Raw genomic sequence first — 56,134 nt, 5'->3', positions numbered from 1 at the left:
TATCAAGAATATTATCTTTTTCTTCTTTATTAATTCCAATATATTTCAGGGGGATGTGTGGTGTGCTATGGTTAAGAATTTCTTGTAACATAGCAACATCTTTTGTTTGTTTATAGAACCAATAGCCGAAGGTTTTTCGCATGGTGTGAGTACCAATGGATTCTACATCGGCAAAATCTCCGGCTTTTTGCAATTGTCGATAATACGTGTTTTTTCGTCATACAAAAACCTCTACATATAAGTAGAGGTTTTTAAATTATATCTTAATGAATTATGCTTTCTTAGATAAAGCAAATCGAGTTCAGGTAAACGAAGAACATAGATAGAATACATAATTTTAACTAGACTTATTATTAGCTAGTGTATCCCCACCACCAAGCTCCGCCTCAATCTGCGAAGTTTTCGATGACTCATCCATACGCCAATACGTAATAAAGCTGATTGCGATACATCCAGCTACGTAGAAGTAGAATAGTGATTCCATTCCGATGCTCTTTAGCCATAAAGCGATGAACTCGGCTGTTCCGCCAAATATCGCAACTGTTAGTGCATATGGTAAACCTACGCCAAGTGCGCGAATTTCAGTTGGGAAGAGTTCTGCTTTTACAATTGCGTTAATCGATGTGTAACCAGTAACGATAATGAGACCGACCATCATGAGTAAAAATGCTACGATTGGTTCTGTCGTTTTTTCCATGAAGAAGAAGATCGGTGCTGTTAGTAATGTTCCGAGAATACCGAATGCCATTAATAGTGGGCGGCGTCCAATTTTATCGGATAGTAGTCCTGCAATTGGTTGAAGTACGACGAAAATAAGTAGTGCGACAAAGTTAATCCAGCTTACAACTTCTTTCGGAAGACCGACTGTGTTTACCATGAACTTTTGTAAATATGTTGTGTACGTATAGAATGCGACAGTGCCTCCTAATGTTAGGCCGACTACTGTTAATACTGCTTTCGGGTGCTTCATAAGAGCGCGAACAGTTCCTGCGCTTTCGCGTTTTTGTGATTTTATGTTTGCGAATTGCTCTGATTCATCCATCGTGCGGCGAAGCCATAATACAGCTACTGCACCCATCGCTCCAATAATGAATGGAATACGCCATCCCCAAGCTTTCATATCTGGTTCGCTTAGTAATTGCTGAAGAATAATTTGAACGCCTAACGCAACCATTTGTCCGGCAACGAGCGTTACATATTGGAAACTTGAATAAAAGCCGCGGCGACCACTACTAGCCATTTCAGATAAATACGTTGCGGAAGTTCCGTACTCTCCGCCGAGTGATAATCCTTGTAGTAAACGGGCAAGAACTAAAATAATTGGTGCCATAATACCGATGCTTTCGTAACTAGGTGTACAGGCGATAATTAAAGAACCACCGGCCATAACTGTAATCGAAAGCGTTAATGCTGCCCGGCGTCCGTGCCGATCTGCATAGCGTCCCATTAATAAACTTCCGATAGGGCGCATTAAAAACCCAACTGCGAAAATAGCTGCTGTGTTTAGTAACTGACTCGTTGGATCTCCTTTAGGAAAGAACTCTGCTGAAAAATAAACGGCGAAAGCAGAGTAAACGTACCAGTCGTACCATTCAATTAAATTGCCGACTGAACCTTTGAAAATATTGCCGGCCACTCGTTTTGAGTTTGCTTGAGCCATAATCATTCCTCCTCTTGCTTAGTAATAAAATAATAATTATGAAAGCGTGTTCATTATAGTTGAATTGTACTGTCTGTAGAATAAAAACTCAATATTATGACAATTTTATTCTTTTTGTACTTTATGTACATGGAGAGTTTTAATAGTTGCTTCCTTATTCGTTTTGTCATAATAATAGAAAAAGGAGATTGATAGTTTAGAATATTTTATCAAAGGATATGAAGTATGAAGAAATCACGCAAAGTGTCATTGCAAACGAAAATAGTAAGCTTAATTATTACGTTAATTTTATTTGTTGTTCTCCTATTAGCAGGAATATTTGTTTACATTCAGTCCGTTGATACGAAGCGCCAAGTGGAGCAGCTAGCACTGCAAACAGCGAAGTCGCTTTCTTTTATGCCAGCTATAAAAGATGCTTTTCAGAATAACGAGCATAAAAGTACGATTCAATCCATTGCGGAACAAGTTCGTGAGCAAGCTGGTGCAGATACTGTCATTATAGAAGATCGCTTTGGGGTGACGTATTCCCATTCTAATTCGGAGTTAATTGGCACAAAGAGTAACAATCCATATAACTATGAAGCACTCACTTTTGGTGGCTATTATACGCTTGAAGGAAATGGGGAAAGTGGTCCAGCTTTAATGGCGAAGGCGCCCATTATTGTTCATAACGGAGACTACGATCAAGTCGTAGGCGTTGTAACAGTAGAGTTTTTAATAAAAGGTATTGAATCTAACATACTGAGCAGAACGAAAGAAATTATACTCTTTTCCTTAGCTGTATTAGTAGCGGGAATTGTTGGCGGCATTCTTTTAGCACGCAGCATTCGTAAAGATACACTCGGTTTAGAGCCGAATGAAATCGCAGCGCTATACCGAGAACGAAGCGCGATACTACTATCTATAAAAGAGGGGATTATCGCCATCGATCAAAACGGTTTTATTACGATGATGAACACGTCGGCAGAAGAAATGTTACATGTAAATGGTGATTATATGCAGCAACACATTTCAAAAGTTTTACCGGAATTTAATATGGAAAGAGTGCTAGAAAACGATCAAGAAATCGCGTTTCAAGATAAAGTGTTTATTTTAAACATGACACCGATACTTGAAAATAACAGTACGGTAGGAGTTGTATGTAGTTTTAGAGATAAAACAGAACTGCAAAACCTTGTGAACACAATATCTGAGGTAAGAAAGTATTCTGAGGACTTACGCGCTCAAACACATGAATTTACAAATAAGCTTTTCGTTTTATCAGGATTACTTCAGTTAGGACATTACAAAGAGGCGATTGAATTTATCCAGCAAGAATCTAATATTCATCAAAGTCAAAACCATATTTTATTTCATCAAATTCATGATGCGAAAGTACAAGCTATTTTATTAGGGAAAATCGGAACAGCATCTGAGAAGAAAATTGATTTTCATATTGAAGGAGATAGTGCGCTTCATCCGTTACCAGACCATATAAAAGTTTCACACCTTATTACGATCCTTGGAAACATAATCGACAATGCGTTTGATGCGGTGAGTGAACGAGAGGAAAAGAGAGTTTCCTTCTTCGTTACGGATATTGGGCACGACATTGTGTTTGAAGTGATAGATAGTGGAGCAGGGATACCGGTAGAAAAAATTACGACCATTTTTCAAAAAGGATTTTCAACGAAAGGAAATGATCGTGGTTACGGACTAGCAAACGTGAAAGAAATGGTAGATCTGCTAGGGGGAACAATTGAAATTCAAAACGAGAAAAATGGGGGAGCTATTTTTACAATTTACCTTCCGAAAATATTGAGAGAAAGTACATGACAAACAGGGAGATGGGCATATGTTGAAGGTTGCAATTGCAGAAGATGATTTCCGCGTCGCGCAAATTCAAGAGGAGTTTTTATTGAAAATAAAGGATGTAAAAGTGGTCGGAAAAGCATTGAACGCAAAAGAAACGATAGAACTACTACAAAAGGAAGAAATCGATTTGCTTCTATTAGATAATTACTTACCAGATGGAATCGGAACAGACTTATTGCCGAAAATCCATGCTAAATTTCCAAATGTTGACGTCATTATGGTAACGGCGGCGAATGAAAACTACATGCTAGAAAAAGCAATTCGAAACGGCGTAAGCAACTACCTTATAAAACCGGTCACGTTAGAAAAATTTGTTCGCACCATTGAAGACTATAAAAGAAAGAAGCAATTATTACATAGTAACAATGAAGTAAATCAAGCACTCATCGATAACTTCTTCGGGACTTCGCAAACACAAGACATAAAAAACTTACCGACAGGTGTTGATCCGTTAACACTGCAAAAAGTGAAAGGGATTATAAAAGGATTCGAAGAGGGCATTACAATAGAAGAAATGGGAGAACAAATGGGGGCCTCCAGAACAACCGCAAGAAGATATTTAGAATACTTAGTAGCGACAAACGAATGCACAGTAGAGTACACATACGGCATTATCGGACGACCAGAACGAAAATATCGCATAGGACGAGGGCTATGAAAAAACGATTATTACTATGTATATGGATCATGATAGGAGTAATAGCTGGTTGTTCCTCGGAAAAATCCCATACGAATAAAGTGAACATAGACAAAGTAGAAATCGTTGCGCCAAACGTTCAAGGAGCAGGATGGGATTTAACGGCACGAGCAATGCAAAAAACGCTGACAGAAGAAAAAATCTTCACAAAACCAATCACTGTCACAAACAAAGTAGGTGGCAGCGGTGACGTCGGATGGAAATATACGAAACAAAAAGGCGGTCACGTACTGGCGATTAACTCGAGCTTACTCATAACGAACAACCTACTAGGCCACAGTAAACTAACATATAAAGACTTCACGCCGCTCGCGACACTCGCATCGGACTGGGAAGTTGTTGTCGTATCAAAAGAATCAAACATAGAAAACGCAAATCAACTAATGGAACAACTAAAACAAGACAAGAAAAACTTCAAAATCGGCGTTGCCCCCGGCCTAGGAAACGACGATCACCTATCCTTCGTACAAGTAAGCAAAGCCTTCGGCATAAACCCAGCCGAACTACAATTCTTCGTCTACGAAAACAAAGAAAAAATCATAAACGCCCTAACGAACAAACAAATAGGCGCCGCAACCATGACCCTATCCGAAGCCGAAAAACAATACAAAGCCAGCAAAATAAAAATACTAGCCGTATCCGCACCAAAACGGCTAGACCGACTACCAGAAATCCCAACGTGGAAAGAACAAGGAATCAACGTCATCTTCCAGCACTGGAAAGGTATTATGGGTCCGAAAGATATGACGGAGGAAGAGGTTGCTTATTGGGATGGTGTTATTAAGAGGATGGTGGAGAGTGATAGTTGGAAGGGGATTTTGCGGGAGAGAGGGTGGAATTCTTATTATCAGGGTAGTGGGGAGACGAGGGGGTTTTTGGAGGAGAGATATGGTTGGTATGGGGGAATGGTTGGTGGAGCTAAAGTTGATAAGTAATTTTAGCAACCACAACTCATGAAATATTGATATCATTCTTAGTATGTTTATTTAGAATTTTAAATAGAGAGTATTTAGTTCAATAAGTTTTTATATAGAATTTTCCTTTTATGATAATAATCAATTATCATGGTTTCATAGTTTAAGATGGAAAGGGAAATCTAAAGAGGAGTATAATTGAACTGAATGAAAAAACATTAAAGGTGTAGGACGGGGGAATTATGGTGATACATACTTTAGTAAGGGGACAAAAGATAGATGTTACAAAGAATCATCCAGAGATGAAAGGATTACTGGTAGATTTAACTTGGAATGCCCCAATGAATATAGATGTAGATGCATCAGCTTTTTTAGTAGGTTTTAATGGGAAAATTACTAAAGAAGAGGATTTTGTTTTTTATGGACAACCTTATTCTAGTTGTCGATCTGTTCAATTAAATCAAAATATCGCAAATGGAAGTAAACAAAGATTTTCGATAGATTTTACTCATATAAAAGATGAGGTACAAAAGGTTGTATTTTCGATTACAATTCATAATGCTGAAGAGAAGAAACAGGCGCTACGAGATGTTTCCCACATTCAATTGAAAATAAACAACGCACAATCAGGATTAGAAATTATTCATTTTCCTATCACGTATCCATTTACAGATGAAAGTGCCATTATTGTTGGAGAGCTATATCGACATGGAGGAGGATGGAAGTTCAATCCGATTGGAGCTGGCTATTTTGGTGGATTAGCTGCATTGTGTACAAATTTTGGAATAGAAATCGCAGAGGATGAAAAACAAACTGCGCCCTCTGTAGAGAAGAAAATAGTCCCTACGCCGCCTCCAATACAAAAAACTATTAATGCAGTGAAGGTTGAATTGAAGAAAAAACAATCTATCAATATACAAAAATCTAAAATGGTAACAGCTACTTTAGAATGGGAAACAAATAAAGATTTAGACTTATACTGTTTTTACGTAACAACGAATGGAGAAATAGGAAAGGTTTATTATAAAAATCTAGGTTCGTCTAAAGTGTCGCCGTATATTGTGTTGGATGGCGATTCGCAAGAGCCAGGAAAAGAAACGATTCGTATTTACCGACCAGAAGCTTTAAAATATGTTTTATTTGCTGCGTATAGTGCTGTCGGCAATGGGGTAGGTAGTTTTTATTCTATGAGGGCTAAGGCTGTTGTCGATAATCATATGGGAAGCGTTGTAACAGCACCGTTATTAGAAATAAATGACCATGCTTATTGGGTGTGTATTGCTCATATTGATTTCACCAATTCAAATGAGATAAAAATTTCACATGTAGAAAGTTACTCAAAAGACCATTCAGAGGCTTCACCACTGTTGTACGAAAACGGGAAGTTTCGAATGGATGTAGGGCCGATTGAATTTAAAAATGAAGAGGATTATCAGAAGTATTTTAAATAATAGAGTAGAAAATCATACATCATATTGTATGATTTTTCTTTTATACATAGTTTGGTAAAATAGTAGTAATTGTAATTAATGGTAACGGTGGGGATGAAAATGTTAGAGAAACTCATAATTGAATTGGCTAAATTAACGAAGCAGGTTGAAGATATAAATGGTGATAAAACTTATTGGATTATAAACAAGGATGATAAAGGATTAGATGTTCAAACTAAAACTTCAAGTGGACAATATGCAAAGGAAGAAGAAGCACGATCTTATTTTAACGTGAGTTCTGAACTTCTTAAGAACGCTTGGAAAAAATTTATCGATATGCGTACGGTAAAGAGTGAGGATTTCGGACAAGCAAGTGAATGTAATGATTTCTTGATAGTTTTCTTTGCACAGCTTCCATTTGTGAATGTAACGGAATCAGGGGCTATTACATTTAAAGAGTTCCAAACTGATAATTTGCCATGTGAGCAGTATCATAAAGTTGTTGGATTTTTGGAAGAGGTAATAAACAATACATACGATCCGAAAAATTTAAGTGATCAAACCAATGGTAATTTGTATAGAGTTAAATCTAAAGGAAGACAAGATTTAAGATTACTGGGATTTTTAAAGGATAATCAGAATATTAATACATCTTTATTAAATGAATATATTGAGGCGGAAAATAAGAATGATGTTATTCGAAAGTTAGTTTTAAAGCAGGAATACGTTCACATTGTTATGTTTGTGCTTAATCTTTTAAGAGCATATCAGAGAAGGGACAAGAAAGCAGCTTTAGTACATTTAGCGATGACGATTGTTCGGAACTCTAGAGGGGATAATTTAATGCTAGAATCATTAGCGAAAGAGCGTACGCATAACCTCTTAATGTGGTCTGAGAAATTGGAAATAATTAATGCTGAATGGATTCCAGCCGAACAATACATAAAAAAGAGTGAAGAAAAGGGCGGTAATATGAGTAGTAGTTTACGTGAAGGCTTTTTAAAGATACTGAAAGAATATTTGGATGCAAAAACAGAAAAATTTGCAGGACATAAATTAGGATTAACAGTCCGAAATGATATAGCAACAGAGATCATTCGTTTACCATTTATAAATGAGAAGCAGTACAGTGTGATAGGGTCAGTCGGAAAAGGGAATTGGGCGACAGTTCCATGGATTGCGCTAATGCATAGAAGTATTACAACATCGACACAGAGAGGGTATTATATCGTCTATTTATTTAGTGAAGATATGCAACGATTGTATTTGACCATTGGACAAGGTGTAACAGAAACGACTAAAGAAGAGATGCAAAAAATTAAAGAAGAGATTCGTGAACAAATACATATGTCCGACAAAGTGCAAAAAGATGATGAAATTTTCCTAGGTACAAGCCAAAAAGCAAAAGGATATGCAAATTCAACAGCGGCTTATATTGTGTATGATCCTAATAAAATGCCAAGCGAAAAAGAGTTAGTAGAGGACCTAGAAGAAATGTTTCGTTATTATGAGGGATTCATAGCTTATAAAGAGAAAGGAACGAAATATGAAATGATTTATGAGAGGAAAGAAGTGTATTTAGATCAGCAATCAATTATCGATCACGTGTCTTCTTATATTCAAAGTAAAGGTTTCTTTTATGAGAGAAAGGATCTTATTAACTTTTTCCTTTCATTAAAGACGAAGCCATTTGTAATTTTATCGGGTATTTCAGGTACAGGGAAAACGAAAATTGTTCAGTGGTTTGCGGAGAGTTTAGGGGCTACGGAAGAGAATGGACAATTTACACTTATTCCGGTTAGACCTGATTGGAGTGATAGTTCTGATTTGCTTGGCTATGTGAACCTTCAAGGGGAGTTTCAAGAAAGGCCGTTAATTAAAGTTCTTGAAAATGCAGATGCAAATCCAAATAGGCCGTATTTTGTAGTGTTAGACGAGATGAATTTAGCTCGAGTAGAATACTACTTTAGTGACTTTTTAAGTGTAATCGAGAGTCGTAAATGGAAAGATGGAAAAATTGTTACATCACCTGTTCTTCCTGAGTCAATTGCGAATAAGCATATTACGATTCTATCAAATGTATACATTATCGGAACGGTAAATATGGATGAAACGACACATCCGTTAAGTAAGAAAGTATTAGATCGTGCGAATACAATTGAATTTAATACCGTTAACTTAGATTATTTTAATTTTTTAATGGATGTAGAAGAGAAGGAAGCTGAAATTGCTTCAAATCGCTCTTTAGAAACTGAGTATCTTCATCTGAAGGAATGTTTTAAAGAAAACGAAGATCTTGTGAGAAATATATCGAACCTTTTAATAGAAATAAATAAAATACTTGAATCAGTTGGAGCTCAAGTGGGGTATCGTATACGAGATGAAATTTGCTTCTATATGGCATATAACGAACAAGGGAAGTTATTATCGTTCGATGAGGCGCTTGATTATCAAATATATCAAAAGATTTTACCGCGTCTTGCAGGAAGTGATGGAAGAACGGAAGAGGTATTAAAGCAATTGTATGTATTATGTGCAAATGAAGAATATGATAGTGGCAATAGTGATGCTTCATATGCTAAGTATCCTCGTTCCGCTAACAAGCTGTCTCATATGTTAAGGAGGTTGGAGTATGATGGTTTCACCTCTTTCTGGATCTGATAGTGAGATAGAGCTAGTTAAGATTGAAACAGAGGAGCTATCATTGACGATTAAAGGAAATCCTTATCATGAAAAATATGAGAGTTTAAAAGAATATCACGCTATGAACGCGGATGAAATGATGTATTTTCATGTAGATGGGAAGACAGAATCCGTTTCTGTATTTGATGCGAGATTGCAGAGGCTAGACGAATGGAACGAACACCCGCCAATCTTTTTTGAAAATAGAAGTTATCAGCTTGTTGTTGTTCCGAAAAAGAACCAACAGCTCTCTTTTTATCATGAACATCCGGGGTTTCGAAAACAAGTTAGCTCTATTCAAATGGGGTCACTTCATGTGTTAATGGGGAATCTTTCGTTTCCAAATGAAGTAGGAAATACAACATTTGAAATTAAAGACGCACAAGACACTTTATTAACTGTTACATTTGAAGTTTTCCCGGCAAAGCTTGATTATAAGGATGATTACAGAGCCTTATTAGATGAAGTAAATGATGAAATTTATAATTTAGCATTTCATTTACTAAAGAGAACTTACTTAGGAGCATCTGCAATTTACGCTACAAATCCATCGAAGAGTGAATTTTATCGTATTTTAAATGATTCCTTTGAGCGATTTATGAAGTCAATCTCTCATATAAAAAGACAACCGCATCATACGCTTATGACTAGACATCAACTTGTAAGAGGAGAAAAAATTCGTAAACTGGATTCTGTCGGAATGAACTATTTGCGAAAGCGATCACACTTGCTCCAAGGAGAAAAAAGTATACCGACTAAAGGGATTACAGCTTATAAGGAAGTTTCTTATGATACGCTGGAAAATCGATTTGTTAAATGGATGATTCAAAGAGTCGTACATAAAATAGATGATTTACTTAAGGCGCTAGAGCCAAAGTCTAGATATACACGTGGTGTAACTGATGAAGATTTGCTAGAGCGTGTAAAAAATATGAAGTATCGAATGAAAAATGAATTGAACGATCCATTTTGGAGAGGAATCGGAAAATTAGATCGCTCAGTCTTTTCACTCGTTATGCAAATGGCAGCAGGCTATCGAGATGCGTATCAAATCTTCTTAATGCTATCGCGAGGTTTAACATTAAGAGGACAAATTTTCAAAATGTCGGTAAAAGATGTCGCAAGGCTATACGAATACTGGACATATTTAAAACTCGGACAAATTCTATCAAAGAAATATATACCGCTGCATCAAGATGTTATTCAAGTTAAGCAAGACGGTTTATACGTAACGTTAGATGAAAGTAAAACTGCGAAAAGAACGTTCAAACATCCAGTCACTGATGAAGTAATAGAACTGTATTTCCAGAAAAGAAACGGTAGACTGCCAACAGTTACACAAAAACCAGATACGATGCTCGCTATTGAGAAAAAGGGAAATAGCTATCAATACCAATACATTTTTGATGCGAAATATAGAATTGATTTTGCTGAAAGGCCTCATTATAAAAAGAAGTATGGTACTCCTGGCCCAATGGAAGAAGACATTAATACAATGCACCGCTACAGAGATGCATTAGTTGTGGAACAAGATGGACCTTTTGAGCGGACAGCTTACGGAGCGTACGTATTATTCCCATGGAACCAAGAGGAAGCGTACGAGAACCATCCATTTTATAAAAGTATCGAAAAAGTAAATATCGGTGGCTTTCCATTCTTACCAAACGCAACAAGACTAGTCGAACAATTTCTAGATCATCTTATTGAAAAAAGCCCAGAAGAAATTATAAAAGAAGGTATTCTCCCAAGAGGAACAAAAGAAGAATGGCATTCATCACTAGAAGAAAAAGTATTAGTGGGCGGCGTGAAAACTGAAATTGAATACGAAACATATAGAAAAAATGGCTTATATCAGATGTTAGTTACACAGTTAAAACCAGGATGGCAAGAAGCGAAGTATATAGCATTATATGCACCGAAAAAATGGCACGGAGAAAAAGGCGGAATTCAATACGTAGCAAAAATTAAACACATTCAAATGCAACAAAACGATGAGTATGTACATTTCGAACTAGAGCCATGGAAAAAACTAGATCATCTCATCCGCCCAGTAGGATATGGCGTTCAAACATACACAATAACAACTATGTCGTTATTAAAAGAAGTACAAGAACTCCCAGAACTCTTTATGAAATCAAAAGAAGAACGAACGCTTTGGAAAACGCTGCGTCGTTTTACGAAGCAAGTTAAGGTTGAGCTGGATCATCGCAATTTAGATGAAGCCTCTTCTATTAAGAGTTATTATGTGCAGGATGTTCAGATTTGGGTTGATTATGGGAATGGGGTTGTTATGTTGGGGAGAGATGGGTTAGTTAAAGAGGTTCCTTTGGAGCTGGTTGTTGGGAGAGGTTCGGTGTTGTTTAAGGAAGTTTTAGAAGTACTAAATGCTAAGGAGTAGCATTTAAATACAAAGTTGATTAAGCCATGGATAAGGGCCAAGTTTATTTTTGCATGGAACAAATGAGTTTAGGTGAAGTGGAGAAATTTTAAATATAATAGATAAATATTAGTTGGATAAAGTGTATTGTTAGCTATGGGAGGAAGAGCATATAAGGTAGATGCTCTTCTTTTTATTTGTAAATAAAGTGGATGTAAAATTTAAATGATGACCGCCATCCTGTCAAGGTAAAGATCTTATTTTACCTATATTGATGATACTAATTTTTTTATACATTCCCCTTGCACCTCCCCCAACGTCACCCCCTAACCTAAAGAAGACAAATCAAAAAGGGGGGACCAAACAACTCATGAAAACCACCACAAAAGAAAAAAGAAACACCATCATCATGCTACTACTCTCAGCCGCAATAGGAATCTTTTCGCCACTACTCATGTACATCACACTGGCACGTAAAAATGGAGTGTACAAATACCATTGCCGAAAGGCGTTCAATTTTCATTTGTTAATTTTTCTTCTATTTAATATTAGTTCGCGTATTAGTGATGTTTTGTTTTGGATTGTGTTTGCCTTTGAGGTCGTTCAAGTGATCATTGTTGCGTGGAAAGTAATACGCGACGAGCCATATCGTTATTTCATTCGAATTCCGTTATTTAAAGAAGATAAGTATGTAGTGGAAGGAGAATAGATGATGAAACAAGAAGTGGAGGTAAAGGGAAAGCGATTTTTCGTTATGATTGCATTGTTGTTTATTGCAGTTTATATCGTTTTACGAAGACGAAAATATGAGTACTTTTATGACGGTATTAGTGAGTATGAACATCGTTATAGAGGGAATGTTCCTTTTGTATTGCTTGTTGTAGGTTTGTTTCAATATTGTAGGCAGAATGAGATGAGTTTTTCTCATATGCTTCAGTATGTGAAAGATAAGTTATCGGAGTAGGTTATGATATGGCGTGGATGATTAGTGAGTTTGCAAGTATTGGGGATGTTACGGTGCGGACGCTTCGTTATTATGACAAGATTAATTTATTAAAGCCAAGCGATTATACTGAGGGCGGGCATCGGCTATATACGAAAGATGATTTGTATGTGCTGCAGCAAATTCAATCGTTTAAGCATCTCGGTTTTTCGCTTGGGGAAATTCAAAATATTATATTGCAGCGTGATATTGAGACTGAAGAATTTTTAAGACAAATGCATTTTCAAAGAGAATTGCTTTTTGCAGAGCAAGAAAGAATTGCGAAGGTGCTTTCGCATATGGATGAGATGACGAAGAAGTTTCAAGAGGAAGAACGAGTGGATGTTGCTTTGTTTTCTTCTTTTCTGCAAACTTTTATATGGGAGAAAGAAAATAAGGAATGGTTAGAGGAACACTTTTCAAAGGATAGTGTTCAATCTTTTTATAATAATAGGGAATTAAAAGAAAAGTTTGATCGGCGATTTATGAATGTGATAGGGAAATTGAAAAAGTATAAGGAAGAAGAGAAGGATCCGATTCATCATGACGTTCAAGTTACCTTGAAGGAATTTTTCAATGTAATAGAAGAAGTAACGAACTATCTTGATATACTTCAAAGCGATATAGAGGATATAATCCAAAAATCAAACCGCCCACTATCCGAATTTCCGACCATCTTCACAACCGAAGAAGAAAACTATATAAAAGAAGCAATGCAGCAGTTTAACACCTAGTTAAACTGCTTTTCCATTATAATAGAAGAAAAACCTATCGGAGGGAACCCATATGCCAACCTACAACAAACTAATCCGAAACAAAATCACGCAAATAATAAAAGCTAACGGAAAAACACCCATAACAAGAATCCTAAACGAAGATGAATACATAAAAGAAATCTGCAAGAAAACACAAGAAGAACTAACCGAATATCTAGAAGCAGACACAAAAGAACACAAACTCGAAGAACTATCCGACCTCCTAGAACTAATAAACGCCCTAGCCGAACATGAAGGCACAACACTAGAAGAAATCAACAACATCCGTAAAAAGAAAGCAGAAGAAAGAGGCGGCTTCTCAGATCGAGTATTTTTAATCGAAGTAACCGATAACTAGCCCCTCCTAAGCCCCTTACAAGCCCCTACCAAGTAATAAATCACTAAGAAAAAACATAACAAAACAAAAACAAAAACAAACACCGTAGTAGTAGTCAAAAAAAATTTAAAATAACACGCCAAAAACCCGGCCAGTCTCCCATATATATTATGAAGGGGCTTTTACTTTTGAACGGAGACGGGAGGAATTGGGATGGCGGTGTATCGTACTGTGCAGGTGAATTTTTGGCAGGATGATTTTGTTTTGGATTTGACGCCGGAGGAGCGGTATTTTTATGTGTATTTGCTGACTTGTTCGAAGACGACGCAGTGTGGGATTTTTCCTTTTCCGAAGCGGTTAGCTGAGATGGAGACGGGTTATAACAGGGAGACTGTTGATAAGCTTGTGCAGCGCTTTGTTGATTATGGAAAGATTCTTTATGATGCGGATACGCGGGAGTTATTCGTTTTAAATTGGCTTCGTTATAATCCTGTGACGAATACGAATGTGGAGAAGTGTGTACTTCGTGAGCTTAAGGGTGTGAAGAATAAGGAGTTTGTACATATGTTTCTTCAAAAGTGCGTAGAGGAGGAGCTGAATGTTCCGATGCTTTTAGCGCATTTCGGTATGCCTGGTGAATTGGCTGTGGATGATGTTGATCCGATTTGTGAGGAGACAGAGGAAGAAGAGGTTGTAGAGGAAGAAACGGGAAGTAAGGTGTTCACGTTTTATGAGCAACATTTCGGTAGTTTGTCTCCTTTTGCGGTGGAAGAATTGAGTGCGTGGATGGAAGATTTGTCAGAGGAGCTTGTGCTGAAGGCTCTTCAAATTGCGTTTGAGAATAATAAGCGGACGGTTGCTTATGTGAAGGGGATTTTGAGAGGGTGGCATGGGAAAGGATTTACGAAAGTATGTGAGGTTGAGGCGGATACGGCGAGCTTTAGGAAGAAGGAGTCGTTTGTTAGTACGGGGGAGACAGAGGAGTTTTTGGCGAGGTGTGAGGAGTGGGAGAAGAATGCGCCGTCTGAAGAAGAGTTGCAGCGCTTTTTAGCGAAGCGCGGGTGGCGGCCATGAGTATTCAAAATGTGGAGGCGGAGAAGACGGTGTTAGGTTCTCTATTAATTGATGGAGAGCTTATTAAGGAGTGCCGTTTGACGGAGCAGTATTTTTCTATGCCGGTACATAAGTCTATATTTCAGTTAATGCGAAAGATGGAAGGAGAGGGGCAACCGATTGATCTTGTGACTTTCATTTCTAGGGTAGATCCGAAGTTTTTAGAGGGGATCGGGGGAATGGAGTATTTTATAGGGTTAATGGATGGTGTGCCTACTACTAGAAACTTCTCATATTATGAGGGGCTTGTTCGAGGTGCCTGGAAAATGTATCAATCTGGTGTTCTCGGGCACAAGATGGGAGAGCGTCTTATTGCGGAGAAGAATGAGAAAATTATAGGTGAGACGATTACGGCACTTTGTGAGTTAGAGGAGAAAGACTCTGTATGTGAGTTTGATTTGAAGGATGCGTTAGTTGATTTGTATGAGGAGCTTCATCAAGATGTGAAAGAGATTACTGGTATTGAGACTGGTTATACATCGTTAAATAAAATGACGTGCGGATTGCAGGAAGGTGACTTTGTCGTTCTTGGTGCGCGTCCTTCTATGGGGAAGACTGCATTTGCGCTAAATGTTGGACTGCATGCGGCGAAGTCTGGAGCGGCGGTTGGATTGTTTTCGTTAGAGATGAGTAGTAAACAATTGCTGAAAAGGATGGCGTCTTGCGTAGGTGAAGTGTCAGGAGGTAGGCTGAAAAATCCGAAGCATCGTTTTGCGATAGAGGACTGGGAAAAGGTGAGTAAGGCATTTGCGGAGATTGGTGAACTACCATTTGAGATTTACGACAATGCAGGTGTTACGGTGCAAGATATTTGGATGCAAACTCGTAAGTTAAAGAGGAAGCACGGTGATAAAAAGCTTTTAGTCATTGTAGATTACTTGCAGCTTATTACGGGCGATCCGAAGCATAGGGGCAATCGATTTCAAGAGATTAGTGAAATTTCTCGTAAACTTAAGGTATTAGCACGTGAATTAAATGTTTGTGTAGTAGCATTGTCGCAATTGTCTCGTTCTGTAGAGTCACGTCAAGATAAGCGACCTCTTTTATCTGATTTAAGAGAAACAGGACAAATTGAGCAAGATGCGGATGTCATTATGCTTATGTATCGCGAAGGTTATTATGATAAGGAAACGGTGCATAAAGAGATGACGGAGATTCATGTGGCGAAGCATCGGAATGGGCCTGTCGGGAGTTTTAAGCTGCGGTTTTTGAAGGAGTTTGGGCGGTTTGTGGAGGGAAAATAGTGAAAAGACTGGAGTATCACTTTGTAAATAAAATAAAGCATAAGTGTTCTATTTCATTCACTTATGCTTTATTTTTTGATTCTTTTCATATACTCCTTATTTCCCCATAAAGAAAGACTTTCTTTCTGCCGTAATCCATTGCTGCAAGTCATCTTGGCTACGTCGGACAATTCGATTTACTAAAACATCATGCCATACGTAATCCTCTAGTAAGTATATATGAACGGGGTCATCTGTATAAAAAGCAATATTACGCTCTTCAAGTGATGGTCCATAAATCATTTCTTTAGAATCTATCGATACAATAAACCAATGTTCTGTAGACAAGGTTTCTGTATAAGGGGTTATGCGATGGGCTTCTAGATTTTTAATGGGATTTTCAACATGTAGGGTAATACCTTGTATTGTAACTTTATCAGCTACTTCAGATAGATCTTCTTTTAACGCTTCATACATCTCATCCCACATTGAAATGACAATACGTCGTTCTGCTTTTTTTATTAATGCCTGACAATAGCTAATGATTGTTTTATTGTCTTTTAAAGTAATCACTCGATTATCCGTTTTTTCCTCGGAAGTTTCTAGTTTTTTTAATGAATCACTTATTCCTTCATAAGTAGACTGCCATTCTGATTGCGCCTTCTGTAAAAAGATTTCAACAGGTAGAGGTGAATAGCGAGTAGTGTCATTTATTTCTTCTTTCATGACAATTCCTTTTTCTACAAGGTTACCTAAAATCTCATAAATTCGCGCTCTTGGGACACCCGAATCCTTACTCACTTGATAGGCTGTGACAGGCCCCTGTTTAACAAGAGATACATAAGATTTAGCTTCATATTCATTGAAACCAATTTTTTTGAGCTGTTGTACTATGTAGTCCACTTTTTTCGTCCTCCGATGTTTGCATTTATCCCGCTTTAACGGGCAGTAAGACCCCCACCTCAAAATTCAGCGGAAGCAAAGAAGTTAGGTGGGAATCAACTGCCCGTAAAAGCCCGATTGGTTCAACTAATAATCAGTGGGGGATGAACACCCCCCCCCCACTGATTAAAGTTTCACTTTATATTTCAACGTTACAATAACTCTTTACATTTAGCAAATTGATAGTTACTATTACAATAGTGACTAAAGGGGAGGCTACTAGTATGGATTTTTATTTAGACCCATCTGTATTAATGATTTTGATTGTTTTTGGATTTGTAGCTGCATTTATTGATTCAGTTGTAGGTGGTGGTGGACTCATTGCTTTACCAGCTTTATTATTTACAGGATTGAATCCAGCAAGTGCAGTAGCCACGAATAAATTAGCATCGACAATGGGGAGTGCAACTAGTAATATTGTGTTTTATCGTTCTGGTAATCTTGATTTGAAATCGGCTTTTAAATTATTTCCAATCACTTTTATAGGTTCCATAATAGGGGCATGGACCGTTCATTTAATGAATCCAGAAGTACTGAAGCCATTAATGCTGATCATGCTTGGTGTGGTCGCTATTTATACGATATTCAAGAAGGATTGGGGAAGTATTTCCACTCATAAAAAATTGTCTGGTCGACACGTCATTATTTTTACCTTTTTTATTTTTGCTATTGGTTTTTATGATGGATTTCTAGGTCCTGGTACAGGTTCATTTTTAATGTTTTCTCTTTTATTTATTGGGTATGATTTTTTAAAAGCAGCAGGTACTGCGAAGTTTCTTAATTTAGGAAGTAACGTTGGTGCATTGTTGATGTTTATGTATGTAGGGCAAGTAAACTATGTGTATGGTTTTATAATGGGAGTTGCTCAAATTGCTGGAGGAATCGCCGGCTCCAGATTTGCTATAAAAAAAGGAAGCGGGTATGTTCGTGCCCTTTTCATTACAGTAACTTGTTTATTGTTAGCGAAAAATCTGTATGACTATATTCAGTAAGTAATTAAAGAACGTAGAAAAGGTTAAATACGCAGATTACATAAAATATAAGAAGACACTAGGGAGAAAATTCTTTTTAACGTTTTTTAGATGCTACCTTATTTGAAGATAGCATCTAAAAAGAAAATCTAATTGAAGAGAATGAAAATAATATAAACTCATATTTTCTATATAAAATTTCATTTGTTTTGTTTACATAATATCTTTACAATCATTTGATAAAATATATGTAACTGCATATTGTGAGGGTGGGTGGTTATCCCTTCTTTCCATTTGGAAGGAAAGGGGGTGATAATATGGAGTTTTTGTTTGACCTTGTAAAAGAATTTGTAAAAGCGACCGTACGTGAAGTTTCAGCGTATTTTTTGCGGAAGCAACTTCTGGGGAAGGACAACAAAAAACCCACTCCGCGCCGTAGGAAGCAAAAGGGTGGGTTTCGTAAAAAATAGTAACGTATAATAACCACCACCCTATACGGTAGCAGTTAAGGAAGAGATGTTAGCGCATCTCTTCTTTTTATTATATGCCAATTTATTCGCTGTCACACTTATATAGTATTCTACGGAAAATATATCATATTCCTATTTTGTGGTCAATTTGATTGCATGATTGAAAAGGTGTAGTTTTATTCCTCTTCAAACTGAAAAATATCCCGGTTAATGAGTTGGTGAAGATACCTATCCATTTCAGCAGCAGAAACTTTTCTTTCATTTTTAAACCACCATGCGCTTAATGAGGTGATTGCCCCTGAATAAAATTCAATGATTAAATCATTTGGCATCGTATGATTTTTGCGCAGTTGATGTAACGCTTCTATTTCTTGTTTTCTCGTTTCGTGACTTAAATACTGTGTCCGGTTAATGAATTGTTCATCAGACATTTGCGTTTCTAATATTTTACCGATTTCTTCATGGTGTAGGAATTGTTCCATTACTTGAAATGGTTTACTTAATCGATCTGAAACTGGTATTTCAACAATCATCTTGCTGTATCGTTTAAATCCAAATGCTAATAAAGCATCTTTATCTTCGAAGTGTTTATAAAAGGTTGTTCGGTGTACCATCGCGCGGTCACATATTTGGTTAATCGTGATCGTACTATATTTCTGTTTTGATTGCGTCATTAATTCAAATAAGGAATCCCATAGTAATTTATGTGTACGTCTAATACGTAAATCAAGTTGTTTTTCATTATCATTCATCTACACTTCTCCTTTTTTGTAGATTAAATATACAGTGGCTGAAAATTGATTCTCCCTTTTTAATCTACATATGTATATTATATTACATGTGTTCAGGTATATTTAAAGTTTTTTAAGTAAGAAACAGGAGGAGAATCTGTAAATGAATATGACAACTAAGAGCCCTGTAAGTGGCAAATTTGATACTTCTAATATGAAACATACCCCCATTTTAATTGCATTACTTTTAGGGGCAATGGTTGCGTTATTAAACGAAACGTTACTTGGTAATGCGTTAACCGTATTAATGAAAGAATTTGGTGTAACAGCTTCAACAATTCAATGGCTTTCTACAGCTTACATGTTAGTAGTTGGTGTTTTAGTCCCAATTACAGCGTTACTTCAACAATGGCTCACAACGAGGCAAATGTTTTTAATCGCTATGGTAACGTTTTTAGCTGGTACATTAATTGCGGGATTTGCGCCGACATTTTCCGTTTTATTAGTCGGCCGTATCGTCCAAGCTGTAGCGACGGGATTAATTACACCGTTATTAATGAATACGATTTTAATTATTTGTCCGCCTGAAAAACGTGGTGCAACAATGGGATTAATCGCACTTGTAATGATGGCAGCTCCAGCAATTGGTCCTACATTATCCGGAGTAATCGTAGACTCACTAAATTGGCGCTGGTTATTCTACATTGTTATTCCGATCGTGATCATTTCCATTATGATTGGGATGAAGTACATTCAAAATGTTTCAGAGTTAACAAAACCGAAAGTAGATTACCTATCAATCCTTTTATCGACACTCGGATTTGGCGGACTTGTGTATAGCTTTAGTGCATCAGGTGATTTAGGATGGTCTGATACGAAAGTGTATGGCGCTTTACTTGTTGGATTTATCTCATTATGTATTTTTGTCGTCCGACAATTAAAAATTGAGAATCCAATTTTAGAATTACGCGCATTTAAAGTCCCAATGTTTACATTATCAGTTGGATTAATCGTCATTGTGATGATGTCGTTATTTTCAACGATGACTTTATTACCGATGTTCCTGCAAACTGTTTTACTCGTTACAGCTTTTAAATCAGGAATTATCATGCTTCCGGGAAGTGTTATTAGTGCCATAATGGGACCAATCGCAGGGAAACTATTTGATAAATTTAGTCCGAAAGTTATTATCGTTCCCGGTATTGTGTTAGTGGGGATTGCAATGTTCTTATTTAAAGGCATTACTCCTGATACATCAATGGTACAAATTATTGTTATGCATAGCGTATTAATGGTTGGACTCATGTTTGTCATGACGGCACAAACATACGGTTTAAATCAGTTAACACCAGATTTATATCCGCACGGAACAGCACTGTTTAGTACGTTGCAGCAAGTAGCTGGCGCAATTGGTACGGCTATCTTTATTTCGAAAATGTCTTCAGGAACAGCTAGCTATATGGAAAGCTCCGCAAATCCAATGGACCCAGTAGAGAAGTTAAACGGTTTAACGTCAGGATTCCAAGGTGCATTTGCACTAGGGTTAGTCTTTATCATTGTTGCTTTTATCGTATCGTTGTTTTTAAAAGAAGAGAAAGAGGGAGTAAAGGCAGCGAGGGTTTTACAGAACGAGAATTAAGATTTAAATAAAAAAGACATCTTTAAGAGGTAAAGATGTCTTTTTATATTTCTTTCGTAACACTTGTTTTTGATGTCTTAATACATAAGAATTGGTATGTAAAATATTTGTATTTTTTGAACATGAATAATTATTGAGAATAACGATGCAAAGCTGTGCTAATAACTAAAAGTCCAATAATGAGAGAAAGTGTTCTTATAATAAGTTCTGCCACTAATAGTTCACCAAATGATTTAGTGACATCGTATATAGATCCTGTTATGAGAATAGGTGCGATCATAATTATAATTCCAATTATTATTTGAAGAAGTAGATTGATGTTTTTATTCAAGACAATCACCTCCAAAAAAATAGGGAATGAGAATATGGTTTTTTTTGTATTATAAAATGATTATATCGTATTACATTAGACGATGAGAATATTTTTAAATAGTAGAAATTAGAGACTCTTCAATAAAAAGGAATTAAATATGGTATTCTTTAGTTAATGTATGTAAACGAAGACGGGGGAAGTGAAGATGGATAAGAAGCTAAAGTATTGGCTAGCATCTATTATAGGGGGAGTAGTACTTGCAACTGGTATGACTTATGGAATATTACAGTTTGCTGAAGTCCCGCTTAAGAGTGAGGACCATGTTTTTGCAGAGGTTAATAAAGAAGACATACTATCGAATGAAGCAGAAGTGAAAGGTTCAAATGCACAACTTCACATTACAGTAACTTCTACTGAAGAAGAAGTTATTTCAGCTATGCATAGCATGACTCATCAAAAAGTAAAAGCGTGTGAAGGAAAGGGAGCAACCCCTATGTCCAAAAAGAATGCAGAGAAAGTAAGAAATATTCTAAACGGAAACAATTTCAAGAACAAAGAAGAGCTATTAGCAATTACTGAAAGATGGGCAAATAGAGATTTTAGTAAAATTGTAGAAGAACATAACTATTTTATTAAACTTCAAGGTGGCGTGATAGGTGAAGCTACAGTGATGGATAAGGTAGACGAGCAAGTATTTTGTCTCAATACTTTCGGTGATGATGTAACGGCCGCATTAATTAAATCAGGAGATCTTCAAGCGCTGTAAGGTGTTTTTTCTCTGATATAAAGAAAGCCTCAAGTATTCATATACTTGAGGCTTTTCCAATGGAAAGATAGGAATGATCCGAATTCCTTACATTAAGAACAAAGTGGAATTACTCCTAAACCAATTAATAAAGCTGCAGCAACTGCTGGAATTGGTACAGGAATTTGAATACCTTCTACAAATAAGAAATATTGACCACTTACTATTTTAAAACAAACTAATTGCATGGCTATTCCTCCCTTCTTTTAGAATTAATACATTATATTAATTTATCTATTTATTGTTATAGTTAAATTATTCATTTTTAAAAATATAGTTAATATGTAAATAGTTTTCGAAAGGACCTGCTCAATCAATACGGAAAAACATAAGATGAAACGAATCCATTAAAATACATGAGTGAACCTTAGTTTTCCCCTCTTATCTAAAGGAGGAACTATTATGGGTTACGGTGGTAGTTGTGGCGGTTGTGGCTTTTCTGGAGGCTTTGCTTTATTAGTTGTGTTATTCATTTTATTAATCATCGTTGGAGCTTCTTGCTTCTGCTAAAAACTATTGGAAAAGACACTCATATAGAGTGTCTTTTCTTTCGTGCAAAATGATTCCTGACAATAGCCAACTGTATAAAGTATACGGTATACCTTTTCTTTATTAGGCATGTAGAATTGTAATAATTACATTAACACCGGGAGATACAAGAGCTTTCTTATTTGAGGATGTTCAAGTATTACTGTCTCAAATGCTACTACAGCTAACGCTTTACTGATTCCATTATTTATCCAACAAACAACATATATTTGTTGTGATAAATCAAATTCATATTACTGTGAGAATAGTGACTATGGTTAGTATTAGTTATTAAAGAGAGCTTTGGCTCTTTTTTTATTTTCTTTCGACATAATATAACAATATATGAATTAACAGTTTGGTATTATTATCTAGAAATATTACATTTATCTACAAATTATTATTGTATTTTTAGATTTTTAAATGTAAAATATTTCAATGTAAATACATACCATTTAGGGGGATAAAGAAATTTATGAAAAAATTATTAGCTTCAGCAACAGCGGTAACACTATTAACAGTGGGGTACAGTTCTTCTGCATTTGCAGCTAAGAGTCCTAATGATACAAAAAACTGTGGCCATTTTAAAAGTCAACAAGATGCTCAAGCATTCTGGGATCAAAATGGATATGGTGTTGGAAATGATCCACACCGTTTAGATAATGATAAAGACGGCATTCCATGTGAAGATTATAAATATCCAAAGAGCACAAATACTACAACAGAAAATAAAGAAACTACTAAACCTCAAGAACAACCTAAACAAGAAAATACTAAACAGGAAAACACTAAACAAGAACCTGTTAAACAAGAAAACACTAAGCAAGAGAATTCAAAACAAAATAACCAAACAACAAATCATAAACAAGAACAAACTAAGCCTCAAACAACTGCAAAAGAAACAAAGAAAAATACTAATACAGTTGTGAAAAAAGAAACGAAAAAACAAGGTGAAAAATTACCTAATACAGCATCAAACGGTGTTACAATGATGTTAGCAAGCTTAGGATTAGCATTAGCTGGTTCTGTATTAATGTTCCGTCGTAAAAAGACAAACGCATAAAATAGTTCCTTAAAACGGCAGGAGAAATCCTGTCGTTTTCAAATGGAGTGATAAAAGTGAATAAAAAACAATGGATAGGCTTATGTTTAACTGTTATTGGACTTACTATCTTTTCCTATTATTTTCTAGAATGGTATAGTGCTAGACAATCAGCAGAGTCGTTAACAACTAACGAGGCTAAACAATATGAGACCTCCACCCCTTCTAAAGAAAATGAAACGCAAAACATCAATCAAACAGAGACAGAGATAAAGACTGACACTTCCTTACAAGAAAAACCTGTACAAATTCCTGCTTCAAAGGTAAACCATCAGTTAGGAGATAAAGTAGCATATTTAATTATCCCTAAAATACAAAAGAAATACTCTATATATTGGGGAGCTGATGATAAAGTACTAAAAAAGGGTGTAGGTATGTTTGTTAGTGACTTAACCACTACACCATCTGGAAATGGTCATACAGTTTTAAGTGGACATAGAGATACTGTTTTTACCGAGCTTGGTCAATTAAAGGAAAATGACCAACTTATCGTGGAATATGAAAATAAAACATATACATATGAAATTAACAAGCATTGGATAACAGATTCAGAAGATCGAACAGTTATTGTAGAAAAAAGTGAGCCAACATTAACATTAACAACTTGTTATCCTTTTGACTATATAGGAGACGCTCCAGATCGGTACATAATTGAAGCATCTCTACTTTCCATTCATTGAGGATGGAAAGTCCAATACACATTAATTTTAATAATATGTATTGGACTCCCATTCAAGTAACATTTTTCTCAATGATTATTTGGTATATTTTAGGGTGTTTTTTACTATTTTTATGTTAAGATATTTTGGTTGATATTCATCTTATTTTAGGAGGTTGGAAAATCTGTTACATGCTTTTCATATGGATTTTAGTTTCTATACCGAAAGTATAAAAGTTTTAGGGTTATTAGGGAATTCTACTCGCTTATCAATTGTTTGTAAATTGATTACATATGGATCGTTGTCAGTTTCTGATTTAAGTAAGCAAACAAGAATTACAGAGGATTTGATTGTACAACATTTGCGTAAATTAGCCTTTGGAAATATTGTAATTAGTGAACGTATAGGGAAAAGGATTTATTTTAAAATAAAAGATAATAAAACAATTGAGATTATTAAGGTATTAGGATTACTAAGTTAATTTTCATTACTTTCAATATAAATGATTTTGCTATAACTCAATTGTGCAAAATCACATTTAGCCTGCCTACGGAAATAGGGAGGTTTTTAATATACAAAAAGGCGCCCATATAAGGGTGCCTTTTCCAATAGTTTTTTAGCAGAAGCAACTGCATCCGATAATGATTAATAAAATAAACAATACAACTAATAAAGCGAATCCTCCAGCGAAACCGCAGCCTTCGCCACAACTACCACTATATCCCATAACAATAGTGCCTCCTTTAGATTAGAGGGTAAAACTAGGGTTCATTCCATGGATTTTAATGGGTTCACTTTACCTTATGTTTTTAAGAATTAATTGAGCAGGTCCTTTTGAAAATAGAAAAAAGACGCCATAAGGCGCCTTCCTCCGACTTGAACTACCATGTATTAATATGGTAATGATTAATACATTTAAATATAAAAATAATTTGTTATACTTCCATGCACTCTAGCCGATATAATGTCTAAGGAAATTATTGGTTAATTAATAGCGAACATATATTAGGGAGGTACACAAGTCATGGAGCTAATAATTTCTTCATTTGTATTAGTGGTAATATTCTTTATTCTTTCGATATCTTTAAGTGGTAAAGGTCAGCGAATAGCAAAAGAAGTTTTAAAAGAGCTTATTAATGGTCCTGAGGGGAAAATGTTGGTAGGTTTTTTTGGATCTGCAGCAGTTACAGGAGTAATTTTTGTCATTTGGCTTTTATTGAACTAAGCATTTCAGTTACTCAGGCTGATACAAAGTGCAAGAAAATTACTGGATAATTAAAGGTACATATATATTAGGAGGTACATAAGTCATGATAGATATAATCATGTCATTCTTTTTACTAGTTATATATTCTATTCGATATCTATTTTCAACAGGCGAAAATAGGAAAAAGGCAAAAGCAGATTTAAAAGAATTTTGGACTGATACTGATGGGCAAATATTATTAGGTGCTGCTATGGGACTTGTAATTTCTGTGATAATTTTTGGTTATTTTTTTATGAATCTATAGATGTTCAATCAAGAAGAAAAGTATTAAAGAAAACAAGATATTAAATAATATATAAGGATCTCGCCATTTCTGTAGGATGGTGAGTTTTTTAATGTACAAAAGAAAATACACCCAAATAAGAGTGTCTTTTCCCATAGTTTTTAGCAGAAGCAAGAAGCTCCAACAATAATCAATAAAATAAACAATACAACTAATAAAGCAAATCCTCCTGCAAAGCCACAACCGCCACCGCAGCTACCACCAAAGCCCATAATAATTCCTCCTTTAAAGAGTAGGAGAAAAATAAGGAGTCACTCATGTATTTTAATGGATTCAAATTACTTTATGTTTTTAAGGATTAAATGAGCAGGTCCTTTTGAAAATAAGGGAAAGATGATTTAAGGCGCTTCACCTGAAGAGGGGTACGGCCAGCATTTTTGAAAAGAACACGCTAAGAGTATACAAAGTTTTATGCAAAAAATAGGGGGACACCGGGAACCATAGGGATGTATAAAAAGATGCATAGAGTCATAGAAAAAGAAAAAGGCGAATCCCTTCTGAGATTAAGGGGGCACTTTTTTCTTCGCTACCGATAATGAGAAGTTATGTTAACTTTCTATAAATATCATATTCAACCAAAATTACCCTTATTGATGGTACAATTAAAGCCTTGGAGGGATATTATGGGGATTATTTTATATTTTGCATTTTATTTTGGAGTACTGTTTCTTATAATTGGTACTGCATTAGTTTTATTTATTATGGCTGCATTACCAAAAATCTGGAGTAAAAATCTATCATTCGTAATGATCGGTTTAGGGATAAATATACTTACCATTCCGTTATCTTATTTTATAGGTGGGATGGCAACAGATTCTCCTGATAGTACTAGGTTAGATTTTTGGAAAGGATTTTTCTTTATTCAAAAAATACCGCTCTTTTTACTGATTTTTTTATTATTTTTAACTGTGGTGTTGTGGTTTATTCGTAAGAACAAGAAAAAAGTAAACATGTAGAATTTTAAAACGACTTCCAATAACGATAATTATGTAAATATGAAACCCCTTCAGCAAGTAAACTGAAGGGGTTTTTTCTAGATACATTGAATCCCGATAAGTGATGTTATGGTAACTAAGTCTTTGTAAGTATTATCACTATGGTATAATATGGTTAATTATGTTTGTAAAAAGGAGAAATGTTTAATGGGAGTTTTTACAGCATTGTTAGCAACTAGCTCAATTTTATTAGTAGCTTGGGTTGTAGGTGAAAGAGAAAAACAAAATCAATAATAATATTTTATATTTATGGATGAATTAATTATAAAATTAAGAGGGGTTTGGGTATGGGAGACGTATATGGGGGACTAAAATATTTTGGTTTTTTACTTGTATTAGTATTTAGTGTGGGATTTATTATACGTTGGATTTTTCGTGATGTAATTTCGTTAGATCAATTACTTGGTTTAGGTATAGGAATTATTACGTTAATAATGGCGTTTTTTATAAAGAAATACAGTAAAGAGCTAAATACTAATAGTTAATTTATGTTTTCTTTGGATGAGTATCTCGATAGTGAGGAGATACTCATCTTTTCTTATGAGGGATTCAACTTCTTTGTTTATAATACTTCGAATGTATACTTTTATTTTATATTTTGAGAGTATCAGAAGATTTGGTGTGAACTCAATGTTTAAGGTAATTTGAAAGTAAACTAATATTTAAAAGTTTACTTTCAGGAATAACAAAAAAAGAATCCTATATTAAGAGGACTTTTTTTCTATTTCCCTTATTTTTTTCCGCAACTGTTTGCCAAGTGAACATGCTCATTAAAAATGTTGTTGTTAATTTGTTTTTCATATTTCTTTAATTCTTCATTGATTTTACTGCCAGTTTTACTTTCAAAACTTTTCTCTAATTCTGCTGCTATATCTCTTAGACTTGTTTGTAATTCATGAAATGCCCCTATGTTTTTTTGAAGAGCATATGTATCTTCTTTTATAATATCTATTGATTTAAACCCTACTTCTGTTTTTAACATCATACGCTGCATTTCTCTTTCAATCTGTTTTTTAGCAGCTTGTAACTCCTCAACAACCTGATTCGCTAAATCTCCTGTAACACTTTCGATTTGCTTTTCTATCTTTTTAATTTCCCCCATAAAATCCATCATATAATTATCTCCTTATCTAAACTGAAAATTCCCCGCTAATTGATTATCTTTATCCCTAAGTGAATTTGCTGCATCACTAATTTCATCCCCAAATCTACTTAAACTTTTTTGTTCTTTTCTTAAAAGATGAATTAATTCTTCTGCTATGTGTACATCGTGAAAATAGTCATTTCCACCTTCTTTCGTTTTGGCAATTCGTGAGATGGCTTCATCTATTTCGTATGCTTCTAATAGATGATATTTCCCACCTGGTCCTGTTTCATATTTTAATTGACTTTTCAACTTTTGAACCGCTTCAGCTTCTCTTCTTTGAAACTCTTCTATATTTTTTGCGATATCTGATAATCGATTACTGAGCAATTGAATTTTTTGTGCTTGTCTTATAATATCTTCAGGCTCTAATTTTAATAGGGGACTTCCATTTGAATGAAATGTTCCTCTAAATGTATCTCTGCCGTGTCCTTCCATAGTTAAACGTGTAAAAAAATCTTCTTTTGTATCGTTCTGTCTCACTGTAAATTGCTTACCAATTAGAGGCGCACCGAATTGAGTATGGTTACCAATTGGATCATTCTCATGTGTATAATCCGTAGCTTTGTTTTCCATTTCCCCTCTATCTACTCGTTTTTTTGCTTCAGGACTTAGCAAACGATAAGGATTTGGTGCAGCCCATGTAGTTGCATAACAATCTAATTCTGCAGCGATAAGGTCCGCTTCTGCACCACCTTTACTATGTCCAGTAGTATGAAGAGAATAAGGGGTATATTTTGCTACGATGTCATTTTTTGCCCATTTTAATCCAGTATCAAATGATGTTTCAGAATCAGGTTTTATAGTTTGACTGTTACTTGGAGTAATTACTTTAGAATGTGTTTTAATTCCAAACGTAATCTGATCGATATCTGTTTCGAAATCTGCTAATTGGTTAGGCTCTGTCCCACGAAATGCTAGGATTATCTCATCATAATGTGTTGCATTTTCATCATATTTGTCTGCTGGTACTACTGCGATAGCTTCTAATCCATTTTTTACTTTTTGATAATCTGCATCTATTGATTCTATAACTATCCAAGTTTTTCCATCAACACCTTCTATTTCTGTACCTTTTTTTAAAACTTCGTCATCATAAACATGATCTGCTAATTTGAAATAATCTTCATCTGTCGCAATTGTGTTCTTTTTAAACTCACTCATATGTTCCAACTCATTTCATGGTATATTTTAACTATATTCAAATACAAGGGGATTTTAAATGAAAAAGAAATTGGTAATTATTTTATCCATTATTTGTATTATAGCAGGAGGATATTTTACTATGGAATACTTAAAACAAAAAGAAAAAGAAGAAAAGTTTTGGAAGGCACAAGAGGCACGAGTAGAAAAGTATATTCATTACAATATTCAAGATGTAAAATCGATTACATTTAAAGAACACAGTGTAAGTCCAATGGGTGTTCCCAGATTAAAAGGTTATATAAACAATAATGAAGAATTGTATTTTATAGCTTATATTAGTACTACAGAAAATTTCGAAGATGATTTCACACGTTCTGGAGAACTTGGAAAACTAATAAAAAACCCTAAAAAATCAGTATCTGAAATTGAAAAGGAGGAGAAAGAAAAACAACAAGAGTAGTCTTTGTACTACTCTTTTCTTCTCTGTCTCATTTTAAGAAGAATCCATTGGTAGGTTTTTTATAAGGAGATTTTCTAATGAAGAAAGTAATCATTTGGGTTGTATCTGCTCTGGTGCTCATAGCAGGAGGGTATTTTACAATGGAATACTTAAAAGAAAAAGAAAAAGAAGAACAATTTTGGAAACGACAAGGAACACGAGTAGAAAAGTATATTCATCATAATGTTAAAAACGTGAAATCTATCACATTTAAAGAACATAAAGTAAATCCAATGGGTATTCCTTATATAAAAGGATATATAAATGATGATAAGGAATTGTGGTTTAATGCTAGTATTAGTACTACAAAGGACTTTGAAAGTAAATTTGGATGTTCTGGAGAACTATATGATAACTACATGAAAAAACCAGCAAAGTCTGTATCGGAAATTGAAAAAGAAGAGAAGGAAAAGAAACAAGAGTAGTCTTTGCACTATTCTTGTCTTCTCTATCCCATTTTAAGAAGAATACATTGGTAGGCTTTTTATAAGGAGATTTCCAATGAAGAAAGTAATGATTTTGGTTGTATCTGCTGTGGTGATCATAGCAGGAGGATATTTTACTATGGAATACTTAAAACAAAAAGAAAAAGAAGAAAAGTTTTGGAAGGCACAAGAGGCACGAGTAGAAAAGTATATTCATTACAATATTCAAGATGTAAAATCGATTACATTTAAAGAACACAGTGTAAGTCCAATGGGTGTTCCTTCTGTAGAAGGATATATAAATAATGATAAGGAATTATGGTTTGATGCAAGTATAAGTACTACAGATAAATTTGAGGATAAGTTTGGTTGTTCTGGGGAATTAGATAAAATGATTAAAAAACCAGCAAAATCGGTATCGGAAATTGAAAAAGAAGAGAAAGAAAAAAGAAAAGAGTAGTCTTTGAACTACTCTTTTTTTGTATCCTATTCTAAGAAAAATGTATTGGTAAATGTTTTTTATAAGGAGAATTTCCAATGAAGAAAGTAATGATTTTGATTGTATCTGCTGTGATACTCATAGTAGGAGGGTATTTTACTATGGAATACTTAAAACAAAAAGAAAAAGAAGAAAAGTTTTGGAAGGCACAAGAGGCACGAGTAGAAAAGTATATTCATTACAATATTCAAGATGTAAAATCGATTACATTTAAAGAACACAGTGTAAGTCCAATGGGTGTTCCCAGATTAAAAGGTTATATAAATAATAATGAAGAATTGGATTTTATAGCTTATATTAGTACTACAGAAAATTTCGAAGATGATTTCACACGTTCTGGAGAACTTGGAAAACTTATAAAAGACCCTGAAAAGTCGGTATCTGAAATTGAAAAAGAAGAGAAGGAAAAGAAACAAGAGTAGTCTTTAAAATGTACCCTATAGAATAGACACTTGAAAAAAGTCTATTCTATAGGGTACATTTTAGTAAGTACTGATTTTTGTATTTTCTTTTTTTTATTCATGTTTTAACCTCCAATATGTGCTGGTAAAAAACAAGTACGGTAATTAGAATTCTGGTACAAAAACCTCAAAATATTTACAATTAATCTCCAAAACTTGGACACATTTATATTATTACTCTAAACAAACGTAGATTTCTCCTTTTCCACATGCATATAAACTTCAGAAATAATCTTTCTTCCTTCACTTTATATTTTGATTATACGAAGCAAAGTTCTCGTTTTTCTTACTTGATACTTACAAATTCCTTAAGTAGAGGATATTTTAAAAATGGATTTGTAGCGGTACTCCTATGTTAAGAGATAGCTTAAGGACCGAGGATTTTATTGTTTTTATAAAGAGTTGATGTTATGTTTGTTTTGTAATATATGGTGTTTTATGTATGTAGGAGGATTTATTGAAGAAATTATTAATATTGTTTTTATTAGCTACATTTTGTCTACAGATTACAGGATGTTCTAATAATATGGGTGCACTAAGGGAGAAGTCTAAAACTTCAACACTTGTGAAGTTTAAACGCATCAATAAAGGGTGGTACAAACATATGTAATAATTTGTATCACCCTTTGTTGATGTTAGAAGTCATAAGAAAAAGGTTATAGATATTTTTCATAAAGAAAAGACACCCATATAAGAGTGTCCTTTCTAATAGTTTTTTAGCAGAAGCAACTGCATCCGATAATGATTAATAGTATAAAGAGTACAACAAGCAAAGCAAATCCTCCAGCAAAACCACAGCCTTCTCCGCAACTACCACCATAGCCCATAATAGTTCCTCCTTTAGATAAGAGGATTAAAACTAAGGGCCATTCATGTATTTTAACGGGTTCACTTTACTGTATGTTTTTAAGAATGAATGGAGTAGGTCCTTTTTTATTTTATCGAAAGTAAACTTTTAGCCAGCAGTTTATTTTCATACTATTAATTTTTATACGTATTTGGTGAAAAATCAAGGAGCTGCAAAAAAATACTATACCGAAAGTTCGGTATAGTAACGTGCATATAAAAGATCCCACTTTGCTATATCCCAAAAAGAGTCATAAAAATCTATGTTTTTTTAATTCAGTTGCAAACTACAAAACTTCTTTTTAAAGAAATGTATGTACATACAAATTATATTTTATTCCATAACTCTCTAACTTTTGTTCATGGTAGTCTGATATTGAAAAAATATAATATTTGGTACGACATCACTTTGTTTTTTTATAAAGTTTTGTAATTAAACTATAATATTGTATTTTTTTTTGTATTATTGAAATTAGTAATAATAAAATGTATTATTGAAAAGCACAATTTGTAATTCAAGTAATCAGGACTATGCGCCCATTATAATTTGAACATTCAGAAATTATAATATTGTCTAAAAATGAGGTGAGATTCATAGAAACAGTACATATTAAATGGTATGGAATGTATAGTATAAATGATTTTTATAATAGGGAAGAAGCTTCTAAGAAGGGGATATTTGCAATCTCTAGAGTATGTGCTAAGAGTGTAACATTGCTATATATAGGGCAAACCAAAAGAAGCTTTATACAAAAGATAAGGGAACTTAATAAGGAGTGGCCTTTCGATGAGAGCGAATTAAAGATTACATTAGGAATAATAGAATTTCCTAGTGGTGAAATTTACTCTGAAAAGAAGGTAAAAGAGATAAAATCCCTTTTAATTTTACGACATACCCCATTAGAAAACGAAACATCTTTATTATACTATAGAGGGAAATTTAATTTAAAAATTATAAATAAGGGAAGAAGAGGTTTAATTGTTAAAAAGCTTTCTACAGGAGATCTAATATGGACATAATTGGAATCACCTTTGAATAAAATTGAAGGTTTCTTAAGTGCAGAAGCTTATCAATTTTTAATGTATTAAACTATTTTGAATAACATATGTCAGATACTTGAAAAAACACAAATTTTATTATGATATGAAATCCTGTATGGAAAGTGTAGTTTATTTCTATTGTTTAATAAAAATATTAAGAATTTTAGGGATAATACATAAAGAGTAGAGGAGAAAGTAAACACGGAGGTTTGAAGAATGGGACAAGTAAGCAGATTTCAAGAAAAACAACAGAATCGTCGTCAAAAGGCAATTTTTAATATTGCATTTACTTTGGTATTAGTGACAGTTGGTATAGTGACATACCAGTTATTTACTGCTTCTAATACATCAAAGAAAGCAATTGCTCAAGAAAAGAAAGTAACAAAGATAGAAGAGAAGAAAACTGAAGATAAAGAAACAGCAAAGATAGAAGAGAAGAAAACTGAAGATAAAGAAACAGCAAAGATAGAAGAGAAGAAAACTGAAGATAAAGAAACAGCAAAGATAGAAGAGAAGAAAGCTGAAGATAAAGAAACAGCAAAGATAGAAGAGAAGAAAGCTGAAGATAAAGAAGCAGCACAGTTAGAAGAGAAATCAAAAACAGAAAAATCGGTAAAAACGAACGGAACTGAAAATAATGAGGAAGAAAAAACGACATCTCAAGAAAAGGGTTCTCAAACTAATCCTTCTTGGAAGCCAATTGGTACCGAGCAAGGAGTAAAACCTGAAATGAAATTTAAAGAAGGAACAGTAGATTGGAGTGAGATGAAAAAAGCAATTTCTTATGCTGTTGATGTTCCAGAGAGCCAATTGATTTTCGATTTTATTGGGAATAATGGTAATAATAAAGCCTACGGTAATGTACGAGATAAGCAAAATAATAAAAAATATAAGGTTAATATTGATTGGGTAGAAAATCAGGGGTGGAAACCAGTATCTGTACAAGTGGTAAGATAAATAATAGAAATGTAATGATGTAAATCAGCTGTCCATATGGACAGCTGATTATTTTTTTGCTTAGCGTATTTTTTTGAAAATGCTGGTAGTACCTCGTTGAGAAACATGAATTAAATCTATATTTTGTTTTATTTACCTCACTACTTTATCCATAATTTCTTTATATTTATAATAATAATTAGTTTCAAATAAATAGTTGTACGGAAGAAAATGTTCCTTGTAAGTAGTAAGCATCCTTTATAATTTTAATTTATAATTATTTATAAAAAAGAAAAGACACCCTAAGGTGCCTTCCTTCGACTTGAACCATCTTAATTTTAATAATATATTGGACTCCCATCCAAATATTATTTTACCATGTTAAATTGTTTTATTCATTGAGAAATATAGTTTCATTTTATATTTAAAAGAATTCTATAGGCTAGAACCAGCTATTAATTAGGGGAAACTGACATGTTAAGCTAATATTATAATACTTCTAGAACGGAAATTTTGAGCAATATGTATACGAGCCACATATTAAAAAAAGACACTCTCAAGAGTGCCTCTCCTTAGCAGCCGAATCCGCCGCCCCAACAGCTAGCGCCAACGATGATTAATAAGATGAAGAGCACAACAAGTAAGGCAAATCCGCCACCGAAACCACAGCCTCCACCACAACTACCGCCATAGCCCATATTAACTCCTCCTTCCATAAAGACCATTTATTAATGGATTTAATTTACTTTATGTTTTTAAGGATGAATGGAGCAGGTCCTTAAAAAAATAAAAGGATTTTGGAAGTTAAAAAGAGTTGACGACCTTATTTTTGTCACCGGTATTTCGTCTGCTACATATTGTATTTTATTCTGTGTATTGGGGGAAGGAGGATCTTATGGCTAATTCTGAGATGATTTTACGTTTACTTACGGATTTAAAGATTGAACAACAATTGTTGAAAGAACAGTTAGAGAAAATGCAAACAGCTGTGACTATTCTTGAAGAAAAATCAGTGACGCTTAAAGAAAAACCAGCGACTCTTAAAGAAAAAACAATGACTCCTGAAGAAAAACCATCTGTTACAAAGCAAAGAGCTTTTTCTGGACGCCCAACATCTTTTCGTGATTGGAGAGCAGCTGCTCAAAAAAATTCATAAAATTATAAAAAAAGAAGACATCAATTAAGCTGTCTTCTTTTCTTTTCTTATCCAATCCAAATGAGTTAAGAAGGTATATCCATATTGCTTTAAAAATAAGAAGAAAATAACGATTGTCGACTCCTATTTTAGTATAGCGTATAATAATCTATATATATATGTAATTTTACATAAATATATAGATTATATAATGTTAAGCATATATATTTTAGTTGTCTGTTATTTGTTTTAATTCATTTATTCTTATTATTTTTTAAGAGCCCCAGTAATGGGGCCTTTTTATAATTGTGTTAAAGTAGAAACCCCTCAAGCATAAGGAGGGGTTACATAACTAGGAAAATAGTTATTTGTGTTTAATGAGAGGAAGTTCAGGGTGTTGTTTCTGAATTTCTTCTAAATGATTTTCGCTTTTGCCTTTTAAAGTTTGATCGAAAAAGCTAGTTACTAGTTTATTAATTAGTTTGTAGTTTGTGGCTACATCTTCGCCAGGTTCATTAATAATAGGTGAAAATGCTGCTAAATCTGTAAAACTAGTATGGTTTGTTTTTGGAATTACCACTGTGTACACGCCCGGTTTTTCAATGGTTTTATTTCTTAAATGGACTATTTCCAATAATTCATTTTGGATTCCGGTTGTCTTTGGATTCTCAGCCTCTTTCATAAAATGAATTGTAGCTTCAGCATTCATCAACATGAATGGTTTTTGAGGACCGTCTTTAGGCATTGGATCGCCATACAATCCACCATCCATATTAATTGCAGCTTTAATACGCGTATCCTTCACTAACATTTGTGCGGCAGTTGCTCCACCAAAAGAGTGACCGAACATTCCAATTTTGTCATAGTCAATTAAGTCTGCAATAGTTTTAAAACTTTTATCGAAATTGCCTTCTATTACTTCATTTAAAACAAAAGTAGTATCCTGTTCCCATTTTTGAACTATGGTATTTAAGGCGGTAGGTGTATATTCAATTGGTATAGAGTCTACACGGTTTCCATTAGGGAAAATCGTTGTTGCTGCATATCCTGTAAAATTAAGAGCGATTACTACATAGCCTTGACTAGCTAATTCCTCTAACTGGAATGTATTTTGTTGACCATATAATCCCATCCCATGGCCGAATAAAAGGAGGGGGAATTTTTCTTTATCTTGAAGTGGCTTAGCATTCTGATAAGAATGTGTTTTTGTCAGCCCTAAATGTGTCGTTACGATATATGGAGCACCGTTTGTTACTGCCAATTGTTCAGCCAGCTCGTTTATGTTCTCAAAATAGGCAGAAGGCTTCCCTGATCCTTTTGCGGCAGGATAGTATACTTGTATCATTAACTCACGATTTCCATGATTATTTGGTACAGTGGTTTCTTTTCGATTTGTATCAATTAAATGAAAAGCTTTCGTTCCTACTGTATATTTTCCAGTAGGCTCTGGGAGTGTTATGATCGGAAAAAGTAAAGGTAATGTAAACATTGCGATAGCAGTTACGATAATTCCTAAACCTTTTAAAACTTTCATCACTAACTTTTTAGAAACGGCTGTAGTTTTTGGTTTCAAAAAAACTTGTAATGTTAAAACGAACAATAAGAAATAGGCGGGAATCATACGCCAGTTTGCACCAATTACAATGATGGTGGCAAATAATAATGCATAATTTATTAGTAAAAGGACTCCATTTTTTTTCGTCAAACCCCGTTTGATAAAGATGGGAATGATACTAGATAAAAGTAATACAGCAACAAAAATGATTTCTAACATTTTTAGCTCCTTTCCTAATCAATATAGATATAGATTGATAATTTACAACCTTCCCAATTATATAACTATAATTGATGATTGTATGCATGTAAGTAAGTTTAGAATGTTTTTATATGACATTAAAAAAAGTACTCATACGAGTACTTTTTCTTAAATGAATTATTATTTATTTTTAAACCGTTCCCCATAAATGATAAACCATACCGATAACAAAAAATGCTAGTCCTACAAACAAAACGATTAAAGCAAGCACTCCATTTTTATTATGTTCCATAAAATTAGCTCCTTTTCATTTACTTATCTACAAAAAGCCTTTAGTCGTAATTATGGCTAAAGGCTTGGATCTTCATACTTTGTAGTTTATAAAAAAGTTGCACTTCTGTATTAATTTGGAATATGATTATTTAAAGAGAAGGTGATGAGTACATGCAGGACAAAAAACAATTCCCGCTTATATCTGGAAATCTCTCATTAGATTTAGTAAATACAGAGCTAGTTAGGCGTGGACAACGTTATGATTTATTAATAACAAATGAAGATGTATTAGAATGGCTACATGTAATAAAGGTTAGTCTTCCTTTTTGGAATGAAAAAACATTTATAAGGATTCAAGAGCGCACGAATCAAGTGACATCTATTATATTGGAAGTAAGAGAGGTACTGAGAAAACAGTTTGAGGTAATTGCTGATCAGCACGAAATTTCCAATGATTTTGTTACGTATTTAGAAACACAAATTGAGAAAGCACCATTTACATATAAAATCATTGAACAGCAGCTAGTATCTATCCCGGTTGGAGAAATCGAGGATGTACTCGCATCGTTAATTGCATTTGATGCTTTAACGTTAATAGCAGAAAATAAGCTTATTTTCCTTAAAAGGTGTTCAAATCCTGACTGTGTTTTATTATTTATAGATAAGAGTGGGAAACGAAAATGGTGTTCTATGAAAATATGTGGGAACCGGAAAAAGGTAGCAAAATTTCAGGATCGAAAATTTGAAGAAGTCTAGAGAATCAACTTATAACAGTTGATTCTTTTTTTTTCTTCTTTAACTAACCTATAAAATTAATATTTACAGGTTAGTTATGTCGAGTTATAATTGTTGGTAAATAAAGGAGGAGAATGATGGATAATATAACAGCAACTAAGCAGGAAGATCCTCAACCAATAAGTGTACGATATTTTACAAAAATGAAAGGGAAAGGAAGAAGTCCATTACAAGTAAATATAAAGGACTCTTTAACAGGACTACTAGGGGGATTTTTAACAATTCTTACCTTAACATATTTAACGAGCATAACCTCTACAGAATTATTAATGGCTCCATTTGGGGCGAGTTGTGTATTAGCGTTTGGAGTTTGGAATGCGCCATTATCTCAGCCGCGTAATATTATTGGAGGACATTTGATTTCAACTTTCATTGGTCTATCAATATATCATTTGTTTGGGAATGAATATTGGACAATTGCTTTAGCAGTGGGGATGGCAATAGCCGTTATGATGTTAACGAGAACGACGCACCCTCCGGCAGGGGCCGATCCGATTATCGTTATTTTAGGGGCAAATAGTTGGAGTTATTTAGTAACACCAGTTTTAATTGGCTCCGTTGTTATTGTAGTTATTGCTTTATTCATTAATAATATGAGTAGTAAAAGAAGCTATCCAACTTTTTGGATTTAGTTTATAAAGCGAAAAACAATTTAAGTAAGTATGTCGTTTTTACTATGTTTTAATTTTTTTATAGAAAAAAGCCTTTAGTCGTAATTATGACTAAAGACTCCATGTCTCAAACTTTTTAATTTAAAGAGAAAAGACACCTTAATGCGCCTTCCTCCGACTTGAACCATCTTAATTTTAATAATATGTATTGGACTCCCATCCGAATATTATTTTACCCCTCAGAACGAAAAATTGTGCTTACTTGCAATAAAAATCTCATTTTTTCGTTTTGGGGTGTTATAAAATCTTGAAGTTGATGGGCATAGGGTGGGACCCAAAACAGTACGATTTTACTACACACTTTTTATTTATCCCACACTCTCATCTGCTAGTATTACTATTTTTTATTACTAATGTTGCCGTTTCACTCGGATGGCTAAGAGGAAAATGATGGCCATATGGAACAAAATCAACCTTACCAAGATGCGATGGAGCAGAATAGGCTCTGTCATAATCCCCCCAAATAATGTGAAGATTATACTTTGTTACTTCATTGAAATCACCTTGATCGTTTTTCAGTAGTAAACTGTTAAGCTGAACCGTAGTATTTAAAATTCTAGGAGAAGTAAAACTGTTACTTATCTTTTCAATATAATGTTCAGGGATGCTCTCCATACTTTCAAACAAACCATTACTTAATAAATAACGCTCTATCAAATTAGTAGTTGCTAATTTTAATGTCCATTTGTTCATAAATTGAGGAACATTTAGTGATTTAGCATTTTTTTTAGCAACAGGTGGCTGAAGTAAAGTGATTGCATACTTCTTATCTATGTACTCTTGTACCAATGCTTCCAGAAGAATAAACGCACCGAATGAATGGCCAATTAGATGTGCACCATTCGTAGCTTTCTCCAATAACTTTTTCACTACATTCAAATAGATATCTAGAAGATTTTTCTCTCGTTTAAAAGGAGAACGTCCCAAACCTGGAAGATCCAAGATCCATATAGGTTGACCAGTTTTTTCATGAAGCTCTTGTGCTAAAGGAAATAAATCTTCTCCATCACTCAATAAACCATGTAATAAAATAAACGGTTTACCCTCTCCTTGTAATTGGTAAAGGGTAGTGTTATCGCATAATGTTCGTTTAAATAAATGATTATGCTGGCCATTTTGATACATCATTCGATAATCCAGATCAGCTACTACGGCAGGCAAAAATTTCATTACACTCGTCTTCTTAAACCAATCTCCTCCCATAATTTTTTTCGTTGAAACATTTGGGAAATTTTGTTTTGTAATAAAATTCAATCCATCAGAAGGAATTTTTGTTATTTTACTTACTCCACTATTCATAATTGCTTTCATAAGTGGCATTGGAACAGAGATTTTTGGTGTCCTCATATTCATACTTTCCGACATAATATTTAATAATTCAGCAATGTTCTGATCGTACTGTTTGTCTTCAACAAGTGTATATGTTTGAATAGTCGGTTGCTCCAATCTGAAAACCTGCATAATAAACTTCGCAAGCTCATCGTTTGAAATAAGTGGTAACCTATATCCCTTACCTCCAGGAATCATTGGCATGAGCCCTCTTCGCATACTCATTACAAGCAAACCTAATCCTGTTATCTGCTCTGTACTCCCTGTTTTACTACTACCGACTACAGTTGGCGGATTAATTACAGAAAGCGGATAACCTACTGCGGATGCCTGCTGACGGATATAGAGATCTGCTAAAAATTTTGTTCTCTCATATGGATTTTTTATTTTTAAATAATTGTTTCCTTCTTTAAACACATCAATTGCAATCTTGCTATTTTTATCATCAAAGGGACTCATATAACCTACAACATGAATAAATTGTTGCAAGCCCTTCAATTGATGAATACTTTTAGCTAATTCACTAATATGTTTGGCGCCATTTAAAAATACGGAAGCTGCCTCTTTACTTGTCGCTTGAATATCCATGGGGCCTCCTGCGTGAATAATCACATCCGTTTTCAATACCCTCTCCTTATCTTCAGCACTTAGACCTAAATCTATTTTCGTCAAATCACCTTCAATAAAGTGCATAACTTTCTTTTTTAAGATGCCTCTTTCTTGAAAAAGGCGTATTGCTTTACTTTTCGACCTTACTAAAAGAAGAATTTTAACATCCTCTTTGGCTAATTCTTTCACTAATTGCTTTCCAATAAAGCCTGTTCCACCAGTTAAAAATACTGTTCTCATATAAAATCCCCTTTGTAGTACTAATTAGTACTAATTTGATGTAAAAAAAAAGCTTCTTTTATCGAAGCAATTTAAAAAAATGATCTGCTGTTTTCGTGATTACAGTTGCATCTTTCAATGTTTCTGAAATAAATAACGCTCCCTCAAGATTTGTAATAAAAAGTGATGCAACCTCATCAATATGAATCGTATTTCTGAATTCTCCATTCTCTACCCCTTGTTTAAGTAATAGAGAAACTTTCTCTTGTAATCCTGTAAAAAAAAGACCTATTTTTTCTTTTATTTGCGTGGCCTGTGTAGGACTTTGAATATAAAGAGTAATAAATGGACAGCTCCCCTTATACTCTCTCGACTGAACTCCTTGTGATAATTGCTTTAAAAACAGTTGGATACGATCTTCAACTAAAAATTGGTTCTGAGAAAGTACGTCATCAATTGCAGATTGATACATTTCAATCCAATAATCAACGACTCCTTCTAATAATTGTTCCTTATTAGAAAAGTGATAATACACATTAGACTTTGAAACTTTGCTTACACGTACTAATTCATCCATACTTGTATAAGCAAACCCTTTTTCTAAAAATAATGTTGCAGCTACTTCAATCACACGTTTTTGATTCATTAATTTTACCTTTGTCATAACTAGAACTATATAGTACTAATTTAAATATTGCAAGTATTTATGTTAATTTTAAAAAAATTTCCGCTAACATTGATTTTACTGCAAAAAAAATCTTATTTTGAATAAAGTTGAACTGAACCCCGAAATTGTTAATTTATTATCGTCTAATAGGGGTCACCATATATGCCCATCAACTTAAGAAAAAGAAATGCCCCCAAAACGAAAAAATGAGCACCTTCTCAGAATAACTATCTGTAGAGAAAGAAAATTTTAATTTAGGGGGATATGAAAATATTAGCTTGATGATGATGGGGTAGTACCAACGAGTCGCTTAGAATTGTAAATCTGTCTTTTCATAATCCTACTCCATAAAGAAAAGACACCCTAAAGTGCCTTTTATCGATTTGAATTATTTATTGTATGTAGTTCATATTCGTTAGCATAAAACTCTTTTATTAGTTTTATTTCATTCGTATCTGGATTAAACTTAAATATTTTAATTTGATTAGATTCGTCTTTGTATGCAAATGTATACTCACCAACTTGGGTCATATTGCTGGTATTTAAGATAGGATCGCTACCGTGATCAGTAATTTCCACAGTTTTCTCACGATCCCAAAACGCGATGACAATAATCAAAATGATGAGGTATACACGTATGAAACGTAGTTCTCTTGCAACAGGATGTTCCATCTGTTAGTTTCCTTTACTGTTTGATAGAGTCTGTTTATAAAAGAGATAATTGCAATGAATATAAATAAAAAAGACACCGTAAAGTGTCTTTTTTATTTTAGTTATGCGCATTACTTAATAAGACGCTAGTTCCTCAGTCTGGCTATGAGTAACTATGTAGGGTAATTCTATTATAACATTTTAACCAGTAATGGGTCTATATGGAATTTTATTGATTTTCTTTTTGATTATTCAGAATGACTTACCAAGTATTTGGATGAGGAAAGCAGTGAGACAGAAGCGACTAAACTTGTTTTAGAAGAGTGTCTTCTTTTTTGTATCATTGTGAGTAAAGTGTAGAGTTATATTTCCCTTTACACGAAGATAACGGTATACTATAGTTAAGTTAAGTAAACTTAACTATTAAGCGAAACGAAATAAAAGCATGGAGGAATAACGCTATGACTAGAACTTATAAAGAAGTAATTAATGAAATGAACCGAGCTTATAATGAATTCTACATTTTACTATTTCAGGAGTTAAAAGATGAGTTCGGTCTTACAGGACAGCAAGAGAGCATGCTATTTCATATTAATTTAAATGAAAACACGACAGCAAATCACATTGCGACTACCTTTAATGTATCCAAAAGTGCCGTTAGCCAAGTTTTATCGAAATTGGAGAAACAGAAGATGATTTCAAAACAAGTAAACCCTAATAATAAAAGGGAGTATTTTCTTACACTTGGTCCAAACGGTAGTAAGTATATAGAGCGGTTGTCTGAGTTAGATGATGTATTAATTGAGAAATACTTTTCTAAAATCGATATAAATGCCCTAGAGCAAATGACAGAGACGTTAACGAAAATAAATAAAGTAATATTGGAAGAAAAGCAGAAGGATCTTGATTGTAATGAGTAAGAACTTAGATGAAGCAATTAGTAGAAAGGAGGGGAAGCATGTGATGAGTTACATACCAAATATGATTACGATAGCAAATTTTGTGTGTGGGCTTTTGGCTATTCATGCTGTTTTCGTTGACGATATGTACGGTGCAGTTATGTTCATTATTACAGGTATGGTCCTTGATTTGTTTGATGGCATGGTCGCTCGGAAACTTGATTCTGTTTCAGAAATTGGTGGAGAGTTGGACTCATTTGCGGATTTAGTTACTTTTGGTGTGGCACCATCTATTCTTGCATATAATGCCTCGTTAAAAGATTTGCAGTCTATTGGGATGATATGCGCGCTCGCTTATAGTATTTGCGGAATGCTTCGGCTTGCGAGATTTAACACACAGCAAAGCAAACTCCCGACATTTATCGGAATGCCGATTCCATTCGCGGCAATGTGTCTCCTTATTTTATGTTTTTTAAAGAATCCAGTTTCCGTGGCGTTTGGTACATGCGTACTCGCTTATTTAATGGTGAGCAAAATCAAATTCCCTCATTTAAAAAAAGATATAGCTGAAAGCTTGAAGCTTGGAAGATTGGATTGATGATACGGAACTACAATGAGAAAGATAAAGGAGAATAACATGATTCGTATGGCATTAAGATCATTCAACATACAAATGTATTGTTTGCTAGGCGTAATGTTATTGGGATGGCTCGTGACACCTTTTTCAGCCCAGTTTGTCGGGATAAGCATTGGCCTTTTGGTGAGTATGTACTGCGCCTGGATTTTAGGAAGGCGTATTGAAAAGTTCGGAGATAGCATTGTAAAAAAAGAAAAAGCACCGATGCTCGGAATGATAAATCGGTTCGCAGCGGCAATACTTGGCGCGATTATTATGTATGAAATTGAACATCATGAATTCATGTGGACATTTGCAGCTGGAATTATGGGTGGGTATTTCTTGATTATTATTAATTTGGGGTATTACAGTATGAGGGATGCGAAGGAATAGAGTGAAAACTAAGTTTAAGCATACTGTTGCCTAACAATGAATAGCGGATTATTAAGAAGAGCAATAATTAAACCCAACATAAGATTTAAGAAAAATTTTATATTTACCCCACTTTTTATTTTAAAAGTTTTTCCTATCCTATAAACAAGTTACATCAAGGAGGAGACTGAAAATGAAGAAGTGGGGATTTTATATTTTTAATATATTCCCTATATTCGAAGACAAAGTAGAAGATTAAATATATGAACAAAGTACCAGTTCTTGAACTATGTTCTAAAATAATAGATGAAAATGTAAAGTTAGGGGATTCCACATGCATACAGGAGTTTTGATGAGTTATTTATATACTTATTTTTTTACTATTATGTTTTGTATTATGTTTCAAATTGGATTTTATTTTAAAGCGAAAAGAAACATATCTATTCGGCATTTTCTATGGGTATATATTTTTCTATTCTATCTTTCGCTAGTGTATAAGGTGACGCAGATTGCGACTGTATGGGATATAAGTAGATATGAAACGTGGATTCGTGTAAATCAAATCAATTTGACTCTATTTGATACGGCGGGTAGTACTACGTATCTTTTGAACATCGTACTGTTTATGCCATTAGGTTTTTTATTGCCGACTATTTGGCCGCAGTTTAAAAAAATGAAAAACACCGTATGCGCGGGATTCTTTTTTTCATTGGCAATTGAGTTAAATCAATTACTAAATAATAGAATTACAGATATTGATGATTTATTTACGAACACCCTCGGGGCGATTATTGGGTATTTATTATATAGCGTTTTATTTAAAATGATATGTAAAAGAGATGAAAAAAAGTTTGATACGAATTCTTCTCTAGTTATAAAATACGAGGCTGTTTTTTGTTTAGTGTGTTCATTTGTAGGTGCGATGTTAATTTATTATCCAGCTTTATTTGGAAGACCTGTAATTATTCAGTGAGGTGATTAAGAATTTCTTGTTAACGCCTGTACGATATTTCAATTTGCAAAAAGCCTTTAACACGTTATAGTTAAAGGCTTTTATCATCATAATTTTTACTTACCAATTACCCACTCTAACATCCGCCTTCAACCACTTCACCCAATCCAAGTCCTCTACTTTAAGCAAACTAAGCGAAACACCCTTCATATCTAAAGAAGTCAACAGCGTACCAACCTTTACGAATGTAACTTGCAATCCTTCAAGTTCACACAACCGGCGAATGTCGTTTGCGAAAATGTATTGTTCCATTAATGGTGTCGCACCGAGTCCGTTAATAAGGATGGCGAAGTTGTCGCCTTTTCTCCAGCGATAAATGCTTTTTAGTTTGTTCATCAGTTCAATCGCTAATATTTCAGAAGAGGACAGCGATTCTTTGCGGTAACCTTTTTCACCGTGAATACCGACGCCGTAAAAGACTTCATCTTCGTTTAATGTGAATGAAGCTTGTCCTTTCACTGGATCGTTGGCAGGTGAAAGGGCGACTCCTAATGTGTGTAAGTTTTCAGTGATAGAACGGCCGAGTGCAGTCAGTTCTTCTAAAGAATGTCCTTCAAGAGCGGCTGCACCAAGTATTTTTTGAATGAAAACAGTACCAGCGACGCCGCGTCTTCTTTTATTAAAGGAAACATCATCTTCAATTGAAACGTCGTCATTTACGATGATGTGGTCAATTTTTCTTCCTTCTTCTTTAGCAATTTGCTTTGCCGCTAGAAAGTTTTCAACGTCATCTTTAAAGTTTTTAATGATGAATAAAATACTTTTATCTTTCGGCATAAGGCGAGTTGCCATTATAATTTGTTCTACTGTAGGCGGAGTGAAAATGCTGCCGTTTACGGCCGCTGTAAGCATTCCTTTTCCTACATAGCCAATATCAGCAGGCTCATGTCCGCTACCACCGCCGCTTATAATAGCGACGTCTTGCTTCATTTTTTGGATATCTTTTACATAAATGATGTTATGTGTTTCGTTGTAATTTACTTTGTCATTATGTTCAAAATAAAAGCCATGCAGCATATCTTGAACGATATTTTGTACATCATTCATAATCTTTTTCATTGCTTTTGCCACCCTTTAATTACTTTGCTGATTGCTCCAGTAATAGTAGTAATTGATTGTTTATCATATTTTTCATGAGAGAAGACATAATGGAAGGATCTACTTCGCATTTGCTTTCAATCCAATCTTTTATCGTTCCGACGAAGCCGTGACTATAAAAGGAGGCAATCGTATTTTTTGTCTCATCAGAAAGGCTGAATCCACAGCTCACAGATAATTCATCAATAATCTTCATATATAAGTTTTTCGTATGCTCAAATAAATAGTGATTAAACGAGTTTTGTTCAATAACTTTAAAAGCATTTCGGTAAAACTTTTGATTTTCATAAAAGTAATCAAATAATAAATCAAAAATGTTTTCCCACGTTTCATAGTCAAGAAAATCGATAATGTTCTCTTTCGTTTCTTCTCTATAAATCCAGCTTAATAGTTCAAATTTATCTTTAAAATGATAATAAAAAGTTTGCCTACGCATTTGACAGTGTAACATAATATCGCTCACTGATATTTTATGAAACGACTCTGTTTCCATTAAATACTTCAATGAGTTCGCGATTATCTTTTTAGAAATTATAGAAGAGGTCATCTCAATCATCCCTAGAATGTTAGTAATATGAAAATCCTACCCATAAATGAGAACGGTGTCTTTAGACAGATTGTCCATTTTGTCCGTTTACTATAAAACGCTTTCATTTTAACATGGATAGTAAGAAGAAGATTTCAAATATATCACAATATATTAAAGGAATTGAGGGATAATCACAATGAAAAAGATTATAAACAAACCAGAAACATTAGTAATGGAAATGTGTAACGGAATGGTTATGGCTCACCCAGAGCTTGAACTTTTGAAAAAATATAAAGTTATTAAGAAGAAAGAAATGAACGAAAACAAAGTAACGTTAATTAGTGGCGGCGGTAGTGGCCATGAGCCGGCACATGCAGGATTAGTCGGAAAAGGAATGTTAGATGCGGCGGTGTGCGGAGATGTTTTTGCTTCTCCTTCACAAATTCAGGTATATCAAGCAATTAAAGAAACAGCTAGTAAAAAAGGAACGTTATTAATTATTAAAAATTACAGCGGCGATATTATGAATTTCAAAAACGGAGCTCATTTAGCGACGGAAGATGGAATTGAAGTCGACTACGTAAAAGTGGACGATGATATTGCGGTAGAAGATAGTCTGTATACAGTAGGACGCCGCGGCGTTGCAGGAGTTATTTTAGTTCATAAAATTGCCGGCGCAGCAGCGGAAGCAGGGATGGATTTAGGAGCGGTGAAAGCTGTAGCGGAAAAAGCAGCTGCTAACGTGCGCACAATCGGTTTAGCATTAACTTCTTGTACCGTTCCAGCGAGTGGATCACCTACTTTCACACTTGCGGAAGATGAAATGGAATACGGCGTAGGTATTCACGGCGAACCAGGAATTAAACGTGAAAAAATGTTGTCAGCAGATGAACTAGCGAACCGTATGACAAACGATCTTGTAAAAGATTTAGGAGTAAAAGAAGGCGAAGAAATTGCACTTCTAGTTAACGGTTTTGGCGGAACACCACTGCAAGAGCTCTACTTATTTAACAACGCAGTTACGAGAGAACTAGCTGCAAGAAACATTAAAATTAATAGAGTATTTGTCGGTAACTATATGACGAGTATTGATATGGCTGGTATGTCTTTAACGGTAATGAAGTTAGATGAAGAGCTAAAAACATTACTATCAAAAGAATGTAATACACCCGCGTTTAAAGTAGACGGTCCAGTTGAAAGTGTAGAGTATGTAAATGTACTGGAAGAGACCGAAGAGAAGGAAGTTTCTTTTGAACTAGAAACTGCGGAAGAGTACGCTGTTATTAAAAATAATGTCATTACATTAAACAATATGGTGTATCTCGTTGATAAAATGAGCGATATTATCATTAAAAATGAAGTACCGTTCTGTGAGTTAGATACGCATGCTGGCGACGGCGACTTCGGAATGAGTGTAGCAAAAGGATTTAAGCAGTTAAAACGTGAGTGGCATTCTATTGTAGAACAAGAAAATGTAACGATCGAATCATTCCTTGACGGTTGCTCCATGATTATTATGGAACATTGCGGCGGCGCTTCTGGTCCAATTTGGGGCGGTGCATTCCGCGCAGCTAGTAAAGCAGCAGGCGAGAAGCGTGAGTTAACAGTGAAAGAATTCGCTGAAATACTGCAAGCAGCACTGCAAGGCATCCAATCGATCGGTGAAAGATCATTCGGTAGAGGAGCAGTAGTTGGTGACAAAACACTTGTTGACGCACTTGCTCCATGTGTAGACTCTTGGTTAGATAGCGCCTCAAACGAAGTAGACGTAAAAACTGCCTTTGAAAAAGGTGCAGAAGCAGCGGTTAAAGGAGCAGAGTACACGAAAGAAATCGTAGCTCGCATGGGCCGCGCTGGTACAGTTGGCGAAAGAAGTTTAGGATACCCTGATGCAGGTGCACATGCGCTTGGGGTTATCTTTACGGAGATTGCGGGTAGTTTGAAATAGTAATTGGAAAGTCCCTCTGCCTTAAGGTGGAGGGACTTTTCTATAATTGATTAATATATAATTTCGTTAGATGTTTTCTCTGTAAAGATATGTATGTTTATAAATACTAAGATAATAGTTTTAAAAGAAGAAACGTGAGTTCCTATAAATAGGGAGTTTAGGTTGTTTAATTGTGTTTTGGAAAACTTCTCAATTGATAAAAAGTACTTCAAAAGGAATAAATTAATAATGGAAGATATGAAGGAACGGGAAAAAAAGATAGAAAAGAGGTTAGAGCTAAGGGATGATAATCTTATGAAGATGGTCAGGGAGATTCAAGATGCTAAACGTACTATTGTATCAGCTCAGGAAGAAATAGCGGCAGCCAAGTTTAAGAAGAAGTCTTGGTGGATGTTTTGGAAATGAGTATCATTTTTTAATTAATACAAGTAAAAGAGACCTTATAGGGTCTCTTTTTTTATAGGGTATTTTACTGTTTTCGCTCAAATGAATGGATTGTCTTATACATCTAAGTTGCCTCTACATAAATATCTGTAATCTCACATGTTACTATATCTTAAAAAATATGCAACAGTACCAATAAACCGTTATAAAAAATATTTAAAATAATAACAAATAGGTATAATAATTCCTACTATAGAAAATACAATACTTCCTAAATTAAATGCAGAAAGTTTCGCACGATGAACTTGAATTTCACCTAAATCTACCCCTCCACTAAAATGCTTATCCATAACTTTAGCGACGTTTTGTTGTTGATTAACAAAATAAGGTATTAGCCATATACAGCAGAACAAAATAATACTACCAAAAAAGAGTGTGTCAATAATTGAAGCTTTCCAATTTAATGAAGTAATGACTATGAGAACAAATTCTCCCACCATAACAATTATCATAGTTCCTACATATCTGGTTTTTTCAGAAACGTTTTTAAATACAGTCTCGTCCATAATTTTTTCTATTTTAGTCCATATTACACTGATTAACACGATTAGGCTAATTAAGAAAATAGTAAATAAGGCTTTAACTAAAAGATACTCAAACACTACCGACACCACCTAGTAATTTCTAAATTAGAATATAAAGTTGATTTTTTTAACTCTATCAAAAGATTAAATTCAATAATCTATTAACTAGCTTATCGAAAAATTTATTGATTTAAAGATACAACGCTATATGTATTAGTTATATAGGATAAGATCTCCCAAAATTCCTTTTCTAATATATATATCTTCTAATCATTGTTGGACTTCAATTGTCTAAATATTTTATTTAGCACTTTATATCAGTTAATGATTAGAATTTTCTGAATTAAAACTCCTTGATATATGTTAAGAACATAATTATTATTATGATATTTCGATGTGATTGCTGCTAATGCTTTATCTTCAAGGGGAAATATAAGGTTTTCGTTACCATAATACTAATAACAACCTAACAAATTGAATGGTTACCATAAAATACTAAAAATGCCCCCTCAGCAATTTACAGTATAGTACACTTTTAGGAAAAATGGAATATCAAAATATTTTATTATTAACAATAATGAGAATTTTTACAACGATTATAATTATTGTTCGGATTAAAGATAACTCATTTTTGGTGATCTGTATTCATTTTTTCTAGAGTTTATATTAACTTAGAAAACTTTGTAACAGAACCATAAATAAGATCAAATATCATAAGTTTTTTATTTTTTATACAGTAACCATGTGTCAGCCAGTCCCCTTTTTAATTTAGAATATTCTGTTATTTTTTATCAATTTATAATTGCGGGGTGAATTGTTATATAATTTGCGGAATTATGGTAATATTTAGGTGAATAGAAGTGGTTGAGGAGGACGTAGTGATATGAGCACAAATATTTTAATGCATGAAGCAGTTATGCAACAACTTAATGATTTTTATCAAATGATGTTGTCGCAGCAAATTATAAAAGCAACTGAATTAAAGAAAGAAATAGATGAAAAAATTGAACAGATTAAACATGCAGAAGAAAAAGAAAATCAAAATCAAAATTTATTATTATATTATTCTTTACTAGACCTAAAATATAGAATGCTAACTGATCGAGTAAGTATTCGAAAAGATAGTTTTGAAGCAATTGATACAATTGACGAATCGACAGATACACTCACAGCTTATTACTATCATTCTTTTAAAGCAGAACATGCTTTAATGTTTAGTAACTATAATGAAGCCAGAAGGCAATATGAAGAAGCTGAGAGTTTATTAGAACATATTTCTGACGAACTAGAGCATGCAGAGTTTTATCAAAAATATGCGGTGTTAAATCATCATATGTCTAGTATGCTCATATCTATTGAATACGCAAATAAAGCGAAAGAAATCTTTGAAAGACATGCTGGATACGAGGTGAAAGTCGCTTCTTGTGAAAACACACTAGGGACAGCTTGTATATTCTTAAAGCAATTTGAAAAAGCGGAAGAACATTTGAATCGTTCCATTGATCTTTTGCAAAAACATAATGTGGAAAAATTGATTTTAGTAGTAAGGCATAATTTAGGATTATTATACGCAACTCAAAACTTATCTACATTAGCGATTCGTCATTTATCAGAAGTGACAGAGAAGAATCCTGCCCATTTTAAAGCATTGTTCTTACAAGCACGTGAACACTATAAGCTAAGAGAAATAAATATTGCAAAAGAACTTATTGAAAAAGGATTAGCAGTTTGTATAGAATTAGGAAATGAAGAGTATGTATATCATTTCAATATTTTACGTTCTCTTAATGAAGATGAAGCAATTGAACTCTTAGAAGAAGAAGTGGAAAAAAGTATTTCTTACTTCGAAAAGCAGGATTTATGGGATTTCGTAGAAGAATATGCAGAAGTATTAGCGGTTCGCTTCCGCAAATTGAATAAGCATGAAAAAGTTAGTGATTATTTTAATGTATGTTACGAAGCGAAACAAAAATTACTAAGAAAAGGGGCGTTAAAATAATGAAGAAGCTTATATTAGCGGCGTTAGGATTAGTGATAACATTATCATTTAGTAACAATGCAGGTGATACACAACATGCTCTAAAAAAGGAAGAAATTATACAATACTCACATGCTGATCATTTTTAATTGCTAATTAACAAAGGGACTCCATAATTGGAGTCCCTTTGTTAATGCGGTAACGATTTAGCTTATCTGATTATAAAAATGCAAAGGGTTTCTAAATTTGCAGAGGTAATTATTTGTTAATCTTTTAAAACTTTGGCTTAGTAATACCGAGGGTTATTATAAATATATTAATCATATAATTTGTCCATATCAAAATGAACGTTTTTTGCATCTAATATATTGTAAATATATTTTATTTTGAAAGGATGTGATTATATGGCTTATAAATCTACGGGAGTGTTTCGAGTTCCAGTTTCTAGAAATGGGATTATTCCAACTGCTCTCAACATTATGTTAAACAATGATTCACGTTGCCATACTAGTAATGTAACGGTAACTGTTAAGAGAAGCCGAAACACTTTTTTCCCAACTCAAAATGAATTAGTTGAAATCTCTCGTACTTTTGTTTCTTTAGAACCAAACAGAACAACTAAGATTGTGTTGTTTACTCCAGAATTCCAAGTAGAAGATTTCCTTGATGTCATCATTAGTGGAAATAGAGAGGATGTTAAGGATGTTCTTGTATATTCTTTCTTAGCAGATTCAGTAGGTCATAATCTGCCATCTACTGTTTTCAGAAATGCAGAATACACTTTTGCTTGCTGACACCGTGATGATGTATTCTTTACTGTCGTATATCTGAATTGAAATGTTACAAATAGCACTTCACGGCATACAATCTATCGGTGAAAGATCGTTCGGCAGAGGAGCGGTAGTTGGTGAAAGAAGTTAAGGATATCTAGATGCAAGTGCGTATGCGCTTTGGGTTATCTTTACCGAGATTGCGAGTAGTTTGAAATAGAAATTAGAAGATACCTTCTACCTTAAGGTGGAGGGAGGGTCTTAATATTGTTTTTTGATATATATTGCTAAATATGTTCCCATAATTCATTCTATTGTATTGAGAATAATGTCATCTACATCAAAAAAACGGCTTATAAAAGGAATTAGTATTTGAAGGAGTTCCACCTCAAACATACTCCTATGCATATAAGTATGTTTGAGGTGGATTTATTAGCGAATTTTATATATAGCATGAATGAAAATGAGATAAATAAAACAATATTCCCTATTATGTTTTTAAGAATTAATTGAGCAGGTCCTTGTAAAAATAAAGAAAAGACACCAAAAGGTGCCTTCCGCCGGCTTAAATTATTTTAATATTATCGATCTAAGTTTAAAAGCTATAGGGATTTTTTCTGTGGGTTTTGTAAGTAGTTTTTACGAAATTATGAGTGTTTTTTATTTTGTATTTCAATAAGTTCATCTGGTATCACTTTTGTATAATATTCTTTTTCTGTTAGTTCAAATATAAATAATGCTTTTTTCCAGTTATAAATAACCTCTTCTACATTATGTTGTTTAATTTTTAATAAACACTGACCTTTTAAATAGAATAGTTCACCTAGTAGGTATAAAGTATTTAGATTAATTGCTAATTTGATACCTTTATCAATGTACTTTATTGCCTCTTCATGTTGATATGTGAAGTCGAAACATTTTGCTAAATTTAACATGAGTTTTAATTTAATTTCTTTATCTCTAGGAAAATCTAGCTTATTAAAATTAGTTAAACATTTTTTGAATATATTAATACTTTTTTCATATTCTTTATTTTCCGCATAAAATATAGCCATTGTTTGCATAATATCTATTTCTCTTTCTGATAAAAAATCAGAATTAGTTAAAGTCAGTTTTAATGCATTATTTAAAAAATCTAAAGCAGTTTTTATTGATTTATCCACCACAAATATAGCAATTGCTTCATGCCATATTAGAAATTGTTTCTCATCTTTTGTTTGAAAATTATTTAAGTTTTTCTCTTTTTTTACTATTTCATAAAGTTCTTTATATTGTTTTTGTTTTAAGCAATCTTTTATTACATATTTTACATTTTCTACATATTTTAATCTTTTGTTTTGAGTTAGTGCAAATATGTTATTTGGATCAATACCAAGTCTTTCTGATAATTGATATAACAATATACTAGATGGATAAATCATACCTTTTTCAATCTTACTAATTTGACTTTGTGAACATATTCCATGACATAATTCGGATTGTGATATATTTTTTTTAATTCTAAGTTCTTTAATGGTAATACCCAAATCGTTAAATTCCATTTTGCCACCTACTATTTAGCACTTTATTAATATAAGAACATTCTCTAACCTTAATGTAATGTAAAATTAATATAGTTGCAATTATTGTTTTAAAGGGCTTATCGTTTCTATAAGATGGTGAGATTTTTTTATGTAAAAAAAGAAACCAAAAGGTGCCTTTCGCCGACTTGGACCACGTTCATTTAATATAAACCTATCTGTATTTTCACATGCTCATCTAATAATCCCTCTATTTTCCATTTGATAAAATAAAATCCTAATATTACCAATAATTAAATAAATATTTCTGCATATTCAAGATATTTACATAAATTACAAAAGTGATACATTTAAGTTGTAATCAATAAAAACTATTAAAGGGGGATTTATTATGTTCAAGAAATTAGTAGTAGGAGCGTTAGCAACAGGTATTGCATTAACAGGAGGAATTGGTGCAGCTTCAGCTGATACACAAAAAGCTGTGAGCTCTCCGAAGCAAGCAACATGCTCAATTCCTTATGAGTATTCTAATGGGAAATTCAAAAGAACTCTTTATTACTCAAATGGAGTATATGCTAATAGTTTTAATGAAAATGTTTGTGGCGGGACGATTACGTGGTATTTAAAACATGTTCAAAATGGAGTTGCTTTTTACGAAGGTAATTTAAAATAGTAGATTTTTTGAACCTCATTTATTGAGGTTCCTTTATTTTTAGTTTTTAAACTGATTCTCTATAAAAAAGACACCCTAAGGTGCCTTCTTGAGATTTGCTCCATTGTAATATGGTATTGGATGCCAGTCCAATTATTATTTTACCACCTTAAATAGTTTCGGTTATTGAGAAAAAAGACAACTCATTATTTGAATGCAAAAAGTCCTAGGGGGACTAGGACTTTTTGCTAGAATGAATATGATTTAAAAAAGGACTTATATAACGTAACATATGAATGTTTCGTAAATGTATCAAAAAAATGAACAAAAAAGTTATTTTAAATAAAAAAAGCTCCGCGATAAAAGCTGCGGAGCTTCATAAGGTCGAGTTATGTCGTACTCACAAGGGATTTTAACATGAATGTTGTGGTAAAAATACTGGTAAATTTATCCCGTAAAATCCCGATTGGTTTAACTAATAATCAGTGGGGGATGAATAAAACTCCCACTGATTAAAGTTTCACTTCATTCGAAGGAATTCATGTTTTATAAATTAGATTATGAGAGTTGATATTCTCCATATTGACCAGAAAAGAACTAAAAATTCTAGTGAAATTCCAAGTGTTCGTTTCCTAGTTTTTTGAAATTCTTTTATTAAATAGCCAACAGCACTAATTGCTATAAGAATGAAAAGAATAAGTTCGAGTGTAACTGGCATTTTATCTACCCCTAATACATTAATTTATTATATAAAGATTATAAGATATTTTTGTGGCTAGTAGTGAAAAATTTAATAAAACTATCTCTAATGGAGTTTTGTTTGAACTTCTAAAAGAATTTGTGAAAACCATTGTACGTAGAGTTTCTGCGTATGTTTTTAGGAAACAAATTTTAGAAAAAGATAACAAAAAAACCACTCCTCATCGTCGTCGGAAGCAAAAGGGTGGGTTTTGTAAAAAATAAATGAGCCCTAATGAATATAATGTACAAAAGAAAAGACACCCAAAGGTGTTTTACTCCGACTTGATAACAACATTTTATGTATTAAAGGTCATCAAAAAATGTTGTATTTGAAACACGTGACGTTCCATTAATATATTATAAATTTAGTATAATTATATATTGAATATAAAATTTAGAAAGTTGGTGGGAATAATAAAATACATAAAATCCTTATTAAAAAAGAAGCTCTAGGATTAGGGGGCTAGGGCTTCCTGTGTTGGTATATCTCGCACGACATTATAAAAAGAAAAGAACTTAATGAAGATAACAGAGAAATGTTTCGTAAATGTATCAAAAAATTGAACAAAATAGTTATTTTAAAAAGAAGAGCAACTAGCAAAAATTAGATACTGATGTATAAGAAAGGAATAAATTGATAATTTAATATACAAAATACAAGATATGCAATATTGCATATCTTGTATTTCATATTACATTTAACCCAATCATGCCTTGAATGGAGAGGGTTTAAAAGAAATATAATAATCTAAATTATTTGTCGATTGATATGGTAAATTATAGATAAATAAAGAAATTTATGTTAATGTACTTATGGTAATATATTGTTAAAAAAAGGAAGAGGTGAAAAGTTTATATGTTTAAAAAAGGCGTATCATTGCTATTGATTCTCATTCTATCTATTTCTACATTTAGTATAGTAACTCACGCTGCTAGTAGTTCAGAATATGTGAATCAATCATTCTATGGGTATAAGGAGCCATCTTTTAATTCAGCTAAAACAAATGGTGGGTCAGAGTATGGTGCTCAAAATGTAGGAGTCGTGGAAAAAAGAGATAATGGCTGGTGGAAGATTGAAACATGGGAAGGTCCAGTTTGGATTAACTTAAATGGGGAAGAACGTGTCATGGGAGATTTCTATGCATATGATGAACCTTCTCTCTCATCAAAGGTTGCGAATGCTGGAGCGAAGTACGGACG

63 protein-coding genes and 4 pseudogenes (1 of these 67 cut by a window edge) are annotated in these 56,134 nt (G+C 33.8%); 47 read left to right on the top strand and 20 right to left on the bottom strand.

The window, feature by feature from the left end; genetic code table 11:
• Positions 1 to 202, bottom strand: a pseudogene (locus CGQ22_RS23485) (site-specific integrase); its annotated part reaches 14 nt to the left of the window's first position; the annotation flags it as partial.
• A gap of 135 nt (positions 203 to 337) precedes the next feature.
• Positions 338 to 1,660, bottom strand: coding sequence for an MFS transporter (locus CGQ22_RS23480; protein WP_061883829.1), 1,323 nt, complete (start codon positions 1,658 to 1,660; stop codon positions 338 to 340).
• 225 nt (positions 1,661 to 1,885) lie between these two features.
• Between CGQ22_RS23480 and CGQ22_RS23475 the strand changes: the two genes are divergently transcribed.
• From CGQ22_RS23475 to dnaB, 12 genes are all read left to right on the top strand, one after another.
• A complete protein-coding gene (locus CGQ22_RS23475; RefSeq protein WP_061883830.1) occupies positions 1,886 to 3,475 on the top strand; it encodes an ATP-binding protein in 1,590 nt (529 codons plus the stop codon).
• A gap of 19 nt (positions 3,476 to 3,494) precedes the next feature.
• Positions 3,495 to 4,172 (top strand): response regulator, encoded by a 678-nt coding sequence (locus CGQ22_RS23470; RefSeq protein ID WP_061883831.1) that lies wholly within the window; start codon positions 3,495 to 3,497, stop codon positions 4,170 to 4,172.
• Positions 4,169 to 5,146 (top strand): tripartite tricarboxylate transporter substrate binding protein, encoded by a 978-nt coding sequence (locus CGQ22_RS23465; RefSeq protein WP_061883832.1) that lies wholly within the window; start codon positions 4,169 to 4,171, stop codon positions 5,144 to 5,146. The genes CGQ22_RS23470 and CGQ22_RS23465 overlap by 4 nt, the downstream gene beginning before the upstream one ends.
• 224 nt (positions 5,147 to 5,370) lie before the next feature.
• Positions 5,371 to 6,576, top strand: coding sequence for a TerD family protein (locus CGQ22_RS23460; protein WP_061883833.1), 1,206 nt, complete (start codon positions 5,371 to 5,373; stop codon positions 6,574 to 6,576).
• Positions 6,577 to 6,675: 99 nt separating this feature from the next.
• Positions 6,676 to 9,216, top strand: coding sequence for an MrcB family domain-containing protein (locus CGQ22_RS23455; RefSeq protein WP_089149430.1), 2,541 nt, complete (start codon positions 6,676 to 6,678; stop codon positions 9,214 to 9,216).
• Positions 9,191 to 11,635: a restriction endonuclease-like protein gene (locus tag CGQ22_RS23450; protein WP_139032815.1), complete on the top strand. Its 2,445-nt coding sequence runs from the start codon at positions 9,191 to 9,193 to the stop codon at positions 11,633 to 11,635. Before CGQ22_RS23455 ends, CGQ22_RS23450 begins: the two co-directional genes overlap by 26 nt.
• Positions 11,636 to 11,984: 349 nt before the next feature.
• Entirely contained in the window at positions 11,985 to 12,323 is a 339-nt protein-coding gene (locus CGQ22_RS23445) for a magnetosome magnetite crystal formation protein family (RefSeq protein WP_089149428.1), read from the top strand.
• A 3-nt stretch (positions 12,324 to 12,326) separates the two neighbouring features.
• Positions 12,327 to 12,578: a hypothetical protein gene (locus CGQ22_RS23440; protein WP_139032715.1), complete on the top strand. Its 252-nt coding sequence runs from the start codon at positions 12,327 to 12,329 to the stop codon at positions 12,576 to 12,578.
• Positions 12,579 to 12,586: 8 nt separating this feature from the next.
• Entirely contained in the window at positions 12,587 to 13,330 is a 744-nt protein-coding gene (locus CGQ22_RS23435; RefSeq protein ID WP_089149426.1) for a MerR family transcriptional regulator, read from the top strand.
• Between the two features lie 52 nt (positions 13,331 to 13,382).
• Complete coding sequence (locus tag CGQ22_RS23430; protein WP_089149425.1) at positions 13,383 to 13,709, top strand: nucleoside triphosphate pyrophosphohydrolase; 327 nt, start codon at positions 13,383 to 13,385, stop codon at positions 13,707 to 13,709.
• A 192-nt stretch (positions 13,710 to 13,901) separates the two neighbouring features.
• Entirely contained in the window at positions 13,902 to 14,762 is an 861-nt protein-coding gene (locus tag CGQ22_RS23425; RefSeq protein WP_089149424.1) for a DnaD domain-containing protein, read from the top strand.
• The gene (dnaB, locus tag CGQ22_RS23420; protein WP_139032716.1) at positions 14,759 to 16,045 is read left to right on the top strand and encodes a replicative DNA helicase; all 1,287 of its coding nucleotides are present in this window, start codon (positions 14,759 to 14,761) and stop codon (positions 16,043 to 16,045) included. Before CGQ22_RS23425 ends, dnaB begins: the two co-directional genes overlap by 4 nt.
• Positions 16,046 to 16,141: 96 nt before the next feature.
• Here the strand turns inward: dnaB and CGQ22_RS23415 are convergent, their stop codons facing one another.
• Positions 16,142 to 16,927, bottom strand: a complete 786-nt coding sequence (locus CGQ22_RS23415; RefSeq protein ID WP_089149422.1) for a TrmB family transcriptional regulator — start codon at positions 16,925 to 16,927, stop codon at positions 16,142 to 16,144.
• Between the two features lie 263 nt (positions 16,928 to 17,190).
• Here CGQ22_RS23415 and CGQ22_RS23410 point away from each other — a divergent pair, with 263 nt between their 5' ends.
• Together CGQ22_RS23410 and CGQ22_RS32150 are read left to right on the top strand one after the other, a co-directional pair.
• Positions 17,191 to 17,958, top strand: coding sequence for a TSUP family transporter (locus tag CGQ22_RS23410; RefSeq protein WP_000348439.1), 768 nt, complete (start codon positions 17,191 to 17,193; stop codon positions 17,956 to 17,958).
• A gap of 296 nt (positions 17,959 to 18,254) precedes the next feature.
• A complete protein-coding gene (locus CGQ22_RS32150; protein ID WP_000394757.1) occupies positions 18,255 to 18,407 on the top strand; it encodes a hypothetical protein in 153 nt (50 codons plus the stop codon).
• Between the two features lie 176 nt (positions 18,408 to 18,583).
• Here the strand turns inward: CGQ22_RS32150 and CGQ22_RS23400 are convergent, their stop codons facing one another.
• Positions 18,584 to 19,159 carry a TetR/AcrR family transcriptional regulator gene (locus CGQ22_RS23400; RefSeq protein WP_000999312.1) on the bottom strand — a complete coding sequence of 192 codons (576 nt, stop codon included), beginning with the start codon at positions 19,157 to 19,159 and terminating at the stop codon, positions 18,584 to 18,586.
• A 142-nt stretch (positions 19,160 to 19,301) separates the two neighbouring features.
• Here CGQ22_RS23400 and CGQ22_RS23395 point away from each other — a divergent pair, with 142 nt between their 5' ends.
• Positions 19,302 to 20,777 carry an MDR family MFS transporter gene (locus tag CGQ22_RS23395; RefSeq protein WP_089149421.1) on the top strand — a complete coding sequence of 492 codons (1,476 nt, stop codon included), beginning with the start codon at positions 19,302 to 19,304 and terminating at the stop codon, positions 20,775 to 20,777.
• A gap of 130 nt (positions 20,778 to 20,907) precedes the next feature.
• On the opposite strand, the gene CGQ22_RS32145 is transcribed toward CGQ22_RS23395, so the two are convergent.
• Positions 20,908 to 21,108 carry a hypothetical protein gene (locus CGQ22_RS32145; RefSeq protein ID WP_001038824.1) on the bottom strand — a complete coding sequence of 67 codons (201 nt, stop codon included), beginning with the start codon at positions 21,106 to 21,108 and terminating at the stop codon, positions 20,908 to 20,910.
• 187 nt (positions 21,109 to 21,295) lie between these two features.
• Between CGQ22_RS32145 and CGQ22_RS23385 the strand changes: the two genes are divergently transcribed.
• The gene (locus CGQ22_RS23385; protein ID WP_000358641.1) at positions 21,296 to 21,856 is read left to right on the top strand and encodes a PRK06770 family protein; all 561 of its coding nucleotides are present in this window, start codon (positions 21,296 to 21,298) and stop codon (positions 21,854 to 21,856) included.
• 92 nt (positions 21,857 to 21,948) lie between these two features.
• Here CGQ22_RS23385 and CGQ22_RS32590 read toward each other — a convergent pair whose 3' ends face one another.
• Positions 21,949 to 22,083 carry a hypothetical protein gene (locus tag CGQ22_RS32590; RefSeq protein ID WP_001177693.1) on the bottom strand — a complete coding sequence of 45 codons (135 nt, stop codon included), beginning with the start codon at positions 22,081 to 22,083 and terminating at the stop codon, positions 21,949 to 21,951.
• Between the two features lie 214 nt (positions 22,084 to 22,297).
• Here CGQ22_RS32590 and CGQ22_RS23380 point away from each other — a divergent pair, with 214 nt between their 5' ends.
• From CGQ22_RS23380 to CGQ22_RS23365, 4 genes are all read left to right on the top strand, one after another.
• Positions 22,298 to 22,405 (top strand): YjcZ family sporulation protein, encoded by a 108-nt coding sequence (locus CGQ22_RS23380; protein ID WP_000540375.1) that lies wholly within the window; start codon positions 22,298 to 22,300, stop codon positions 22,403 to 22,405.
• Positions 22,406 to 22,898: 493 nt separating this feature from the next.
• Complete coding sequence (locus CGQ22_RS23375) at positions 22,899 to 23,486, top strand: excalibur calcium-binding domain-containing protein (RefSeq protein ID WP_000734532.1); 588 nt, start codon at positions 22,899 to 22,901, stop codon at positions 23,484 to 23,486.
• A gap of 56 nt (positions 23,487 to 23,542) precedes the next feature.
• Entirely contained in the window at positions 23,543 to 24,205 is a 663-nt protein-coding gene (locus CGQ22_RS23370; RefSeq protein ID WP_001036101.1) for a class D sortase, read from the top strand.
• 181 nt (positions 24,206 to 24,386) lie between these two features.
• The gene (locus CGQ22_RS23365) at positions 24,387 to 24,665 is read left to right on the top strand and encodes an ArsR/SmtB family transcription factor (protein WP_089149420.1); all 279 of its coding nucleotides are present in this window, start codon (positions 24,387 to 24,389) and stop codon (positions 24,663 to 24,665) included.
• A 135-nt stretch (positions 24,666 to 24,800) separates the two neighbouring features.
• Here CGQ22_RS23365 and CGQ22_RS23360 read toward each other — a convergent pair whose 3' ends face one another.
• On the bottom strand, positions 24,801 to 24,911 hold the full coding sequence (locus CGQ22_RS23360) for a YjcZ family sporulation protein (RefSeq protein WP_000542355.1): 111 nt from the start codon (positions 24,909 to 24,911) through the stop codon (positions 24,801 to 24,803).
• A gap of 297 nt (positions 24,912 to 25,208) precedes the next feature.
• Here CGQ22_RS23360 and CGQ22_RS23355 point away from each other — a divergent pair, with 297 nt between their 5' ends.
• Positions 25,209 to 25,409 (top strand): hypothetical protein, encoded by a 201-nt coding sequence (locus CGQ22_RS23355; protein WP_000420164.1) that lies wholly within the window; start codon positions 25,209 to 25,211, stop codon positions 25,407 to 25,409.
• A gap of 85 nt (positions 25,410 to 25,494) precedes the next feature.
• Positions 25,495 to 25,695 (top strand): hypothetical protein, encoded by a 201-nt coding sequence (locus tag CGQ22_RS23350; protein ID WP_000565419.1) that lies wholly within the window; start codon positions 25,495 to 25,497, stop codon positions 25,693 to 25,695.
• A 140-nt stretch (positions 25,696 to 25,835) separates the two neighbouring features.
• Here the strand turns inward: CGQ22_RS23350 and CGQ22_RS23345 are convergent, their stop codons facing one another.
• Positions 25,836 to 25,946 carry a YjcZ family sporulation protein gene (locus tag CGQ22_RS23345; RefSeq protein WP_000505681.1) on the bottom strand — a complete coding sequence of 37 codons (111 nt, stop codon included), beginning with the start codon at positions 25,944 to 25,946 and terminating at the stop codon, positions 25,836 to 25,838.
• Between the two features lie 411 nt (positions 25,947 to 26,357).
• Here CGQ22_RS23345 and CGQ22_RS23340 point away from each other — a divergent pair, with 411 nt between their 5' ends.
• Together CGQ22_RS23340 and CGQ22_RS23335 are read left to right on the top strand one after the other, a co-directional pair.
• Positions 26,358 to 26,690, top strand: coding sequence for a hypothetical protein (locus CGQ22_RS23340; RefSeq protein WP_000511403.1), 333 nt, complete (start codon positions 26,358 to 26,360; stop codon positions 26,688 to 26,690).
• Positions 26,691 to 27,016: 326 nt separating this feature from the next.
• Positions 27,017 to 27,214 (top strand): hypothetical protein, encoded by a 198-nt coding sequence (locus CGQ22_RS23335; RefSeq protein WP_000503141.1) that lies wholly within the window; start codon positions 27,017 to 27,019, stop codon positions 27,212 to 27,214.
• A 245-nt stretch (positions 27,215 to 27,459) separates the two neighbouring features.
• Here CGQ22_RS23335 and CGQ22_RS23330 read toward each other — a convergent pair whose 3' ends face one another.
• Both CGQ22_RS23330 and CGQ22_RS23325 read right to left on the bottom strand, forming a co-directional pair.
• The gene (locus CGQ22_RS23330; protein ID WP_000968641.1) at positions 27,460 to 27,843 is read right to left on the bottom strand and encodes a hypothetical protein; all 384 of its coding nucleotides are present in this window, start codon (positions 27,841 to 27,843) and stop codon (positions 27,460 to 27,462) included.
• Positions 27,844 to 27,855: 12 nt separating this feature from the next.
• Complete coding sequence (locus CGQ22_RS23325) at positions 27,856 to 29,037, bottom strand: alpha/beta hydrolase family protein (RefSeq protein ID WP_001288657.1); 1,182 nt, start codon at positions 29,035 to 29,037, stop codon at positions 27,856 to 27,858.
• A gap of 58 nt (positions 29,038 to 29,095) precedes the next feature.
• On the opposite strand from CGQ22_RS23325, the gene CGQ22_RS23320 reads away from it, so the two are divergent.
• The 5 genes from CGQ22_RS23320 to CGQ22_RS32140 all read left to right on the top strand — a co-directional run bounded on the left by CGQ22_RS23320 (position 29,096) and on the right by CGQ22_RS32140 (position 31,513).
• Positions 29,096 to 29,479 carry a DUF1433 domain-containing protein gene (locus CGQ22_RS23320; RefSeq protein WP_000728336.1) on the top strand — a complete coding sequence of 128 codons (384 nt, stop codon included), beginning with the start codon at positions 29,096 to 29,098 and terminating at the stop codon, positions 29,477 to 29,479.
• Positions 29,480 to 29,556: 77 nt separating this feature from the next.
• Positions 29,557 to 29,943 (top strand): DUF1433 domain-containing protein, encoded by a 387-nt coding sequence (locus tag CGQ22_RS23315; protein WP_089149419.1) that lies wholly within the window; start codon positions 29,557 to 29,559, stop codon positions 29,941 to 29,943.
• Positions 29,944 to 30,019: 76 nt separating this feature from the next.
• Positions 30,020 to 30,403: a DUF1433 domain-containing protein gene (locus tag CGQ22_RS23310; protein ID WP_089149418.1), complete on the top strand. Its 384-nt coding sequence runs from the start codon at positions 30,020 to 30,022 to the stop codon at positions 30,401 to 30,403.
• Positions 30,404 to 30,480: 77 nt separating this feature from the next.
• On the top strand, positions 30,481 to 30,864 hold the full coding sequence (locus CGQ22_RS23305; protein ID WP_089149417.1) for a DUF1433 domain-containing protein: 384 nt from the start codon (positions 30,481 to 30,483) through the stop codon (positions 30,862 to 30,864).
• Positions 30,865 to 31,360: 496 nt separating this feature from the next.
• Positions 31,361 to 31,513: a hypothetical protein gene (locus CGQ22_RS32140; protein WP_000734746.1), complete on the top strand. Its 153-nt coding sequence runs from the start codon at positions 31,361 to 31,363 to the stop codon at positions 31,511 to 31,513.
• Positions 31,514 to 31,619: 106 nt separating this feature from the next.
• Here the strand turns inward: CGQ22_RS32140 and CGQ22_RS23295 are convergent, their stop codons facing one another.
• A complete protein-coding gene (locus tag CGQ22_RS23295) occupies positions 31,620 to 31,730 on the bottom strand; it encodes a YjcZ family sporulation protein (protein ID WP_000540371.1) in 111 nt (36 codons plus the stop codon).
• A 604-nt stretch (positions 31,731 to 32,334) separates the two neighbouring features.
• On the opposite strand from CGQ22_RS23295, the gene CGQ22_RS23290 reads away from it, so the two are divergent.
• Together CGQ22_RS23290 and CGQ22_RS23285 are read left to right on the top strand one after the other, a co-directional pair.
• On the top strand, positions 32,335 to 32,769 hold the full coding sequence (locus CGQ22_RS23290; RefSeq protein ID WP_002100802.1) for a hypothetical protein: 435 nt from the start codon (positions 32,335 to 32,337) through the stop codon (positions 32,767 to 32,769).
• A 237-nt stretch (positions 32,770 to 33,006) separates the two neighbouring features.
• The gene (locus CGQ22_RS23285) at positions 33,007 to 33,747 is read left to right on the top strand and encodes a YrrS family protein (protein WP_089149416.1); all 741 of its coding nucleotides are present in this window, start codon (positions 33,007 to 33,009) and stop codon (positions 33,745 to 33,747) included.
• A gap of 551 nt (positions 33,748 to 34,298) precedes the next feature.
• Here the strand turns inward: CGQ22_RS23285 and CGQ22_RS23280 are convergent.
• Complete coding sequence (locus CGQ22_RS23280) at positions 34,299 to 34,424, bottom strand: YjcZ family sporulation protein (protein ID WP_000540377.1); 126 nt, start codon at positions 34,422 to 34,424, stop codon at positions 34,299 to 34,301.
• A gap of 197 nt (positions 34,425 to 34,621) precedes the next feature.
• Between CGQ22_RS23280 and CGQ22_RS23275 the strand changes: the two genes are divergently transcribed.
• Positions 34,622 to 34,882: a hypothetical protein gene (locus CGQ22_RS23275; RefSeq protein ID WP_000013691.1), complete on the top strand. Its 261-nt coding sequence runs from the start codon at positions 34,622 to 34,624 to the stop codon at positions 34,880 to 34,882.
• 343 nt (positions 34,883 to 35,225) lie between these two features.
• On the opposite strand, the gene CGQ22_RS23270 is transcribed toward CGQ22_RS23275, so the two are convergent.
• Entirely contained in the window at positions 35,226 to 36,635 is a 1,410-nt protein-coding gene (locus CGQ22_RS23270) for an alpha/beta hydrolase family protein (protein WP_089149415.1), read from the bottom strand.
• Positions 36,636 to 37,061: 426 nt separating this feature from the next.
• On the opposite strand from CGQ22_RS23270, the gene CGQ22_RS23260 reads away from it, so the two are divergent.
• Together CGQ22_RS23260 and CGQ22_RS23255 are read left to right on the top strand one after the other, a co-directional pair.
• Positions 37,062 to 37,646 (top strand): CGNR zinc finger domain-containing protein, encoded by a 585-nt coding sequence (locus CGQ22_RS23260; protein WP_001152933.1) that lies wholly within the window; start codon positions 37,062 to 37,064, stop codon positions 37,644 to 37,646.
• A gap of 116 nt (positions 37,647 to 37,762) precedes the next feature.
• Positions 37,763 to 38,317: an HPP family protein gene (locus CGQ22_RS23255; protein ID WP_000368839.1), complete on the top strand. Its 555-nt coding sequence runs from the start codon at positions 37,763 to 37,765 to the stop codon at positions 38,315 to 38,317.
• A gap of 360 nt (positions 38,318 to 38,677) precedes the next feature.
• Here CGQ22_RS23255 and CGQ22_RS23250 read toward each other — a convergent pair whose 3' ends face one another.
• From CGQ22_RS23250 to CGQ22_RS23240, 3 genes are all read right to left on the bottom strand, one after another.
• Positions 38,678 to 40,534 (bottom strand): alpha/beta fold hydrolase, encoded by a 1,857-nt coding sequence (locus tag CGQ22_RS23250; protein WP_089149414.1) that lies wholly within the window; start codon positions 40,532 to 40,534, stop codon positions 38,678 to 38,680.
• 58 nt (positions 40,535 to 40,592) lie between these two features.
• Positions 40,593 to 41,159, bottom strand: coding sequence for a TetR/AcrR family transcriptional regulator (locus tag CGQ22_RS23245; protein WP_001072299.1), 567 nt, complete (start codon positions 41,157 to 41,159; stop codon positions 40,593 to 40,595).
• Positions 41,160 to 41,555: 396 nt separating this feature from the next.
• The gene (locus CGQ22_RS23240; protein ID WP_000400974.1) at positions 41,556 to 41,852 is read right to left on the bottom strand and encodes a YmzC family protein; all 297 of its coding nucleotides are present in this window, start codon (positions 41,850 to 41,852) and stop codon (positions 41,556 to 41,558) included.
• Between the two features lie 440 nt (positions 41,853 to 42,292).
• Here CGQ22_RS23240 and CGQ22_RS23235 point away from each other — a divergent pair, with 440 nt between their 5' ends.
• The 4 genes from CGQ22_RS23235 to CGQ22_RS23220 all read left to right on the top strand — a co-directional run bounded on the left by CGQ22_RS23235 (position 42,293) and on the right by CGQ22_RS23220 (position 44,691).
• Positions 42,293 to 42,751 (top strand): MarR family winged helix-turn-helix transcriptional regulator, encoded by a 459-nt coding sequence (locus tag CGQ22_RS23235; RefSeq protein ID WP_000198943.1) that lies wholly within the window; start codon positions 42,293 to 42,295, stop codon positions 42,749 to 42,751.
• Positions 42,744 to 43,328, top strand: coding sequence for a CDP-diacylglycerol--serine O-phosphatidyltransferase (gene pssA / locus CGQ22_RS23230; RefSeq protein WP_000042027.1), 585 nt, complete (start codon positions 42,744 to 42,746; stop codon positions 43,326 to 43,328). Before CGQ22_RS23235 ends, pssA begins: the two co-directional genes overlap by 8 nt.
• Positions 43,329 to 43,367: 39 nt before the next feature.
• Positions 43,368 to 43,739: an ATP synthase subunit I gene (locus CGQ22_RS23225; protein ID WP_000620605.1), complete on the top strand. Its 372-nt coding sequence runs from the start codon at positions 43,368 to 43,370 to the stop codon at positions 43,737 to 43,739.
• 313 nt (positions 43,740 to 44,052) lie between these two features.
• A complete protein-coding gene (locus CGQ22_RS23220; protein ID WP_000556870.1) occupies positions 44,053 to 44,691 on the top strand; it encodes a VanZ family protein in 639 nt (212 codons plus the stop codon).
• A gap of 99 nt (positions 44,692 to 44,790) precedes the next feature.
• On the opposite strand, the gene dhaQ is transcribed toward CGQ22_RS23220, so the two are convergent.
• Positions 44,791 to 45,789, bottom strand: coding sequence for a DhaKLM operon coactivator DhaQ (gene dhaQ, locus CGQ22_RS23215; protein ID WP_000723380.1), 999 nt, complete (start codon positions 45,787 to 45,789; stop codon positions 44,791 to 44,793).
• Between the two features lie 19 nt (positions 45,790 to 45,808).
• The gene (gene dhaS / locus CGQ22_RS23210) at positions 45,809 to 46,375 is read right to left on the bottom strand and encodes a dihydroxyacetone kinase transcriptional activator DhaS (protein ID WP_000204220.1); all 567 of its coding nucleotides are present in this window, start codon (positions 46,373 to 46,375) and stop codon (positions 45,809 to 45,811) included.
• Between the two features lie 178 nt (positions 46,376 to 46,553).
• Here dhaS and dhaK point away from each other — a divergent pair, with 178 nt between their 5' ends.
• A complete protein-coding gene (gene dhaK, locus CGQ22_RS23205) occupies positions 46,554 to 48,305 on the top strand; it encodes a dihydroxyacetone kinase subunit DhaK (RefSeq protein WP_089149413.1) in 1,752 nt (583 codons plus the stop codon).
• A gap of 210 nt (positions 48,306 to 48,515) precedes the next feature.
• A pseudogene (locus CGQ22_RS23200) lies at positions 48,516 to 48,710 on the top strand (DUF3967 domain-containing protein); the annotation flags it as partial.
• 182 nt (positions 48,711 to 48,892) lie between these two features.
• On the opposite strand, the gene CGQ22_RS23195 reads toward CGQ22_RS23200, so the two are convergent.
• On the bottom strand, positions 48,893 to 49,351 hold the full coding sequence (locus CGQ22_RS23195) for a hypothetical protein (RefSeq protein ID WP_000464476.1): 459 nt from the start codon (positions 49,349 to 49,351) through the stop codon (positions 48,893 to 48,895).
• A gap of 805 nt (positions 49,352 to 50,156) precedes the next feature.
• Between CGQ22_RS23195 and CGQ22_RS23190 the strand changes: the two genes are divergently transcribed.
• The 4 genes and pseudogenes from CGQ22_RS23190 to CGQ22_RS33030 form a co-directional block, all read left to right on the top strand.
• The gene (locus tag CGQ22_RS23190) at positions 50,157 to 51,272 is read left to right on the top strand and encodes a tetratricopeptide repeat protein (protein WP_074594350.1); all 1,116 of its coding nucleotides are present in this window, start codon (positions 50,157 to 50,159) and stop codon (positions 51,270 to 51,272) included.
• Positions 51,272 to 51,400, top strand: coding sequence for a hypothetical protein (locus tag CGQ22_RS32585; protein WP_254922576.1), 129 nt, complete (start codon positions 51,272 to 51,274; stop codon positions 51,398 to 51,400). Before CGQ22_RS23190 ends, CGQ22_RS32585 begins: the two co-directional genes overlap by 1 nt.
• Before the next feature lie 255 nt (positions 51,401 to 51,655).
• Entirely contained in the window at positions 51,656 to 52,045 is a 390-nt protein-coding gene (locus tag CGQ22_RS23185) for a hypothetical protein (RefSeq protein ID WP_089149412.1), read from the top strand.
• A gap of 40 nt (positions 52,046 to 52,085) precedes the next feature.
• A pseudogene (locus CGQ22_RS33030) lies at positions 52,086 to 52,169 on the top strand (dihydroxyacetone kinase, ATP-dependent); the annotation flags it as partial.
• 499 nt (positions 52,170 to 52,668) lie between these two features.
• Here the strand turns inward: CGQ22_RS33030 and CGQ22_RS23175 are convergent.
• Positions 52,669 to 53,562, bottom strand: coding sequence for a helix-turn-helix domain-containing protein (locus tag CGQ22_RS23175; protein WP_000395465.1), 894 nt, complete (start codon positions 53,560 to 53,562; stop codon positions 52,669 to 52,671).
• Positions 53,563 to 53,932: 370 nt separating this feature from the next.
• On the opposite strand from CGQ22_RS23175, the gene CGQ22_RS23170 reads away from it, so the two are divergent.
• The 3 genes and pseudogenes from CGQ22_RS23170 to CGQ22_RS23155 form a co-directional block, all read left to right on the top strand.
• The gene (locus CGQ22_RS23170) at positions 53,933 to 54,214 is read left to right on the top strand and encodes an LCI fold-containing protein (RefSeq protein ID WP_000473814.1); all 282 of its coding nucleotides are present in this window, start codon (positions 53,933 to 53,935) and stop codon (positions 54,212 to 54,214) included.
• A gap of 750 nt (positions 54,215 to 54,964) precedes the next feature.
• Entirely contained in the window at positions 54,965 to 55,156 is a 192-nt protein-coding gene (locus CGQ22_RS23160; protein ID WP_000168408.1) for a hypothetical protein, read from the top strand.
• A 634-nt stretch (positions 55,157 to 55,790) separates the two neighbouring features.
• Positions 55,791 to 56,134, top strand: a pseudogene (locus CGQ22_RS23155) (hypothetical protein); the annotation flags it as partial.

Origin of the sequence: Bacillus sp. M13(2017), assembly GCF_002218325.1 — a bacterium.
In the GTDB taxonomy this organism is placed as follows: domain Bacteria; phylum Bacillota; class Bacilli; order Bacillales; family Bacillaceae_G; genus Bacillus_A; species Bacillus_A thuringiensis_K.
The sequence above is the reverse complement of the archived record's forward strand: the minus strand, read 5'-3'. Positions and strand labels throughout refer to the sequence as shown.

Excerpts from the sequence above, each read along its gene's own strand:
- CGQ22_RS23480 (WP_061883829.1), bottom strand. The coding sequence starts at position 1,660 with ATGGCTCAAGCAAACTCAAAACGAGTGGCCGGCAATATTTTCAAAGGT.
- CGQ22_RS23475 (WP_061883830.1), top strand. The coding sequence starts at position 1,886 with ATGAAGAAATCACGCAAAGTGTCATTGCAAACGAAAATAGTAAGCTTA.
- CGQ22_RS23470 (WP_061883831.1), top strand. The coding sequence starts at position 3,495 with ATGTTGAAGGTTGCAATTGCAGAAGATGATTTCCGCGTCGCGCAAATT.
- CGQ22_RS23465 (WP_061883832.1), top strand. The coding sequence starts at position 4,169 with ATGAAAAAACGATTATTACTATGTATATGGATCATGATAGGAGTAATA.
- CGQ22_RS23455 (WP_089149430.1), top strand. The coding sequence starts at position 6,676 with ATGTTAGAGAAACTCATAATTGAATTGGCTAAATTAACGAAGCAGGTT.
- CGQ22_RS23450 (WP_139032815.1), top strand. The coding sequence starts at position 9,191 with ATGGTTTCACCTCTTTCTGGATCTGATAGTGAGATAGAGCTAGTTAAG.
- CGQ22_RS23445 (WP_089149428.1), top strand. The coding sequence starts at position 11,985 with ATGAAAACCACCACAAAAGAAAAAAGAAACACCATCATCATGCTACTA.
- CGQ22_RS23440 (WP_139032715.1), top strand. The coding sequence starts at position 12,327 with ATGAAACAAGAAGTGGAGGTAAAGGGAAAGCGATTTTTCGTTATGATT.
- CGQ22_RS23435 (WP_089149426.1), top strand. The coding sequence starts at position 12,587 with ATGGCGTGGATGATTAGTGAGTTTGCAAGTATTGGGGATGTTACGGTG.
- CGQ22_RS23430 (WP_089149425.1), top strand. The coding sequence starts at position 13,383 with ATGCCAACCTACAACAAACTAATCCGAAACAAAATCACGCAAATAATA.
- CGQ22_RS23425 (WP_089149424.1), top strand. The coding sequence starts at position 13,902 with ATGGCGGTGTATCGTACTGTGCAGGTGAATTTTTGGCAGGATGATTTT.
- dnaB (WP_139032716.1), top strand. The coding sequence starts at position 14,759 with ATGAGTATTCAAAATGTGGAGGCGGAGAAGACGGTGTTAGGTTCTCTA.
- CGQ22_RS23410 (WP_000348439.1), top strand. The coding sequence starts at position 17,191 with ATGGATTTTTATTTAGACCCATCTGTATTAATGATTTTGATTGTTTTT.
- CGQ22_RS32150 (WP_000394757.1), top strand. The coding sequence starts at position 18,255 with ATGGAGTTTTTGTTTGACCTTGTAAAAGAATTTGTAAAAGCGACCGTA.
- CGQ22_RS23400 (WP_000999312.1), bottom strand. The coding sequence starts at position 19,159 with ATGAATGATAATGAAAAACAACTTGATTTACGTATTAGACGTACACAT.
- CGQ22_RS23395 (WP_089149421.1), top strand. The coding sequence starts at position 19,302 with ATGAATATGACAACTAAGAGCCCTGTAAGTGGCAAATTTGATACTTCT.
- CGQ22_RS23385 (WP_000358641.1), top strand. The coding sequence starts at position 21,296 with ATGGATAAGAAGCTAAAGTATTGGCTAGCATCTATTATAGGGGGAGTA.
- CGQ22_RS32590 (WP_001177693.1), bottom strand. The coding sequence starts at position 22,083 with ATGCAATTAGTTTGTTTTAAAATAGTAAGTGGTCAATATTTCTTATTT.
- CGQ22_RS23380 (WP_000540375.1), top strand. The coding sequence starts at position 22,298 with ATGGGTTACGGTGGTAGTTGTGGCGGTTGTGGCTTTTCTGGAGGCTTT.
- CGQ22_RS23375 (WP_000734532.1), top strand. The coding sequence starts at position 22,899 with ATGAAAAAATTATTAGCTTCAGCAACAGCGGTAACACTATTAACAGTG.
- CGQ22_RS23365 (WP_089149420.1), top strand. The coding sequence starts at position 24,387 with ATGGATTTTAGTTTCTATACCGAAAGTATAAAAGTTTTAGGGTTATTA.
- CGQ22_RS23360 (WP_000542355.1), bottom strand. The coding sequence starts at position 24,911 with ATGGGATATAGTGGTAGTTGTGGCGAAGGCTGCGGTTTCGCTGGAGGA.
- CGQ22_RS23355 (WP_000420164.1), top strand. The coding sequence starts at position 25,209 with ATGGAGCTAATAATTTCTTCATTTGTATTAGTGGTAATATTCTTTATT.
- CGQ22_RS23350 (WP_000565419.1), top strand. The coding sequence starts at position 25,495 with ATGATAGATATAATCATGTCATTCTTTTTACTAGTTATATATTCTATT.
- CGQ22_RS23345 (WP_000505681.1), bottom strand. The coding sequence starts at position 25,946 with ATGGGCTTTGGTGGTAGCTGCGGTGGCGGTTGTGGCTTTGCAGGAGGA.
- CGQ22_RS23340 (WP_000511403.1), top strand. The coding sequence starts at position 26,358 with ATGGGGATTATTTTATATTTTGCATTTTATTTTGGAGTACTGTTTCTT.
- CGQ22_RS23335 (WP_000503141.1), top strand. The coding sequence starts at position 27,017 with ATGGGAGACGTATATGGGGGACTAAAATATTTTGGTTTTTTACTTGTA.
- CGQ22_RS23330 (WP_000968641.1), bottom strand. The coding sequence starts at position 27,843 with ATGATGGATTTTATGGGGGAAATTAAAAAGATAGAAAAGCAAATCGAA.
- CGQ22_RS23325 (WP_001288657.1), bottom strand. The coding sequence starts at position 29,037 with ATGAGTGAGTTTAAAAAGAACACAATTGCGACAGATGAAGATTATTTC.
- CGQ22_RS23320 (WP_000728336.1), top strand. The coding sequence starts at position 29,096 with ATGAAAAAGAAATTGGTAATTATTTTATCCATTATTTGTATTATAGCA.
- CGQ22_RS23315 (WP_089149419.1), top strand. The coding sequence starts at position 29,557 with ATGAAGAAAGTAATCATTTGGGTTGTATCTGCTCTGGTGCTCATAGCA.
- CGQ22_RS23310 (WP_089149418.1), top strand. The coding sequence starts at position 30,020 with ATGAAGAAAGTAATGATTTTGGTTGTATCTGCTGTGGTGATCATAGCA.
- CGQ22_RS23305 (WP_089149417.1), top strand. The coding sequence starts at position 30,481 with ATGAAGAAAGTAATGATTTTGATTGTATCTGCTGTGATACTCATAGTA.
- CGQ22_RS23295 (WP_000540371.1), bottom strand. The coding sequence starts at position 31,730 with ATGGGCTATGGTGGTAGTTGCGGAGAAGGCTGTGGTTTTGCTGGAGGA.
- CGQ22_RS23285 (WP_089149416.1), top strand. The coding sequence starts at position 33,007 with ATGGGACAAGTAAGCAGATTTCAAGAAAAACAACAGAATCGTCGTCAA.
- CGQ22_RS23280 (WP_000540377.1), bottom strand. The coding sequence starts at position 34,424 with ATGGGCTATGGCGGTAGTTGTGGTGGAGGCTGTGGTTTCGGTGGCGGA.
- CGQ22_RS23275 (WP_000013691.1), top strand. The coding sequence starts at position 34,622 with ATGGCTAATTCTGAGATGATTTTACGTTTACTTACGGATTTAAAGATT.
- CGQ22_RS23270 (WP_089149415.1), bottom strand. The coding sequence starts at position 36,635 with ATGTTAGAAATCATTTTTGTTGCTGTATTACTTTTATCTAGTATCATT.
- CGQ22_RS23260 (WP_001152933.1), top strand. The coding sequence starts at position 37,062 with ATGCAGGACAAAAAACAATTCCCGCTTATATCTGGAAATCTCTCATTA.
- CGQ22_RS23255 (WP_000368839.1), top strand. The coding sequence starts at position 37,763 with ATGGATAATATAACAGCAACTAAGCAGGAAGATCCTCAACCAATAAGT.
- CGQ22_RS23250 (WP_089149414.1), bottom strand. The coding sequence starts at position 40,534 with ATGAGAACAGTATTTTTAACTGGTGGAACAGGCTTTATTGGAAAGCAA.
- CGQ22_RS23245 (WP_001072299.1), bottom strand. The coding sequence starts at position 41,159 with ATGAATCAAAAACGTGTGATTGAAGTAGCTGCAACATTATTTTTAGAA.
- CGQ22_RS23240 (WP_000400974.1), bottom strand. The coding sequence starts at position 41,852 with ATGGAACATCCTGTTGCAAGAGAACTACGTTTCATACGTGTATACCTC.
- CGQ22_RS23235 (WP_000198943.1), top strand. The coding sequence starts at position 42,293 with ATGACTAGAACTTATAAAGAAGTAATTAATGAAATGAACCGAGCTTAT.
- pssA (WP_000042027.1), top strand. The coding sequence starts at position 42,744 with ATGAGTAAGAACTTAGATGAAGCAATTAGTAGAAAGGAGGGGAAGCAT.
- CGQ22_RS23225 (WP_000620605.1), top strand. The coding sequence starts at position 43,368 with ATGATTCGTATGGCATTAAGATCATTCAACATACAAATGTATTGTTTG.
- CGQ22_RS23220 (WP_000556870.1), top strand. The coding sequence starts at position 44,053 with ATGCATACAGGAGTTTTGATGAGTTATTTATATACTTATTTTTTTACT.
- dhaQ (WP_000723380.1), bottom strand. The coding sequence starts at position 45,789 with ATGAAAAAGATTATGAATGATGTACAAAATATCGTTCAAGATATGCTG.
- dhaS (WP_000204220.1), bottom strand. The coding sequence starts at position 46,375 with ATGACCTCTTCTATAATTTCTAAAAAGATAATCGCGAACTCATTGAAG.
- dhaK (WP_089149413.1), top strand. The coding sequence starts at position 46,554 with ATGAAAAAGATTATAAACAAACCAGAAACATTAGTAATGGAAATGTGT.
- CGQ22_RS23190 (WP_074594350.1), top strand. The coding sequence starts at position 50,157 with ATGAGCACAAATATTTTAATGCATGAAGCAGTTATGCAACAACTTAAT.
- CGQ22_RS32585 (WP_254922576.1), top strand. The coding sequence starts at position 51,272 with ATGAAGAAGCTTATATTAGCGGCGTTAGGATTAGTGATAACATTATCA.
- CGQ22_RS23185 (WP_089149412.1), top strand. The coding sequence starts at position 51,656 with ATGGCTTATAAATCTACGGGAGTGTTTCGAGTTCCAGTTTCTAGAAAT.
- CGQ22_RS23175 (WP_000395465.1), bottom strand. The coding sequence starts at position 53,562 with ATGGAATTTAACGATTTGGGTATTACCATTAAAGAACTTAGAATTAAA.
- CGQ22_RS23170 (WP_000473814.1), top strand. The coding sequence starts at position 53,933 with ATGTTCAAGAAATTAGTAGTAGGAGCGTTAGCAACAGGTATTGCATTA.